This window comes from Lysinibacillus sp. NPDC092081, from assembly GCF_044755845.1.
Lineage (GTDB): Bacteria > Bacillota > Bacilli > Bacillales_A > Planococcaceae > Lysinibacillus.
This window is the reverse complement of the sequence record NZ_JBIVRU010000004.1, coordinates 57,672-115,342: the sequence shown is the minus strand read 5'-3', so window position 1 is coordinate 115,342 and position 57,671 is coordinate 57,672. Positions and strand designations below refer to the sequence as shown.

At 36.8% G+C, this 57,671-nt stretch carries 49 protein-coding genes, 3 pseudogenes and 2 riboswitches (2 of these 54 cut by a window edge); of the genes and pseudogenes, 19 read left to right on the top strand and 33 right to left on the bottom strand.

Annotation, left to right across the window (positions count from 1 at the left end):
- The 4 genes and pseudogenes from allD to ACIQLB_RS09530 form a co-directional block, all read right to left on the bottom strand.
- Positions 1-1,030: the 5' portion of an ureidoglycolate dehydrogenase gene (gene allD, locus ACIQLB_RS09545; RefSeq protein ID WP_400724309.1), read on the bottom strand. Its footprint begins 20 nt before the window's first position; only the first 1,030 of its 1,050 coding nucleotides appear in the window; it begins with the start codon at positions 1,028-1,030; its stop codon lies beyond the left edge, outside the window.
- A 132-nt stretch (positions 1,031-1,162) separates the two neighbouring features.
- Positions 1,163-1,966 carry a (S)-ureidoglycine aminohydrolase gene (gene allE / locus ACIQLB_RS09540; protein ID WP_197140910.1) on the bottom strand — a complete coding sequence of 268 codons (804 nt, stop codon included), beginning with the start codon at positions 1,964-1,966 and terminating at the stop codon, positions 1,163-1,165.
- Positions 1,967-1,993: 27 nt separating this feature from the next.
- On the bottom strand, positions 1,994-3,223 hold the full coding sequence (gene allC / locus ACIQLB_RS09535; RefSeq protein WP_400724305.1) for an allantoate deiminase: 1,230 nt from the start codon (positions 3,221-3,223) through the stop codon (positions 1,994-1,996).
- Positions 3,224-3,522: 299 nt separating this feature from the next.
- Positions 3,523-5,145: pseudogene (locus ACIQLB_RS09530) on the bottom strand (lactate permease LctP family transporter).
- A 309-nt stretch (positions 5,146-5,454) separates the two neighbouring features.
- On the opposite strand from ACIQLB_RS09530, the gene ACIQLB_RS09525 reads away from it, so the two are divergent.
- Positions 5,455-7,068, top strand: a complete 1,614-nt coding sequence (locus ACIQLB_RS09525) for a PucR family transcriptional regulator (protein WP_400724303.1) — start codon at positions 5,455-5,457, stop codon at positions 7,066-7,068.
- 329 nt (positions 7,069-7,397) lie between these two features.
- On the opposite strand, the gene ACIQLB_RS09520 is transcribed toward ACIQLB_RS09525, so the two are convergent.
- From ACIQLB_RS09520 to ACIQLB_RS09490, 7 genes are all read right to left on the bottom strand, one after another.
- Positions 7,398-8,288: an alpha/beta fold hydrolase gene (locus ACIQLB_RS09520; protein ID WP_400724682.1), complete on the bottom strand. Its 891-nt coding sequence runs from the start codon at positions 8,286-8,288 to the stop codon at positions 7,398-7,400.
- A gap of 18 nt (positions 8,289-8,306) precedes the next feature.
- A complete protein-coding gene (locus ACIQLB_RS09515) occupies positions 8,307-8,462 on the bottom strand; it encodes a hypothetical protein (RefSeq protein WP_400724300.1) in 156 nt (51 codons plus the stop codon).
- A 455-nt stretch (positions 8,463-8,917) separates the two neighbouring features.
- Positions 8,918-10,126, bottom strand: coding sequence for an MFS transporter (locus tag ACIQLB_RS09510; protein ID WP_400724297.1), 1,209 nt, complete (start codon positions 10,124-10,126; stop codon positions 8,918-8,920).
- Positions 10,127-10,582: 456 nt separating this feature from the next.
- Positions 10,583-11,836: an MFS transporter gene (locus tag ACIQLB_RS09505; RefSeq protein WP_400724294.1), complete on the bottom strand. Its 1,254-nt coding sequence runs from the start codon at positions 11,834-11,836 to the stop codon at positions 10,583-10,585.
- Between the two features lie 448 nt (positions 11,837-12,284).
- Positions 12,285-12,659 (bottom strand): cupin domain-containing protein, encoded by a 375-nt coding sequence (locus tag ACIQLB_RS09500; RefSeq protein WP_387082784.1) that lies wholly within the window; start codon positions 12,657-12,659, stop codon positions 12,285-12,287.
- A gap of 108 nt (positions 12,660-12,767) precedes the next feature.
- Positions 12,768-13,727, bottom strand: a complete 960-nt coding sequence (locus ACIQLB_RS09495) for a 2-hydroxyacid dehydrogenase (RefSeq protein ID WP_400724290.1) — start codon at positions 13,725-13,727, stop codon at positions 12,768-12,770.
- A gap of 1,523 nt (positions 13,728-15,250) precedes the next feature.
- The gene (locus tag ACIQLB_RS09490; protein WP_400724287.1) at positions 15,251-15,838 is read right to left on the bottom strand and encodes an SCO family protein; all 588 of its coding nucleotides are present in this window, start codon (positions 15,836-15,838) and stop codon (positions 15,251-15,253) included.
- Positions 15,839-16,421: 583 nt separating this feature from the next.
- On the opposite strand from ACIQLB_RS09490, the gene ACIQLB_RS09485 reads away from it, so the two are divergent.
- The 5 genes from ACIQLB_RS09485 (at position 16,422) to ACIQLB_RS09465 (ending at position 20,970) form a co-directional block, all read left to right on the top strand.
- The gene (locus ACIQLB_RS09485) at positions 16,422-16,757 is read left to right on the top strand and encodes a DUF485 domain-containing protein (RefSeq protein WP_400724284.1); all 336 of its coding nucleotides are present in this window, start codon (positions 16,422-16,424) and stop codon (positions 16,755-16,757) included.
- The gene (locus ACIQLB_RS09480; protein WP_400724281.1) at positions 16,758-18,311 is read left to right on the top strand and encodes a solute symporter family protein; all 1,554 of its coding nucleotides are present in this window, start codon (positions 16,758-16,760) and stop codon (positions 18,309-18,311) included. It abuts the gene before it with no gap.
- Between the two features lie 485 nt (positions 18,312-18,796).
- Positions 18,797-19,135, top strand: coding sequence for a DUF485 domain-containing protein (locus ACIQLB_RS09475; protein WP_400724278.1), 339 nt, complete (start codon positions 18,797-18,799; stop codon positions 19,133-19,135).
- 8 nt (positions 19,136-19,143) lie between these two features.
- Positions 19,144-20,688, top strand: a complete 1,545-nt coding sequence (locus ACIQLB_RS09470; protein ID WP_400724679.1) for a solute symporter family protein — start codon at positions 19,144-19,146, stop codon at positions 20,686-20,688.
- Positions 20,689-20,787: 99 nt separating this feature from the next.
- On the top strand, positions 20,788-20,970 hold the full coding sequence (locus tag ACIQLB_RS09465) for a hypothetical protein (protein WP_400724275.1): 183 nt from the start codon (positions 20,788-20,790) through the stop codon (positions 20,968-20,970).
- Here the strand turns inward: ACIQLB_RS09465 and ACIQLB_RS09460 are convergent.
- The 7 genes from ACIQLB_RS09460 to ACIQLB_RS09430 all read right to left on the bottom strand — a co-directional run bounded on the left by ACIQLB_RS09460 (position 20,967) and on the right by ACIQLB_RS09430 (position 25,882).
- The gene (locus tag ACIQLB_RS09460) at positions 20,967-21,389 is read right to left on the bottom strand and encodes a DUF5360 family protein (RefSeq protein ID WP_400724273.1); all 423 of its coding nucleotides are present in this window, start codon (positions 21,387-21,389) and stop codon (positions 20,967-20,969) included. The genes ACIQLB_RS09465 and ACIQLB_RS09460 overlap by 4 nt on opposite strands.
- A gap of 13 nt (positions 21,390-21,402) precedes the next feature.
- A complete protein-coding gene (locus tag ACIQLB_RS09455) occupies positions 21,403-21,978 on the bottom strand; it encodes a TetR/AcrR family transcriptional regulator (protein ID WP_400724270.1) in 576 nt (191 codons plus the stop codon).
- Positions 21,979-22,358: 380 nt separating this feature from the next.
- Positions 22,359-23,108, bottom strand: coding sequence for a TatD family hydrolase (locus ACIQLB_RS09450; protein WP_400724267.1), 750 nt, complete (start codon positions 23,106-23,108; stop codon positions 22,359-22,361).
- Positions 23,098-23,847: an ABC transporter ATP-binding protein gene (locus tag ACIQLB_RS09445; protein WP_400724264.1), complete on the bottom strand. Its 750-nt coding sequence runs from the start codon at positions 23,845-23,847 to the stop codon at positions 23,098-23,100. The genes ACIQLB_RS09450 and ACIQLB_RS09445 overlap by 11 nt, the downstream gene beginning before the upstream one ends.
- Positions 23,825-24,595: an ABC transporter permease gene (locus tag ACIQLB_RS09440; protein ID WP_400724676.1), complete on the bottom strand. Its 771-nt coding sequence runs from the start codon at positions 24,593-24,595 to the stop codon at positions 23,825-23,827. The genes ACIQLB_RS09445 and ACIQLB_RS09440 overlap by 23 nt, the downstream gene beginning before the upstream one ends.
- Complete coding sequence (locus ACIQLB_RS09435; protein ID WP_400724261.1) at positions 24,595-24,885, bottom strand: thiamine-binding protein; 291 nt, start codon at positions 24,883-24,885, stop codon at positions 24,595-24,597. Before ACIQLB_RS09435 ends, ACIQLB_RS09440 begins: the two co-directional genes overlap by 1 nt.
- Before the next feature lies 1 nt (position 24,886).
- Positions 24,887-25,882, bottom strand: a complete 996-nt coding sequence (locus tag ACIQLB_RS09430) for an ABC transporter substrate-binding protein (RefSeq protein ID WP_400724259.1) — start codon at positions 25,880-25,882, stop codon at positions 24,887-24,889.
- Between the two features lie 174 nt (positions 25,883-26,056).
- A riboswitch (TPP riboswitch) is annotated at positions 26,057-26,167 on the bottom strand.
- 274 nt (positions 26,168-26,441) lie between these two features.
- Between ACIQLB_RS09430 and ACIQLB_RS09425 the strand changes: the two genes are divergently transcribed.
- Both ACIQLB_RS09425 and ACIQLB_RS09420 read left to right on the top strand, forming a co-directional pair.
- Positions 26,442-27,050, top strand: a complete 609-nt coding sequence (locus tag ACIQLB_RS09425; protein WP_400724256.1) for a TetR/AcrR family transcriptional regulator — start codon at positions 26,442-26,444, stop codon at positions 27,048-27,050.
- A 232-nt stretch (positions 27,051-27,282) separates the two neighbouring features.
- Positions 27,283-28,569 carry an MFS transporter gene (locus ACIQLB_RS09420; protein WP_400724253.1) on the top strand — a complete coding sequence of 429 codons (1,287 nt, stop codon included), beginning with the start codon at positions 27,283-27,285 and terminating at the stop codon, positions 28,567-28,569.
- Positions 28,570-28,823: 254 nt separating this feature from the next.
- Here the strand turns inward: ACIQLB_RS09420 and parC are convergent, their stop codons facing one another.
- Both parC and parE read right to left on the bottom strand, forming a co-directional pair.
- Complete coding sequence (gene parC / locus ACIQLB_RS09415) at positions 28,824-31,256, bottom strand: DNA topoisomerase IV subunit A (protein WP_400724250.1); 2,433 nt, start codon at positions 31,254-31,256, stop codon at positions 28,824-28,826.
- On the bottom strand, positions 31,253-33,229 hold the full coding sequence (gene parE, locus ACIQLB_RS09410; RefSeq protein WP_400724248.1) for a DNA topoisomerase IV subunit B: 1,977 nt from the start codon (positions 33,227-33,229) through the stop codon (positions 31,253-31,255). The genes parC and parE overlap by 4 nt, the downstream gene beginning before the upstream one ends.
- A 684-nt stretch (positions 33,230-33,913) precedes the next feature.
- Between parE and plsY the strand changes: the two genes are divergently transcribed.
- The 8 genes and pseudogenes from plsY (at position 33,914) to ACIQLB_RS09370 (ending at position 41,747) form a co-directional block, all read left to right on the top strand.
- On the top strand, positions 33,914-34,516 hold the full coding sequence (gene plsY, locus ACIQLB_RS09405) for a glycerol-3-phosphate 1-O-acyltransferase PlsY (RefSeq protein WP_400724245.1): 603 nt from the start codon (positions 33,914-33,916) through the stop codon (positions 34,514-34,516).
- An 18-nt stretch (positions 34,517-34,534) separates the two neighbouring features.
- Positions 34,535-34,825, top strand: coding sequence for a HesB/YadR/YfhF family protein (locus ACIQLB_RS09400; protein WP_400724242.1), 291 nt, complete (start codon positions 34,535-34,537; stop codon positions 34,823-34,825).
- A 305-nt stretch (positions 34,826-35,130) separates the two neighbouring features.
- Positions 35,131-36,678, top strand: a complete 1,548-nt coding sequence (locus ACIQLB_RS09395) for a spore germination protein (RefSeq protein ID WP_400724239.1) — start codon at positions 35,131-35,133, stop codon at positions 36,676-36,678.
- 14 nt (positions 36,679-36,692) lie between these two features.
- The gene (locus ACIQLB_RS09390) at positions 36,693-37,892 is read left to right on the top strand and encodes a Ger(x)C family spore germination protein (protein WP_400724236.1); all 1,200 of its coding nucleotides are present in this window, start codon (positions 36,693-36,695) and stop codon (positions 37,890-37,892) included.
- Between the two features lie 9 nt (positions 37,893-37,901).
- Complete coding sequence (locus ACIQLB_RS09385) at positions 37,902-38,129, top strand: hypothetical protein (protein ID WP_400724673.1); 228 nt, start codon at positions 37,902-37,904, stop codon at positions 38,127-38,129.
- A 38-nt stretch (positions 38,130-38,167) separates the two neighbouring features.
- Positions 38,168-39,934 carry an endospore germination permease gene (locus tag ACIQLB_RS09380; protein WP_400724233.1) on the top strand — a complete coding sequence of 589 codons (1,767 nt, stop codon included), beginning with the start codon at positions 38,168-38,170 and terminating at the stop codon, positions 39,932-39,934.
- Positions 39,935-39,969: 35 nt separating this feature from the next.
- Positions 39,970-40,092, top strand: a pseudogene (locus ACIQLB_RS09375) (spore germination protein); the annotation flags it as partial.
- A 194-nt stretch (positions 40,093-40,286) separates the two neighbouring features.
- Complete coding sequence (locus tag ACIQLB_RS09370; RefSeq protein ID WP_400724230.1) at positions 40,287-41,747, top strand: endospore germination permease; 1,461 nt, start codon at positions 40,287-40,289, stop codon at positions 41,745-41,747.
- A 62-nt stretch (positions 41,748-41,809) separates the two neighbouring features.
- Here ACIQLB_RS09370 and metA read toward each other — a convergent pair whose 3' ends face one another.
- A complete protein-coding gene (gene metA / locus ACIQLB_RS09365; RefSeq protein WP_400724228.1) occupies positions 41,810-42,745 on the bottom strand; it encodes a homoserine O-acetyltransferase MetA in 936 nt (311 codons plus the stop codon).
- Positions 42,746-42,903: 158 nt separating this feature from the next.
- A riboswitch (SAM riboswitch) is annotated at positions 42,904-43,014 on the bottom strand.
- Between the two features lie 194 nt (positions 43,015-43,208).
- Between metA and ACIQLB_RS09360 the strand changes: the two genes are divergently transcribed.
- Positions 43,209-43,580: a nucleotide excision repair endonuclease gene (locus ACIQLB_RS09360; RefSeq protein ID WP_053485542.1), complete on the top strand. Its 372-nt coding sequence runs from the start codon at positions 43,209-43,211 to the stop codon at positions 43,578-43,580.
- Positions 43,581-43,660: 80 nt separating this feature from the next.
- Here the strand turns inward: ACIQLB_RS09360 and ACIQLB_RS09355 are convergent, their stop codons facing one another.
- Entirely contained in the window at positions 43,661-44,443 is a 783-nt protein-coding gene (locus tag ACIQLB_RS09355; RefSeq protein WP_400724224.1) for a TrmB family transcriptional regulator, read from the bottom strand.
- A 124-nt stretch (positions 44,444-44,567) separates the two neighbouring features.
- Between ACIQLB_RS09355 and ACIQLB_RS09350 the strand changes: the two genes are divergently transcribed.
- Positions 44,568-45,341, top strand: a complete 774-nt coding sequence (locus ACIQLB_RS09350; RefSeq protein WP_400724221.1) for a TSUP family transporter — start codon at positions 44,568-44,570, stop codon at positions 45,339-45,341.
- 272 nt (positions 45,342-45,613) lie between these two features.
- Here ACIQLB_RS09350 and panF read toward each other — a convergent pair whose 3' ends face one another.
- From panF to ACIQLB_RS09330, 4 genes are all read right to left on the bottom strand, one after another.
- Positions 45,614-47,059, bottom strand: a complete 1,446-nt coding sequence (panF, locus tag ACIQLB_RS09345; RefSeq protein ID WP_400724219.1) for a sodium/pantothenate symporter — start codon at positions 47,057-47,059, stop codon at positions 45,614-45,616.
- Positions 47,059-47,322 (bottom strand): YhdT family protein, encoded by a 264-nt coding sequence (locus ACIQLB_RS09340; RefSeq protein WP_400724216.1) that lies wholly within the window; start codon positions 47,320-47,322, stop codon positions 47,059-47,061. Before ACIQLB_RS09340 ends, panF begins: the two co-directional genes overlap by 1 nt.
- A 575-nt stretch (positions 47,323-47,897) precedes the next feature.
- Positions 47,898-48,131 carry a hypothetical protein gene (locus ACIQLB_RS09335; protein ID WP_400724213.1) on the bottom strand — a complete coding sequence of 78 codons (234 nt, stop codon included), beginning with the start codon at positions 48,129-48,131 and terminating at the stop codon, positions 47,898-47,900.
- Between the two features lie 431 nt (positions 48,132-48,562).
- The gene (locus ACIQLB_RS09330; protein WP_400724210.1) at positions 48,563-50,257 is read right to left on the bottom strand and encodes a methyl-accepting chemotaxis protein; all 1,695 of its coding nucleotides are present in this window, start codon (positions 50,255-50,257) and stop codon (positions 48,563-48,565) included.
- A 202-nt stretch (positions 50,258-50,459) separates the two neighbouring features.
- Between ACIQLB_RS09330 and ACIQLB_RS09325 the strand changes: the two are divergent.
- Positions 50,460-50,918: pseudogene (locus ACIQLB_RS09325) on the top strand (DEAD/DEAH box helicase family protein); the annotation flags it as partial.
- Positions 50,919-51,241: 323 nt separating this feature from the next.
- Here ACIQLB_RS09325 and ACIQLB_RS09320 read toward each other — a convergent pair.
- The 7 genes in view from ACIQLB_RS09320 to ACIQLB_RS09290 are tightly spaced (at most 16 nt apart) and all read right to left on the bottom strand, a layout consistent with a single transcriptional unit that may run on beyond the window.
- On the bottom strand, positions 51,242-52,708 hold the full coding sequence (locus ACIQLB_RS09320) for a class I adenylate-forming enzyme family protein (RefSeq protein WP_400724207.1): 1,467 nt from the start codon (positions 52,706-52,708) through the stop codon (positions 51,242-51,244).
- 16 nt (positions 52,709-52,724) lie between these two features.
- Positions 52,725-53,456: a 3-oxoacyl-ACP reductase FabG gene (gene fabG / locus ACIQLB_RS09315; protein WP_400724204.1), complete on the bottom strand. Its 732-nt coding sequence runs from the start codon at positions 53,454-53,456 to the stop codon at positions 52,725-52,727.
- The gene (gene phaZ, locus ACIQLB_RS09310) at positions 53,440-54,351 is read right to left on the bottom strand and encodes an intracellular short-chain-length polyhydroxyalkanoate depolymerase (protein ID WP_400724201.1); all 912 of its coding nucleotides are present in this window, start codon (positions 54,349-54,351) and stop codon (positions 53,440-53,442) included. The genes fabG and phaZ overlap by 17 nt, the downstream gene beginning before the upstream one ends.
- Before the next feature lie 12 nt (positions 54,352-54,363).
- The gene (locus ACIQLB_RS09305; protein WP_400724198.1) at positions 54,364-55,368 is read right to left on the bottom strand and encodes a 3-oxoacyl-ACP synthase; all 1,005 of its coding nucleotides are present in this window, start codon (positions 55,366-55,368) and stop codon (positions 54,364-54,366) included.
- The gene (locus ACIQLB_RS09300; RefSeq protein WP_400724670.1) at positions 55,365-56,378 is read right to left on the bottom strand and encodes a branched-chain amino acid ABC transporter permease; all 1,014 of its coding nucleotides are present in this window, start codon (positions 56,376-56,378) and stop codon (positions 55,365-55,367) included. Before ACIQLB_RS09300 ends, ACIQLB_RS09305 begins: the two co-directional genes overlap by 4 nt.
- Positions 56,379-56,380: 2 nt before the next feature.
- A complete protein-coding gene (locus ACIQLB_RS09295) occupies positions 56,381-57,253 on the bottom strand; it encodes a branched-chain amino acid ABC transporter permease (protein WP_400724195.1) in 873 nt (290 codons plus the stop codon).
- Between the two features lie 15 nt (positions 57,254-57,268).
- Positions 57,269-57,671 carry the 3' portion of an ABC transporter ATP-binding protein gene (locus tag ACIQLB_RS09290; RefSeq protein ID WP_400724192.1) on the bottom strand. 305 nt of this gene lie beyond the right edge of the window, so only the last 403 of its 708 coding nucleotides appear in the window; its start codon lies off the right edge, out of view; it ends in the stop codon at positions 57,269-57,271.

Genomic DNA, 57,671 nt, shown 5'->3' with positions numbered 1-57,671 from the left:
TTCCGTGATAACGATCGAAATGAACATCGTCTGACACAAGGTAGTTGTAAATGTCGTCTACGATTTCAATACCTTCCTTATCATATTCCTTACTTCTTAATATACCGCGTTCACCTGGATAATAAATTTCTCCATAGCCATCTGCCGCTGGCTGTGTTTTTAATTCATTGAGCATTGTTGTAATTTGTAGTTTGAAAGCATCTAAATCTGTGAAATAGGCAGGGTTAATCACGATATGAATTTGACCTAAATCGCGTCCTTTAGTTAAGTCTTGATACATAGAAGACACATGTATTCCATGTGGGACTCCTAGAAGACTACCTGATAAAATATCTACCATCATCATCAAGCCATATCCTTTTGGGCCTGCAATTGGCAGGAGTGCATGAACATCTCTTGCATTCGTTGTTGGCGCACCGGTCGCATCAACAGCCCATGTATCTGGAATCGATGCATTTTTACTTCTTGCATCTAAGATTTTGCCCCATGCTTGGACAGTTGTCGCCATATCAAATGTAATGATACGGTCATCAGCAGACGGTGCACTATATGCAATTGGGTTTGTCCCAAAATAAGGTTCAGTTCCGCCAAACGGCACGACCATTGGATCTGATTGACACATACTTAGAGCAACCATATCTTGTTCTGCTGCCATTTCAACAAAGTAACCTAAAGCACCACTATGTGAGATATTTTTCATACCAACAACGGCAACACCTGATTTTTTAGCCATTTCAATCGCTTTTTCCATCGCTTGCTTTGCTATTTGGTGACCTGGACCATTATCCCCATTAAAGACCGCAGATGCTGGTCCTGTTTGTTCAAATGTATAGTTTGGATTGGTTGTAATACCGCCTTTTGCAATTCGTTCAGAATAGTATTCAACACGTACAGCACCATGTGAGTGAATGCCTCTATGATCGGCGTATGTTAATACATCTGCAACATCATGTGCCGCTCCTTCATTTAATCCCGCTTTCATAAACTTCTGTTTCATTAAATTAAATAGTTCTTCTTTAGATACACGCATCTTATTTACTCCTCATATAATTAATATTTGTGTCAGATTCTAAATAAACTAGAATTTTATTTTTGAAATTCTTTTGTAACTAAGATGCCTAATTTATCTTTGGATAACTATCGGAGATAATATACTCACTTTTTATAAATCAATATCTCTGTTTGCATCTTTAGAATAAATGTATGAGAATGGTTCATCTAAACCAATTGCATAGGTTGCTTGCGGTACATAAGCGCCCATAAAGATATAGTCACCTTTATCAACTGGCATCCATTCGTTGTCTAAGTTATACATGCCTCGCCCACTTAAAACATAAGCGCCGTGTTCTTGAACGTGTGTCTCAATGTAACCATGTGAAGCACCTGGTTTGAATGAAAGAATATGAATGTTCATGTCATATCCAATTTCTTTTGGTAATAAGTCTTGAATTAATACTTCTTTCATACCTTCATATGCCTCTTGTTCGATGTCGTTCACATTACCTGTAACGACTTCTGGTGTATACCCTTTAAGAGGTTGTCCTTTAAGTGGTTGATAACGTTTTTTGTATAAGAATAAGCGGCTATCTTCACCGTTATTATTATTTTCAAAAGTTAACTGTAAGTGTGGGGGCACATATAAATACCCACCTTCTGTTAATTCGTATCTTTTACCATCTGCAAAAGCATTGATTTTGCCATAAACAACATATACAAAAGATTGAATACCATCACCAGCGAAACCAGTTTTGTTTCCACCTTGGTTTTTTACTGTTACTAAGTAATCTACAAATCTTGCACCTAAACGCGGGGATCCTAAGATTGTTACGTCACAATCTTTAAAGCCAGGTACAACATTATTAACTAGGCCGTCTGGTGTGATTACCGCGTAATTGTCTTTTTTAATGACAGATCGTGTTTCTAATAAACCTTCTCTGTATCCTTGAACTTGATTTAAGTAACCCATAATTATCTGGCTCCTTTTTCATTATTTTTATTCTTTGTATGCTAGTTCATAAAGTACATCGCTTAATACTTCAATACCTTTAACAAGATCTTCTATCTTCGTCTCTTCACTAATGTTGTGACTAATTCCATCAATAGAAGGTACAAACAACATCGCCGTTGGAACATATTGAGCAAAGATTTGTGAGTCATGTCCTGCACCAGATGGCATCACTTTATATTGATTCCCTACATTGTTCTTTGCTGCTTGTTCAATGATTTGAACGATTTCTTTGTCCATCAATGTTGGTGCCTCATCCATCCATAAATTAATGTCGTAAGTCATGCTATTTGCTTCAGCGACTAATTTAATTTTGTCTTCGATTTCTGCTGCAAAATCATTTAATAGTTGCTGATCAATATGACGACAATCTATTGAGAACGTAATTTCACCAGGAACTACATTTACTGTGTTTGGTACAAGTGTGACATGACCGAACGTTAACACAAGTGGTTCCCCAATTTCTCTAGCACGTTTTGTTAAGTCCGAGACAATTTCACTATAGGCAACAACTGTATCACGGCGTAATGACATTGGCGTAGTGCCAGCGTGGTTTGCTTCACCTTTTAAGTTGATCGTGAAGCGTTTTTGACCAACGATGCCATTAACAACACCGATTGTTTTGTTTTCTGTCTCTAACACTTTACCTTGTTCAATATGAATTTCAACAAATGCTTTAATGTCATTTCGAACGTCAGTCGTTTTTCGATAATCAAAGCCTGATTTACGCATCGCGTCTTCGAACTTAATGCCCTCAGCATCTGCAATTGTGTCAACATCCGATTTTTTAGCTAAGTTAAAGAAGTTTTTGCTACCCCAGAATGTGTAAGGGAATCGACTACCTTCTTCTTCTGCAAGCGATAATACTTCTAATGAGCGTAGTGGTTGGCCATGTTTAGCTTTTAAATATTTCACAGCCACCAGTGCAGCTAAGATACCGAATTGTCCATCTAGATGACCACCTTCAACTACTGTGTCGATATGTGATCCTGTTAAAATGGTTTCTTCCGGATATTTACTGCCAACAAGACGCCCAGTTAAGTTACCTATATCGTCGAAACTTGCTTCTAAGCCTTCTTCTTTAAATGTTGCTTCCAGCTCACGAACGGCTTCATTCCATTCTTGAGAATATAATAGGCGTGTAATCCCACCTTGTTCTAAACCACCAAAACTTGTGAATTTCTTATCTAAAGATTGAAAAGTTGATTGAATATCCATTACTCTTTCACTCCTTCCTTCAAGTACACTTTTATTATAGGCCCATACTCACAACCATTCATTGACACAATGAACAATAATGGATGGTCTTTTTATGCACTTTAGACAAATAATTTTTGATAAGGAGCAAGTAGCTCGGAGTAAATAAGAACGCTGTTAGCTATTGATTATGGAAAGGGTTTAAGAAGGCGTGTGAGTGGAGTAAATAATCAATTTTATCCTTACTAAAAACAAAAACCACATAGTAAATCTATGTGAAAACTTAGATTTACTATGTGGTATAGTCCTTATTAAAATGATTAGAGGATAAAAGATAGCCCGAGTGTCATGATACATATAAGTAGGAGCAAGCCTAAGCTATATCGTATTGTATATTGAAAGATTTTTGACTCATTCCCGGTTTGATTAACGGCGGCGGCTGCAATCGCGATAGATTGTGGTGAAATCAATTTTGCTACGCTTCCCCCAGCAGTGTTAGCTGCTATTAGCAATGATGGTGAGATGCCGATCTGCGTCCCGGTAACAACCTGTAAGCTACCGAATAGTGCGTTATTATTTACAACCGATCCCGTTAGAAAGACACCAATCCATCCTAATATTGGACTAACAAATGGGAAGAATTCACCCGTTTTGGCAAGTGCAAGTCCTAGAGAAGTGCTAAGCCCAGAGAAGTCAGAAAGATTTGCAAAAGCCATTACAAGTACGATTGTAAAAATCGGTAACCATAGTTCTTTAATCGTGTCACCTAGCAAATGAACTGTTTGTTTGATGTTTAACGCAGGAAACAGGACACTCGTTTAAATGATAGCCAAGAAAATCGCCGTTCCCGTTGCCGAAACAAAGTTAATATTTAAGATAGCTGGTATAGAGTTGGCTTCTGTTACGATTGGTGGTATACGCATGATTTGATCGTGTAATCCAGGAATTTTCAATGCGACAGTCGTAAAATCAAGTGCACCACCATCTACAAATAATTGTTTAAATGCAGGCAAGCTCCAAACGGCTATGACTCCCGTAAGTATATAAAACGGTGACCATGCTACCAAGATTTCTTTCATAGAATAGCTTTTTAATGTCCCTGTTAGTTCTACCCCAGGTTCATGGTAAATCGTTTTCGGTTGCCATTTCCTTAAGAATAAGGCTAAAACCACCATACTAATTAAAGAAGGAATAATATTCGCAAGCTCTGGCCCGATCGTAGTAATCGTAAGTAAATGAAGCCCTGAATAGACACTACTGACGATCAAAATGGCTGGGAATATCTCTTTTATTCCTTTGATACCATCTAAAATAAAGATGAGGAGAAAAGGAACGAGAAATGAAATCAAAGGTAAAAGATAGCCTGTCATTCTTGACAGTTCTAACGTTACCATCCCACCTACTTCAGCACCAGTAATGACTGGAATTCCAACTGTACCAAATGCGCCTGTAGAGGCATTGGCGATTAGGCAAAGTCCAGCAGCTTTAATAGGATTAAAACCAAGCGTCACAAGCAAGGCTGCACATATAGCGATTGGAACACCTAATCCTGCCGCTCCTTCCAAGAAAGCATTAAAGCAAAAACCAATCAGCAATAATTGAAGTCGTTGATCCTCGGTGATATTCGCTATACTACCACGTACGATCTCAAACTTTCCGGTTTGCACAGAAATTTTGTACAACCAAACAGCCATAATGACGATATAACCAATAGGCCACAACGCTTTACCTGTACCGAAAATAATTGCTCCAAATGCTTTAGTTATCGGCATATCGAAGACTCCGACTGTAATGATAATGGTAACGCCTAAAGTTAATGCTGCTGCATAAATCCCTTTTAATTTAAAGATTGTTAAACAAAGTAGAAATAGGAGTATAGGAAGAAAGGCTATGATGCCACTCACTATTTCGTTTCCAAGTGGATTGTATTGTTGATCCCACATCGTTGTCACTTCTTTCTAACGTAGTTATTTCTACCATGGTTTAGTTGAGCAAAGGTGAATTTCTTTGTTCAAGCTACTTTAGCATGTTTTCCTTGTAGTAACCTGCTTTTCAAAAAATAAAGAATCACGTAGAATATTCTGACCTTGTTCAAGCATATTATTCTCCATTACTATTTTGAAATAAAGGATTATACGTATAATAACCTTCAAAAATAGTATACAATCAGAGTGATAGGTTATCGTTGTAACATCTTACATATTTAATTCATATTTTGGCTTTTTCTAACAAATATAAAGGAGATGATTCTTATGACAACATTAAAAGAAATCATGTCTGTCCAACAATTTTCTGATTTAACATTGTTAAATGATGAGGGCGATTTAGAAAGAGAAGTAGAAATGGTCGATATTACGGAAACGCCTGATATTAAAAATTTCACAGCACCCCACTCATTTATTGTCACTACAGGTATGTGTTATCAACATGACCAATCCGGATTAAAGGATCTCATTCGAGAATTAAATGATATACCAGTTGCAGGCATAGGCGTTAAATTATCGCGCTTTTTAGAAAAAATTGATGATGAAGTAATAGCATATGCAAACGAGTTAAAATTCCCCATTATCAGAATCCCTGATAGTTGGAATCTTGGATCCATTACGCATCATATATCATCCTATATTTTGGATGAAGAAACTGAAAAGTTATACTTTGCATTAGATATCCAACAAGAATTAAATACAATGCTTATGAGAGGTTTGAGCTTGGAAATGATGATTGAACGTATGAGCAGACTCCTTAGAGTCCCTGTGATGCTCTTAAATCCTTTTCATCAAATTAAATCGATGAGCCATCACTTCCAAGAACACTCAGAGCAAATTCCGAAAAATCTTAGTTACTTCAAAAGATGTGTGAATTCCAAGCAAATTTCACCTAATAATAAAGCATCTTTCCAAGAAGAACATATTATATTTGAAGTTCCAGCATTTAAATATTTTCCGTATTATTTGATGGTTTCAAATGTCAATACGCTCACTTATCCATTTAGTTTGCTTGCTATAGAACAAGCCGTAAATACACTCAGTCTCGCCATTTATAAAAATAGTAAAATCAAAGAAGCGGAACAACAAGATGTAAACCGATTTTTCGAAACATTGATGTCTGAACATCCTGATAATCTTATTTCTGTCAAACAGCACCCTGAGTTTTTAAAAAAGCATCTTATTCAACCGTCCAATTTCTATCAAGTGATCGTTTGTGCGATTGATCAAGAAAGGGATGTGGAAAATAATATTTATTTGAATGAGCGCTATCAAATGACTTTTGAATGGCTAACACATAAGCTGACTGACATTGATCCTTCTATCAGTGTTTATAGGTCTCCAGGTAATCATCGGTTTACGATACTATTACAAACTAAACATCAATATTATTTAGATTACTGCAAATATATCCAAAAAGAGTATCAAAAACTTTTTAATAGCACACTGTCATTCGGTATTGGTAATGAAGTCACTGAATTCTCACAGTTACCACTCTCTTATTTCGAAGCGAATGAAGCTTTTGATCATACGTCTGAAAGTGGTAAAGTTGAATTTATAGAACTCTATAAATCTAAAAGTGTAGAAGAATTATTACAACTCATTCCAGCCAATAAATTAAAACCGTTTATCACGTATACACTAGGATCATTAGCCTATCCGAAAACGACGAAGGAAAAAGAACTAAAGCATACATTGAAAATCTATTTGGCGAATCATTGTGATCTGACAAAGACTTCTGAAGATATATTTATTCATCGGAATACGGTAAAATATCGTATTAAAAAATGTGAAGAGATTTTAGGTCAGTCTATCGAATCGCCTGATATTTCATTGGATCTACGATTAGCATTATTTGCATCAGAGAAAGTAAATTTTTAAACTAAAAAAAACCCACTAAAAAGCTGTTATGAATGCTTTTTAGTGGGATTCTTTTTGCCTATTTTACCGGTACACTTGCTTTCCCATCTTAATTATGAGCATGCAAATGTAGTAGCTCCTACTCTATTGAATCCACATCTACGCTTAAATGGATTCTCTGTTAGGAGCCCCGTAATTAATGAAATGAAGCTGCTTTAACAGCCCTTCAAAGAGCATCGCCGCTTCCACCCAGATCGTATGAATCAAGGGTGCAAATTGATTAGCCCTGAGCCTACTCAGCCCATCGGACACCGTAGGATTCCGGCTGGTTGCCACTCAGTAGGCGTGTGTCAATCGCGACGGGCCGTACGCTCTATGCCATCAGCGATTACTTTGTACAGTTGGTGTGGCAGGTCGTGACCCATACCGTCAACCATCATTAGCTCGGCGCCCGGGATGGCAGAAGCAGTGTCCTCGCCACATGCCTGGACGAACAGAGGATCCTCCACCCCATGAATGACAAGTACTGGTACTTTTATGGTTGCCAGCCGCGGACGACGGTCACCGGAGACAGCCATAGCAGCAATTTGTCGTCCGACACTGCCTGGATCATAGGCTCGTTGGGCTTCCTCCAGAATGAGCGCCCGATAAGCATCCTCTTCAAACGGATAGCCGGTGCCGGCGATGCGTTTGGCAAAAGATAGACTGTGCGCCAAAAATCCTGCTTCATCCTCAAATGGGTTCGGCGCCGGTTTAGTCATCATCGCCATGACATCTGGAGAAGTTTGCGGAAGGGCTGGATTACCGGAACTGGACATAATGGATGTGAGCGATAATACCCGTTCAGGGTACTCACTAGCTGCAATCTGGGCGATCATTCCGCCCATAGACCTACCAACGAAATGTGCCTGGTCAATTGACAGGGCGTCAAGTAGTCCGATAGCGTCGTTGGACATGTCATCGAGAGTGTAAGGGATGTCCAGTTGCTGGCCCGACATGAGAGCAGTGGCTAGTGCGTAAAAATCCAACGTCGGATAATGGCTAAAGTGCGTTGAGCAACCTACGTCGCGATTGTCAAAGCGGATTACGCGAAAGCCCCGCGCCGCTAATATCCGACAAAACGAATCCGTCCATCGAATCATCTGGGTTCCCAGCCCGGCGATTAGAATAATAGCCTCGTCATTTTCGTTACCGAAACTGTCATAGGCCAAATCGACGTCATTAACTTTTAGGATTTTCATAATCATGATCTCCTCCTTTTATTTTGATATCGTAAGTTCTGTCATAGGCATAAGGCGTGAATCTTCAATCGCTGCAGTCTGATGACCGATACCTGCCATGTAATCCTGATGACTAAAATAACAAGAAACAACTACGCGCCGCTCTGGCGAATAATCATCATGACAAGATTCCATCTATCGTCTTCGGGTCCAATAAGATACTCACCAACATTGCCAAGAAACATCACTTCACCTCGGCATTCACGCCAGAAATGGAAGGTGTGCTCAATATAACAGTTGAAAGCTTCAGCACCATTAGTTGGGACCTCCGGCGTTAGCTCAGAATGGGCTGTGTAATCGGATCCTGTCATAACTGTCATTATAAGCGGATAGTATCCATTTCAAAACTACCAATCTATAACAAACATTATATTATTATGTTTGCTAATAATCAAACGTTTTTAATTTACGTTTATTTTTAATCTAAATCCCAACCAGCCTCAAACATATTTTACAAGTAGGGGTGAACAGTTTAGGTGACGGGATCAATGTCCCATGCCCCCGTACGTTCTCCCTTGGCTACTGATAGATTAAATCTAAATAAAAAAAGTCCAACCAGAAAATTCTGGTTGAACTATATAATACGAATTTTATTGTTCCATAATATTTCGAACAAACAATTGCTTATTTTTATGAGCAATTGTACTTACTATCGCAAGCAATAGCCCCGAAATAACGAATACAATTCTAACCCCTAACAAATCTGCTAATACTCCCATAACAAGAGAACCAACGCCAAAAATCCCAGTTCCGATAGCACCTAATGAAGTATAAACAGTTGACAACTGTTCTTTTGTCACACTAGTTTGTATAACTGTTTGTTGAGGAATGGTTTTAATTTGTCCAAAAAGCCCTACACAAAATGATAAAAGTAAGGAAATCATTGGAATGCTGTTGATGCTAAATAATATTGTGAATAAGAAACTTGCGAATGAACCGACAAAAATAAAGGTTCCTATTTTCTTTTCAACAAAAGACGAAAATTTAATACAATAAGCACTTCCTAAAATCAGACCTAAAAAGTTAGCTCCATTGATAAATCCCCACCATTTTTCATCAACGTTCAATGCATCATTGACAAACACATATAAAATAGCAGCTATCCAAACCGTTGCTGCAATTGTTTCCAAAAATTCTATCCAAGCAATCTTTTTTAATACTGGCGTGTTAGATAAGGTTTTCCAACCCTCTTTAATCTTTTCTAGTTTCCCTTTTAACTCGGTTGTTTCATGGTTTACACTTTCTAAAAGGCAAAGTATTATGCTTGCAATTACAAATAAACATCCAACTAACCAAATAAGTTGTTGAGAACTCATAATAATTAGCAATGAACTTCCTACGAACCACATACCTGCTTGTATGACCTGCGTAACAGTTTCTGAAATGCCATTAGCTTGAATTAGATGTTCAGGTTTAACATAGTATGGAGTCAATGTCTGTCTTATTGGATTTGCACATCCGTCAAAAAAAGCAATCAATCCTATTATTAAAAAGATAATATAATAATTAGCTGCTGTTAAACCAATTAACATTAACCCTAGAATAAAGAGTAAAATCGTCTTTACAATTTGTGACCCCGCAAGTAACCATTTAAGATTTAATTTCTCAACCAAAAGAGGTGTCAGCAGACTAGATATAAACATGGAAGAAGCAATCGTAAATGGTACAAACGATGAAGCAGTTGCAGAACCTGTTAACAAAAAAATTGTACTTATAACACTGACTATATATAATACATCGCCTATATTAGCGAGTGACTGACCCAATAGTAATAAAGAAAAATTTCTATTCAATTTCATTATATATCCCCCGATATTTCATTCGAATTTTGGCTTAATGGGGGAATATCAGATTGGACTATTCATGAAAAATTTGTCTCCTATCGTATATCGGACAAATCTGGGGGATATAGATTTATCACAAGTTTTGTATCATCCATAAATATTTATTTGAATTATAGCATTTTTTTCAAAATATTACACTTCCATTGTAATTATTATCCATATATTATTTCCCTTACGATTCTATTATTTTCATTCAGTTTCTTCTGAAAATATGTGACGAGGATTTGTTCCTTGTTACTACTGCCTAATTCAGTTGTTATATCGATCTCGGATTGCATGGGATTATATAATTCATGTTATATATAAATCTAGAGCATTAGATTCTTCATGTGTAAGACCTCGCTGCCTTTAGATACAAAACTACCTATCAGCGGGAGATGTATTAAACCTCCACTGATAGGTAGCTTTACTTTATTCATTCGTTAGGGGATTGATTGTTTTCTTCTCTTTTACCATCACGGCAAGGAAGAATAAAATCGCTGCTGCTGCAAGAAGTATTGCTGCAATATAGAATGCTAATACTTTCGAACCAGTGATATCACCAATATAACCTGTAAGAGTTGGCGCAATAACTGATGAAGTCATTCCAAAGAAGTTAAAGATACCTAGTGCTTTGGCCATGCTGTTGGAAGGTACTGAATCCGTTACATATGTGATTAAAACTGGATCAATGGCAAGTTTACCTAATAAACCGTATAAAACTAATGCTGCATAAAGGACAGAAGGGTTAGGTGCAAATACGGTTAAACTAATTGTTACGGCTGCACCAATTAACAAGAAGATAATTAATTTCTGACGCATATGTGCATTTTTATCAATATACTTAGAAAATATCAATGCACCAGGTACTGCTGTGACTGCAACTAAAGCAGCTACATATCCTACTGAACCTTGTTCGAATCCTTTTTCTGCGACAAGGAATGATGGTAACCATGTTACAATCATGTAATAACCATAACATGTTGCAAAATAGACGAAATAAATAACTAATTTTTTTAGCGAGAATAATTCTACGCCTTGAGATACTGTGGCTTGTGTTGTTTCCTTATCTTCAGATGTTTCATTTGTAGCTGTTCTTTTGTCTTGTTTAACAAATAACGCAAACACAAATGTTACTGCTACTATTAAGACTGCTATAATATAAAGCATGTAATTCCATTGGATTTCAAGGCCACCTACTAATACAGATGAGCCTACTAGACCAATAACCATCCCTAATGCCGAACCACTGTTGATGATCGCATTAGAAAAGCTTTTCTTATCTTTTGGCATATATTTAGCTGATAAAGAGAAAGCCGCACCATAGTATGAGCCAGTCGAAAGACCTGCCATTAAGGCGCCTACATAAACTTGATTGATTGTAGTGCTTGATCCAATGACGAATGCTGCTAATGCAAAAATGATAAACGCAGGGATTAATACTCGTTTTTGTCCAAATTTATCAACAAGTATTCCTGATGGAATTTGCATACCAGTATAGGCAAAGAAATAAATAGAAGCAATAAGTCCTACTTGAGTATCGCTAATATTACCAAGCGATTCTTGAATTTGTGGATATATTGGTGTAAGTATTGTACGATAAATCCAAATAGCTACCCAACCTAAACACAATGCAAAAATGATTTTTTTGTAATAATTCGGGTCATGTTTAACTGTTTGTTCCATGGTTGACACTCCCATTTTTTTGTATTTACTTATGTTGTTACTTATGTTATTACTAACTTGATTGTAGGTTACGAGCAACTAAATGACATTGTTCACTTTGAACAAAAATAAAAATAACTTTGCACATTTTAGACAAAAGGGAATTTTTAAAATAGTTACACTTTCGTCCAAACGTACGAATCCTCTTTATTTTACTGCTGAACTTCGAGGGACTGTCTATAAAGACTAATAAAAAAACGGAATGATGAATTTTTTTATTTCCTCAATCCGCTTCCCTAGTAAATTTTGTTGGACAAATAATAAAAAGGCTGCCAAACAATCAGATGTAAATCTGACTTTTTGGACAGCCTCATTGTAAGATCCACTTATTCCCGTGAAATCGTGTTAACCTCTCTTTTTTACGATGAAAACTAGTTAATCAACAGACGCGATCGTTAATTCTATACTATTAATGCGGAATAAAACCAATTGGTGTTGGACCCGCAATTCCTAACATTACAAAATCTTTATCAGAAGTATTAGTCATACCGTGCTTTTCACCCGGACGCGCAACAACAACATCACCGGCTTTAATTTGGACCATTTCACCACATTCTGGATAAAAATCTGCTGTTCCTTCAATAACAATCCAAATATCATCCGCTTGCTTGTGCGAGTGAATAGGCAAATTTTGTCCTGGCCGCATACACCAAACAGCTCCTACAGTATTAGGTGTTTCATAGAAAATATGTTTTGTCGCTTCTTCTTCTCTAAACTCTTGAATATCTGGCCAATGGAAAATACGGTTTTTCAAATCATTTCTTGCTATTTTTTTTAAAGGCATTGTATTTTCTCCTTGTTTCAAATTTCAAACTTCACCATACTCAAATGATTTAGCGTGGATTAGACAACGAATAAAAACTTCTCGGATTTGCTAGAAAATAGCAAAGAATTATCTTTTAATAATATTTTGAGGTTTACCTTCTAAAAATGCCATCGTGTTATCGAATGCAATTCTAGCTCGCAATTCCATAGCTTCATCAGTAAGGAACCCTACGTGTGGTGTTAAAATTACATTTTTGGCGTGTAATAGTTTATAGTCTTCAGGAATAGGCGGTTCCATATCAAATACGTCGATACCCGCTCCTACAATTCGCCCTTCATTTAATGCGTCCGCCAATGCATCATTATCAACAATCGGTCCTCGCGCGCAGTTGATTAAAATAGCTGATTCTTTCATTAATTCTAATTTTTCTTTCGAGATTAATCCCTTTGTACTTGGTAGTAAAGGTATATGTAATGACACAATATCAGATTGTGTTAATACCTCATCTAATTCCATATACTTGATTCCTAAAGCTTCAGCTTCTGGATTTCTTCGGGATTGGTCTGCAGCCACTATTTTTGCGCCGAATGCTTTGAACAAATGAGCAGTCATCATACCAATTTTACCTGTACCAATCAAACCAACTGTTTTACCTTTAATTTCACTACCTTGGAATGCTCCTGGGAAATTAGCTCCACGAATTTCTTTATCACCCTGAGTGATATGGCGATACACATCTAATACTAAACCAATTGTTAATTCCGCAACTGCTTGATTTGCATAGCCAGCTGCATTACATATCATAATATCTTGGTTTTTAGCTTGAGCGATCCCTACATGATCAACACCTGTAAAGGCAACATTAATTAATTGTAACTTGTTATTTTGATCAATGACTTCTGTAGGATAAGGATTATTAGCAATCATTATCACATCTGCACCTTCACTACGTCTTGCTAATTCTGCACTATGCGTTGTTTTCTCGTTATAATAAACAAATTCATGACCGGCCTGTTTGATTGGCTCCGCTAATTTATCAATGATCGAATCTGAAACATTTAATGGTTCTAATAATTTGACTAACATTTCAATCAATTCCTTCCTATTATTTTCTAATACGTCTGTTGATTAACTAGTTCCCATAGGTTTATAGAAGAAAGATTCACATTTCTTCAAAACTGTTGTTTCACGGCAAAAGGCGGATAAAATTCCAGTTTTTTTATTTTGTACACATTGCACAAAAAATCAAGATTTTTCATTTTCAGTCACTTCCTTTTTTTTATTTTGTAATGCTAGTTGCTTAATTTAATTGTAGGATAGGTGCAATTAAATTACATTGTTCACTTTAAACAAAAAATGAAACGACATTACATGTTTTTGACAAAAGCAAATACGTATATTGACGATCAAATTATGCTTGATCCATCATATGAGTCCTTTCTCTTTCCTCTCTCTATGCGGTATTTGTGTGTCTTTAAAAACTCCCATGTATAGTAAGATAGAGTTCATACAATAAAAAAATCCGTCTACCTCGAAGGTAAACGGACCGTTATAGCTAGTTTAATTGAAAAGTTTATCGTAAAATTGTCTATTTTAAATCCCTCTTTCACAACTCTGCTCTGAATCAACCATTTATAGTTGCTTTCTAAAACAAGCTCCTTATTTTCCAGGATTAAACCCTTTCATCATCAGACTTAATCTCTTCAAAGAGAACAAAATAGGTGAAGGGAAAAAAAGACAGAATAAATAAGTAGCTTTCTATAGATTGCTTTATAAACATATCAAGAATCCCAAAGATTAATAGTACAACACCGAAAAACAGATATGATTTCTTATGTAAACTCCATTTCATCATCAAATCCCCCCTCAAAAACATCTTCAATTTTAATATGAAAGCGCTAGTGGTGAAGATAGAACATATTTTACTTTTTCAATAGAAATAATTGTTTGTCGAGATACCTTTAATGATACGAGAAGACAAGGCCGAAAGCAAAAAAAGAAAGAACGTTTGAGTGAGTTTCCTCATTCATTCGTTCTTTCTTTTCATCACCGAAAACATGCTGTACAGGTTTCAGATCCTTTACTTTGTACAATTATTGAATAAATTTAGGATCTAATATACCTAAGCCGCCGCCTTCCATTTCAAACTTCACTTTTGAAACACCATCTAAATAATATATAAGCCGATAGAATAAAATTTATACATGTTTGGTAAAAAATACATTCAATAAAAAAAGCTGTATTTTAGAATTTCCATATAGTCGGATATGCTTCCGTATTTATTTGTTTTAACAGTAGTTTACATAATAAAATTATTAACAAATTAAGATTGAAATGATGAGTTACGAAGATGTTGGAGGCTTAGTATAGTTTTTTAGTTGTGATTACAATATGTTCCTTTGTATTTTGAGTCTTTAGCTATATTTGTACCAGCTAAATAATTTCGTTGAATTCTTTTATTGTACATAGACATACAAAAAGACACTTCAGCAAATTAGTAATATGCTTATGGTGTCCTTTGACTATATTATGTAAATTAGCAATGAAATCCATCATTCATCCATAAAAAAATAACTCAGAAGTCATTCCAACCTCTGAGTTATTTTTTATTATTTAGTTAACGCCTTTATATCTGCCACAATTGTCTCAACTGGTACATTCGTTGTACCGTCATAATCCTTCACAACAATACCATCAGCATTAACTAAGTAATACCTTCCCATATGTACAACTTGGTCAGAATTTGGATCATTCCTTACTACTGAATTAAACGATTTCATTGCAAATTGTTCAATATACTTTTGATCATAACCAGTTAATAGCTGCCATTTGCTTGCATCGGGCACAGAATACGTTTTTAAATAATTCGTGAAAACTTCCGGCTTATCCACTTCAGGATCAACACTAAATGCTACAATTTGATAGTCCTCCACGCCTTTATCCTGAAGTGCCTTTTGCACCTCTGTCATGTTATACGTCATTGGCGGACAAATGGAATTACAATTAGTAAAGACGAACATCGCTAACCATGGCTTGCCTTTAAAGTCTTTAAGGCTAACCTGTTCATTTTTTTGATTTGTAACCGAAAAATCTTGTATTTCTATGTTCATCTCTGGTTCAAATTCATAACTTCCGCAAGCAGTAAGTATACTACTTAATGTTAGTATCAAAACGAGCATGACACTGTTTTTTTTCATTTGCTCACTCCCCTTCAATTTACCATCGTTGTTTATTGTATAAATTATAGTTACTTAATACAAGATATGAGCTTATCCTTTCATTTTTTTATGTCAATTCAATGTGACTTGTACAATTTTGGTATATTAATACCCTGTATGTTCCAGACAATTCACACTTTTTTAAAAATTTCTCAAAGCTGTTTTTTACTATTTTGGTTATTTCCCAAGACATCATTTATTTGTTATATAACAAAGTTTTTTTACCTTTCTGGCTCTCCATCATATGATGACCCAATAATAAATTCCGCAAAATTCTCTTTCATGTTCGAATTTTCTTCTACAGTCAATATTATTATCAAGAAAACTATTTAAGGAATATTATTCTAATAGATAGCCTATTCTCTTTCATACGGATTATTTCTGTTAAATCCTTAATATTTCTATGTTATTTCCACAATCTGAAAGTGATTAAAAATTATAAAAAATCAAAATTTAGTATTGCATTATAAGATTTCTCCCCATAAAATAAGTGAATATAACGACGAAAGAAAAAGAAATATGTCGTTTAAAACAGAAATATAACACTTTAGGGGGAATAATAATGGCAAACATTTCTGGGGACAAAAACACAGCTTCAATTGATTATAATGCAATTGAAGCTATGGAATCGTTCAATAAGTTCGTGAAAAAGAAAAATACCTTCCTTTTCTCGATTACAGCAATTTTTTTAACACTTTATATTTTGTTACCAATCCTTGCTTTCCAACCTGTACTACAACAAAAATTATTCGGAAATATTACGGGTGTTTGGGTTTATTCAGCTGGATTATTCATTATGACAATTGTTCTTTGTACAGTATATGTGAAAAAAGCTGCTTCATTCGATAAAGCTGCGGCAGCAGTACTAGCTGAATATCAGGCGAAAGGTGGAAATTAAATGAACTTAGTATCCGTTGGTTTCTTTTTAGCAATCGTTAGTTTAACACTTGTAGTAACATATATCGCGGCGAAACGTACGTCTTCTGCAGCTGATTTCTATACAGCTGGCGGTGGTCTTAAAGGTTGGCAAAATGGCTTTGCAATCGCTGGTGACTATTTATCTGCAGCCGCATTTCTCGGAGTGTCTGGTGCAATTGCGTTAACTGGTTTTGATGGATTCTTCTTCTCTGTCGGCTATGTAGTAGCTAACTTAGTTCTTCTTTATGTAATTGCGGAGCCTATGCGTAATTTGGGTCGTTATACGTTAGCAGATATGCTTACAGCCCGTTTCAATGAAAAACGTATTCGCGGGGTTGCTGCGTCAGGCACAATTATCATCGTAATCCTTTATATGATTGCACAATTAGTAGGTGCAGGTGCCCTTATTAAACTATTATTTGGTATTGAGTATTGGATTGCGGTTTTAATCGTAGGTGTAATGATGACTACTTATGTATTATTCGGTGGAATGACAGCTACTTCTTGGGTGCAAATTATTAAAGCTAGCCTTCTTTTGTTCGGGACAGGCGTATTAGCTACATTAGTATTAATGAAATTCGATTTCTCTCTTATGAAAATGTTTGATACGATCGCCACGGATCATGGTGAAAAATTCCTTGTACCAGGGATGAAATATACAAGTTCTATTGATTCGGTTTCGATGATGATGGCCCTTGTTTTAGGTACATCTGGATTACCGCATATTTTAATGCGCTTCTTCACTGTTAAAGATGCCAAAACTGCTCGTTCTTCTATTTCATGGACAACTTGGATTACAGCTATTTTCTTCTCATTAACTATTTTCTTAGGCTTTGGTGCATTAAATTTTGTAGGTATCGATAAAATTCTTGCTGAAAGTAAAGCTGGTAACACGGCAGCCCCACTTCTTGCTAATTATTTGGGCGGTGATGTCTTAATGGCATTTATCGGTGCAGTAGCATTCGCAACCATTTTAGCGGTTGTTTCGGGCTTAGTTTTAACAGGAGCTTCTGCCATTTCCCATGATATTTATGGTGAAATTATTAAAGGTGGTAAATTAACAGAAAAGCAACAAGTAGTAGCAGCTCGTACTGGCTCGATTTCTATTGCCATTGTATCCATTATCCTTGCATTATTTGCGCAAAACTTGAATGTATCGTTCTTAGTATCCTTCGCATTTTGTATCGGTGCTTCAGCAAACTTACCAGTTATTCTTTACACAATTTACTGGAAGAAATTCAATTCAACAGGTGCTATAACAGCGATGGTAACTGGGTTAGTATCATGTTTAGTTTTAGGTGCCATGGGGCCAAATGTATGGAGTCCTGTTGAAGGTGCGGCAATATTTGTTGGTAATCCTATCGTACCGTTAGCAGTTCCAGCGATCATTACGATTCCACTTGGCTTTATCGCAGGTTATTTAGGCACTGTTCTATCTTCTAATAAAGTACCACAGGAAGAAGCAGATCGCATTTATAAGGAAATTCGCGTAAAAGCAAACACAGGTGTTTCTGTTTCTGATATTTCACATTAATTCATCGGTTCAAAAATCCAAATTATTGAAAAAGAATCTATCAATCTTACTATTCACATTAATAAAAATCAAAAAAACTCGATTTTCTATCGAGTTTTTTTGATTTTTATTATAGAAAATTTACCAATTTACTTATTGAACAATATTATTCCCTAAAAAAAAATACAATTTTCACTGAGTAAATAGTGAATATTTTTTATAAAAAATACAATAATTTTTTCAAATTCTAACCTTGTTTTTCGCTCGGAAATCTAGAATTGACCTAGCTCTGATTATTTATCTGAATTTTCTAAAACCCTTTAAATTCTAGGCTTTGTCTTGTATATTCTCTTTCAAGACTATTTTTCCGAAAATTATTTTTTCATAATTTTTCTGAAATGTATTGCAATTTTGTGAACTGTCTCATAAAATGAAGATGTGAATTCACTAAACTAGCAAAATTAAGTCTTTAAGCAGTAAAAATAAACACAAAATGGGGAATGTTAATGGGGAACAATCAAGCAAACAAGGGCGTCGTGATTGACTATGATGCAATTGCAAATCAAGAATCATTTAAAACACTTGTGCGAAGAAAGAATTCATTTCTTTGGTCGATGACTGCGATCTTTTTAGCAGCTTACATGTTGCTACCAATTCTTACTTCGTTCACGAAAATACTACACCAAAAGGCAATTGGGGAAATTACTTGGGTGTGGGTATATGCAGCAGGGCTATTCATCATGACTTGGAGCTTTTGTCACTTATATGTAGCAAAAGCGAATAGATTTGATAAAGAGGCTAAAGCGATTATCGCAGAATACGAGAACGGAGGTGGCCACCGATGAGTAACGGGATGAGTTTTACAGCCATATTCTTCTTCGTAGCTATTGTTGGTTTAACATTAGTTATTACATGGTGGGCATCTAAACGAACTTCTTCTGCAAGTGATTTCTATACTGCAGGCGGTGGGCTAACAGGCTGGCAAAATGGACTAGCCATCGCTGGTGACTACTTATCAGCAGCATCTTTCTTAGGGATCGCCGGAGCAGTTGCATTATTTGGATTTGATGGATTCTTCTTCTCTATCGGATATTTAGTAGCTTACTTAGTGGTTTTATACATCGTTGCTGAGCCATTACGTAATCTTGGTAAATTTACATTAGCTGATATGATCACAGCACGTTTTGATAGCTCTAAAGTTCGTGGTACAGCAGCTTTAAGCACTATTACAATTGTCTTATTCTACATGATTGCACAACTAGTTGGTGCAGGAGCACTTATTCAATTACTTTTAGGAATCGACTATTGGGTTGCCGTTTTAATCGTAGGTTTTATGATGACGACTTACGTACTATTCGGTGGTATGACTGCAACATCTTGGGTACAAATCATTAAAGCTTGTCTTTTAATGTTAGGTACAGTTATTATTTCATTCCTAGTATTAAAAGAGTTTGGCTTTAGTATTGCAACGATGTTCAAAGAAATGGAAACTGCAACTGATAGCGGTGCAGCATATTTGAACCCAGGTCTTAAATATCAAAATGGTGTTGATACGATTTCAATGTTAATCGCTTTAGTATTAGGTACAGCTGGTCTTCCACATATCCTAATGCGCTTCTTCACAGTAAAAGATGCGAAAACTGCTCGTTCCTCAGTTATTTGGGCTACTTGGATTGTAGGTATTTTCTACATTCTTACAATCTTCTTAGGATTCGGTGCAGCTAAATTCGTTGGTAAAGAAGATATTATTGCTGCAAACGCTGCTGGTAACATGGCTGCTCCACTTCTTGCGGAAGCACTTGGTGGGGACATCCTATTCTCATTCGTATGTGCAGTAGCTTTCGCAACAATCTTAGCGGTAGTAGCTGGTCTTGTGCTTTCTGGCGCATCTGCCCTATCACATGATATTTACGGTCAAATCATTAAAAAGGGTAAAGTTACAGAGAAAGAGCAAGTATTTGCAGCTCGTATCGGTTCCATCACAATCGCTATTATTTCAATCCTTTTAGCACTTGGTGCTCAAACTTTAAACGTAGCGTTCTTAGTATCACTTGCATTCTGTATTGCAGGTTCAGCTAACTTACCTGTAATCATTTATACAATCTACTGGAAACGCTTTAATACAGCTGGTGCTATTACAGCAATGTTGACAGGTTTAATCTCTGCTTTAATTCTTGTTGCAGTTTCACCAAACCTTTGGAATCCAGTTGAAGGAAAAGCAATTTTCGTTGGGGATCCGTTAATTACGTTAACGAACCCAGCAATAATTTCTGTACCACTTGGCTTCCTTGGAGGTTTCATTGGAACATTACTTTCTAAAGAAACAGATGCTAAGAAATATCGTGAAGTGGATGTTAAAGCTAACACAGGTATTTCTGTACAGGACGTATCTCACTAATAATTGGACAACCGCCTCGTAAGTTCATACTTACGAGGTTTTACTTTTTCTTCCGTATTCGGTACTGTATTTACAAATGACTATTGGGGGTAAGATAACTTGACACAATCAAAAGCAAAAAAGAAGCGCATGCATGTAAAGCGCACTAAAGGGAAGGATGTTGAAAAAAATCGTCAATCCTCCCCTTTCAGTACACATGAACGTCTAACGAAAACTAAAAAAGAGAGCATTGAACAAAATTTTACAAAACATAGAAAACACAACCACATTGAAGATGATTAGTGGTTGTGTTTTGCTTGTAATGGGATATCTTGATGTTTAAATGTAATAAGCTTTGGAATAAAGTACAATGGATAAAGTAAAAGAAAGAGATTAGGTATCCACCACATAAGATCAAAATCAAGTTTTATTGTCCAAAAAGCAATCGCCTGTAATCCTGAGCAAGATGTTAGTGTCAAAGATAATAAGGCAAATGCTCTCCACTTTTCATTTTTCACTTTAAAAAGGTAGAGACTTATAAAACCAGTAACTGAAATTAAAATATCTAGCGGGAAAAACGACCAATTCCATATAACTAATAATTCATTTTGATAATCCTGATATAAATACTCTTCTGGAATCAAATGAAAAAAAGTGACAAGCCAATAGAATATAAAAAAGAAATCTGTCACTAAAAATAGTATTCTTAAAGCTTTACTCATTTACAGCCCCCATTCAGTTTTCTTCATTAACGTCACCTTTAAGAATTCCAAGCATAAGAATGTCCACCATCTCCTGCATTGTATCCTGAAGTGAAATCATATTTCTGCTTTTCGATGCAAGTTCCATCAATCGATAAAGCCCTCCAATATAGACTTCTATAAATATTTCTTTATTAATGGGACGTATTTTATTTGCGGCAATCCCTTCATCTAGTAACAAAAAGATGCCTGTCCATTGTTCATGAATAAATTGATCAAGCGTTTCCCATTGCTTTGGGTAATATCGTTGAAGCTCCTCTAAATATTGGAGCTGAGCAAATTTAAAATCAGCTGGAATGAGTACAAGACATTTCTGTAGTTTTTCTAAAAGATTTAAAGTTGAATCATGGAGTATTTCCTTCTCTTTTATCTTCATTGCATCAATTGCTAGATCAATCATTTCATTTAATAGTTCTTCCTTTGAGGGATAATATCCATACAATGTTTTAGTACTCATACCAAGCTGTTTTGCTAGCTCCCCCATCGTAAATCGGAAGCCTTTTCGCTCAGCTTCACTTATAGATACCTTTAAAATTCGATCTTTCAACATTTTCACCTACTTATAGGAAAATTAAAAAATGTTTTCGTTTTCCGTGTTTTCCATTTAATAATAGTACCTAATGAAAATAATGTCAATTTAGGTATTCCCAAGCGGAAGAACCTAAGAACACCTTCATAACAAAAAATTTGAATTAAGCTATCCCCACAGTACATGCGGTTGGTAGTCTTATCACTCTTCTTTTTAGATTTTGTCCTGCGTTAATATCTCTATCATGATTTGTGCCATAGGACGGGAAATCCCATTCACGAACGTTTTAGTGATTCTGATATTTTTATCAGCGATGTTCGAGGTTTTACCAACGTTCAACTCTTTTATCGGAAATTGAAAAAAAACACAACCGCTCTTTAAAAGAACAGCTGTGTTATTTGTTATAAATGATAAAATATTGTCGTATTTCTTGTGATGATGCGCGCCGCTTCCTGTGTTGTAAGCCCCTTTATCGAAGCGATAACCTCCATGGAATGGTCCATCATCCAAGGAGATGTGCGATTATTGTCAAAAGGACCTTCAAACGGCCATGGTCCATCTGTTTCTACCATCAGCAGCTCGATTGGATATTTTTTGATCAGCTGTTGAATCTCAGCCTCATACGTACAATCAGGCGTGACAGAAATGAAATACCCATTATGAATCATCCGTTCAATCACTTCCGCATCACCCTTAAACCAATGAAAATGCGCTTTCGTTACATGATGTCTTTCTAGCAAATCACAAACAATAGCTGCATCCTCATAAACCGCATGTAACACAATCGGTTTATTTAATTCCTTTGCCAATACTATAAACCGTTCTAACAATGCCACATACGGACGATCATCAATCGCCTTCTCCTGTCTCAAATAATAAGGCAACCCTACCTCGCCAATCGCTACCATTTCATGAGCGTGTTGGCGTATCCAATCGAATATAGCGTCTTCCTCCTCTTTACTAGGCAAAGTTTGTTCAGGATGAAAACCAAACGCAGCCTTTACCTTTGCATAGGTTTTCGACAGTTTCAACGTCTTCTCACACGATGGAAGATTCATGCTCACTGCAATTACATGTTCAGCTTCCTCTAACAAAGTTGGTATATCGTTTTCCTTATACTGATCTAAATGAATATGTGCATCAATCAACATTCGCCTCATCCTTTTCTTCTTTTAAATACGTGAATAGTTGTTGCTTCAATGCTGTAAATGTAGCGGAATGGCGAATTTCTTCTTGTCGGGGCCTTCCAAAAGGTACGATAATTTCTTTTTTAATCGTTGCAGGCCGTTTCGTCAGTACGATGATACGATCAGCTAAAAAGAGAGCCTCCTCGATACTATGTGTAACGAACAGTATAGATTTTCGATCTCTTTCCCATATCGATAAAAGCCACGCCTGCATTTCAAGCCTTGTAAACTCATCAAGTGCTGAAAACGGCTCATCTAAGCATAAAATGGGCTTATTGCTGACAATTGCGCGAATAAACGATACACGCTGTTGCATACCACCCGACAGCTCGTTTGGATACGCATTTTCAAACGCCGCGAGCCCCACTTTGTCTAACCATTCCTTGGCCACGTTCATATTTGGTTTCCCATGAAGCTCCTCGACCATTGTGACGTTTTCTACTATCGTACGCCATGGTAATAAGCATGGCTGCTGAGGCATATAGCCAATTGTTCCTCTTGTTTGTTGGATATCTGTACCGTTTAATAAAATAGCACCCTTATCAATTGATGAAACACCGCCAATTAATTGAAAGAGTGTACTTTTCCCACTGCCTGACGGACCGATAATCGCCACAAATTCCCCGTCCTTCACCTCAAAAGATAAATTACGGATCACTGGAAGGGCATCAAAGGATTTATCAATGTTTTGAATGCTTAGCATGCTGTCCTCTCCCCTTCACAACAAGTTTTTCTACTAATCGAATCGCACTAAATAATAGTAAACTTAAAAAAATAATGGCAAAAATCGCTACAAACACTCGATCCGTCCGAAATGAAGACTGTGCCAATGTCATATAGACCCCAATCCCCTTTTTCGCACCTAGCCATTCCGCAATGACAGCCCCCATAACGCTATAGGTTGCTGCAATCTTAATGCCTGAAAAAATTGCCGGGTACGCATAGGGCCATTCAAGCTTCCAAAAGGTTTGTGCTTTCGTTGCCCCAACCATCTCAAAATAATGCTTCAGCTCAGGTGAGGTTTGACGGAAGCCATCCATTGCCGAAACAACGATGGGGAAAAAGCACACAAGACAAATAATAATGAGCTTTGGCATTAAGCCAAAGCCAAACCAAATGATTAATAGCGGCGCTAGGACGAGCACAGGGACGTTCTGCGACATGATGAGAATAGGATAAAATAGTTCCCGTACAAACGTAAAACGATGTAATAGCACAGCAACCGTTAGCCCACACAATATCCCGATGGCTAGACCGAGAAGTGCTAATTGAACAGTAGCTAAAGCATGTGGCACAAACGTCTCATACGATAGAAAGCCTTCTTTCAAAATGGCACTTGGAGTAGGCAATAGCCAATGTGGCACGTCTGCAAAACGGACAATTAGTTCCCATATGAATAAGAGGAAGGCGATAAAAATTATCGTCCTTCCTTGTTTGAAAGCCTGCCTCATCACTGGTATTTCTCCGTTAACGTATCCATTGTAATACCGGATGGCTGATATAAAATTTTCACTTGCGTGATGACATTGATGACGCCAAGCTCAATCATCTTATCATTCATTTTTTCAAGGATTTGTAGTAAAGTCGATAGCTCACCCTCCATTGTCGTTTCTAATGGATGAACTTCATATTTCACCCCTGATGCGTCGATAACCGCAATCGCTGCATCTACAAAGGGGATCACATCTTCATAAGTTTTAGTTTTCGGGATAATTTGTACACTTATTAATGAGTTTGCCATATTACTTTGTCTCCTTTTTCGGTAAAAAGTCGTTTGTAAAAGCTTGTTTCGCACTAAATTCGCCTTCTAAAACTTTGTTGTCGACCATCCATTTCGCGTAGTTTTCCCAGACAGCTAGCTTTTGCTCGCCCCATTGTGCTGCGTCGTCTTGATACTTATCTGCTAGCCATTCCTGACTTTTATGCACAAGGTTCTTATCTAAATCAGGTACCGCTTCTAGTAAAATATCAGCTGCTTCATTAGGGTGATTTATCGCATATTCATAGCCCTTTGCTGCAGCAGCGACAAATGCTTTTACCGTCTCAGGATCATCCTTCATCATTTTTTCATTTGTAGCAAGTACAGGTGTGTAATAATCTAACTGCTCGCTATAATCTGTTAAATAAAGCATGTTCAGCTTTTCGCCACGAAGTTCCGCTTCAATACCTGTCCATGCATAATAAATCCATGCAAAATCAATATCTTTTTTCATCATTGTGAAGAAGTCTAAATCGCCTGCATTGACGATATCTAACTTATTAATATCCGCATTTTTTGTTTGCATAAGTGATTGTAATACAGCCTTTTCAAGTGGTGCACCCCAACCACCGTATGTTTTACCTTCAAAATCCTTTGGTGACGTAATGCCTTTTGATGCAATAGATGCAAAGCCAGAAGTATTATGTTGAATAATCGCTGCAATCGATACTAAAGGTACATCCTGTACACGTGCCTGTGTAATTCCTTCCTGATAGCTTACGCCAAACTGAGCCTTGCCAGACGCCACAAGCTGATCTGCACCCGCTTCACCAGGTAATAAAATATCAACATCTAAACCCTGTTCCTTAAAGTAGCCAAGTTTTTTCGCTACATATAAGCCTGTATGATTTGTGTTCGGTGTCCAGTCGAGAACGACCGATACTTTTGTTAATCCCTTAGCATCCTTTTTATCCTCTTTTTCGCTACAGCCCGCTAATGTTAAAAGCGCAGCCAACAGGATCAATAACCATTTTTTCATGCTGAATCCTCCAAGTAAGTAGTGTGAAAGTGTTCATGATTGAATGTGTTTACCAAAAGATAGCGTATTCACGGTTTGTTTACACCAAAGTCTGTGCATGCGATAAAAGTATGAAAACATAAAAAACGCCTAGGATTCCTCCCAGACGTTTTGCAATCAATATCAAAAATTTTTTATTTTTGAATAGATGTTCCCTACGCTGGTACGAGCCAAATCAGGTTCAAAGGGTCAGCGTCTATCGGACTCAATCTCAGCTGGCAACTACCAGCCCCCCTACATTCTTTCCATATGAACTTTTCGTGATTATTATACCCATATCTATCCGGAAATGACAAGGGTCTGTTTATCGATAGCGCTGAATTATTATTTAACAGCCTCATTTGTAAAAAGTCCCTTCAAGAAAGGAAGCTAAAATTCACCACTGTAACTGGGGCCACATGCTTTTAAAGTAATTTATAACTAAAAATACAAAAAATTCTTTCATTATATTGACAATGGAAACAAATTACAATAAAATTTGATTGATTAATCAATCATTTATTATGAAAGGAATATCAAAATGAATTCGATACTTACTAACGATGAAAAAAAGAAAAGAAAAAGATCTACCATTCTAAACGCCGCAATTAAATTATATAGTGAGAATGGTTTTGCAGAGACCAAAGTGGCCGACATAGCAAAGGAAGCAGGAGTTAGTTTTGGCACCGTATTTACGTATTTTAATTCAAAAGAAGAGCTTTATGAATCGGCAATATTGGAGCCCTTGGAGGAAATCAAACCATATTTTACTGAAATAGAAGAACATTTTAAAGGTGAGCCTCTTGAAGTAATTAAGGAAATGATAGATTGTCATGTGCAACTTTTTGCCAAGAGAAGTGAATTCCTACGTCTAATCCAGCAGGTTCTTGCAAGACCTGAACGATTTCCAAAGCTTTATAAAGAACTTGATGATTTTGTAAAATTATTTAAAGTATGTATTTATCCAGTTATTGAAGCAGGGCAAAGGCTCGGTTACTTTTATGAAGAATCACCTACATTAATTGCTGAGTCATACTTATCCATCTTGAACGGAATGCGTTTAACGTTTATTGATGAATATACAAACTTGATTTGGAAGGATATTACGAAACAAGCTCTAAGATTATTTGGACCTATTTCTAATTTATAAACCTTCTCCATCCTTCACCCGTATCCTATTAAATTAGGAAACTCAAATAACAGAGCGGAATCTATAGACAATATTTTGTTCCACATGAAAAATAGTTTGGATGATTTTCTTTTTGACTCCACTAGCTATGCAGGCCTCAAACAGGAAAACTTAAAAGAGTCAATGAGACCACCACTTCCTTTAGGAATTCTTTTGGAAAAAGCTATTACTTAAAGTACGAGGAGTGATTTATATGAAAATGAAAGATATCCATCCTAACATCAAACTTCGCCTAGCCATGCAATTTCTAGGCAGCCTTATTTCCATGGCTGTTATACCTTTTCTGGCAATCTATTTTACTCAGAAAATCGGAGCTACTAAAACGGGTATAATTCTTATACTAATTGTGATTAGTGGGGTCATTGGAGGATTTATCGGAGGGCATATTTCAGATAAAATAGGGCGAAAAAAAATAATGATTTATGCTGAACTTGGACTATTGTTTTCGTATCTGTTTATAGCACTTTGTAATTCACCCTGGTTTAACCTTCCTTATATTTCTGCAGCATTCTTCATCATCAATATGTTTTGTGGAGGAATGTTTCAGCCAGCCGCACAAGCTATGATTATTGATGTTACTAATTCCGAATCGAGAAAGCTCGTATTTACAATTAGCTACTGGTTGGGGAATTTATCAACTGCAATTGGAGGAATCATTGGCGCATTTCTTTTTAAAAACTACTTATTTGAGCTATTTATTGGGATTTCACTAATCTCTTTGTTATCTGTATTCATGACCTTATTCTTCATCACAGAAACCTATTTACCAGAACCTTCACCTAAGACTTCTACTCATAAGAAAAAATTTTCACCAGTAGAGATGTTTCAAACCTATTCAACCGTTTTAAAAGATAAGCTGTTTATGTTTTATATTTTAGGAGCAATCTTGATTTTTACCTTAGAACAGTCTTTATCCAACTATATTGGGATTCGTCTTGAAAAAGATATACCCCAGCAGTCGGCTTCATTATTTGGAATAGATTTCATCGTAGACGGTACAAAAATGCTTGGTTTTCTCCGAACAGAGAATACTATTCTCGTAGTTCTCTTATCAAGTGTTGTATTATTCTTATTTAAAAAATGCAGTGAGCGGTGGACTCTAGTTACAGGAATGTTGATTTTTTCTATATGTTTTAGTGTTTTTGCTTATTCAAATAGCGTATTGTTTCTTTTTATTGCCATGTTTATTGGAACAATTGGTGAGCTGATGTTTGTTCCTATTAAGCAGGCAATGATAGGAGAACTTGCCCCATCTAACGCTCGTAGCACCTATATGGCTTTTAATAGCTTGACTACCTACGGAGCAATGATTGTATCTTCGTTATTGATCATCATTGGAGAGTGGATTCGACCCGTATATATGAGCGGATTACTCCTTATTCTAGGATTAACTGGTACATTTTTATACTACATCTTAACAAAAACGTTATACGCTAAAGTTAGTGAAAGGACTGAAGGAAAAGTACCTGTTTCATATTAAAGAATTGTTTTGCACTTATGAAAGAAAACAAAAGAATCTAACTAGAAAACGATTTTATTGTTATTTTTTAAGTTCGGTAAAACATTTTTTAATAAAAATGAAACCCCTCCCATAAATGTTCGAAGTTTTAATAATAAATAACTTTATTGCATTCATCCCTTCTTTAGATTGTATAGGTTAGTCAAAGCACAAAGCCCATTCGTTTCAATTAACTCAAAAAAGCCCAGCTCTCAAAGGAGCATGGGCTAGTAATGTTATTTCTCTTCTTTTTTGGCCGTTAATACATGTGAAATGGCACCGTCTGTAGCAATATCTACTTTAAAGGAACCGTTTGAATGGCGATCTGCTCGAGTTAATGCTTGTACATCAATAATCTCTTGTACGCCTTTTTCTGTTTCGATGATCAGCTGTTCGTTATTAGTAGCCTTGACTACAGCCACGATACGATGTGGGTTCGCTTTTAATTCTGTTAACACTTTTAAACCGCGTTTCGCACGACTAGTCATTTCTACCTCGGCTACATTCATTTTCTTCACAGCACCACGCTGCGTCACAATCACAACATATGCCGTGTCATTTGGCGGTAAAACATTAACGCCGACTAAGGCTTCTCCCTCTTTCAGCGTAATCCCTTTAACACCGCCTGTCTTTACACCTGTTACCGGTAATTCCTCCATTGGGAAACGAATAGCATAAGCCGTATCTGTCGTTAACATTAGTTCTGCCTCGTCCGTCACGATATCTACAAAAATCATTTCATCGCCTGACTTGACATTCATCGTTTTGATTGGCTTCGAATAGCGTGTAACGGCATAATCTGCTAAAAGTGAGCGTTTAATTTGTCCATCTTTCGTAGCCGTTAAAATATACGTATTGGCCTGTTCGAATGTTTCAAAACCGTATACAGCAATAATAGATTCATCTTCTCCGGTTGGCACAATACTTGAAATATGCTGACCAAGATCCTTCCAACGAATGTCAGGTAGTTCATGAACGGGCTGATAAATATAATTGCCTCGATTTGTGAACAGTAATAGATGATGCTGCGTATTTAAGTTTGCTTCATATACCAAATAATCAGAATCCTTCATCGCAAAATCCTGACCATTCGAAGCTGCATGTGAACGTGTAGATGTACGCTTAATATAGCCATCTTTTGTGACAGTCACTACGACCTCTTCACTTGGGACAAGGACATCTAACGTAATTTTGATTTCTTCAATTTCTTGTTCGATTTTTGAACGACGTGGCTCTGAAAAGCGCTTTTTAATGTCAAGTAGTTCCTGTTTAATAACACGTACAAGTTTTGCTTCACTATTAAGAATACCTTCAAGCTTGGCGATAAGTTTATTTAATTCATCTTGTTCATTGCGAAGCTCTGTGATATCTGTATTTGTTAAACGGTATAATTGTAAGCTAACGATTGCCTCTGATTGCACTTCTGTAAAGTCAAACTTCACTTGTAAATTCGTTTTCGCATCTCGTTTATCATTAGAAGAACGAATCGTTGCAATGACTTCATCTAAAATGGACAGCGCCTTGATCAAGCCTTCAACAATATGCGAACGATCTTTAGCCTTTTGCAAATCATAAATGGAGCGGTTCGTCACGACTTCCTTTTGATGGGCAATATAAGCATCCAGTAACAATGGCAATGTCATCATTGTTGGACGACGATTATGGATCGCAATCATATTAAAATTATAAGCTACTTGTAAATCAGTTGTTTTGAACAAATAATTTAAAATTCCTTTTCCAGGAACGTCTTTTTTCAGTTCAATGACAACACGTAGGCCTGTACGATCCGATTCATCACGAATTTCCGCAATTCCTTCAAGTCGTTTATCCACACGTTGCTCATCAATTTTCTTCACAAGATTTGCTTTATTGACATCATACGGTAATTCCGTAATAACGATTTGCTCTTTGCCACCTTTAATTGGCTCAACGACTGCTTGAGCACGCACAATGATTTTACCGCGTCCTGTTTCGTACGCCTTTTTAATGCCATCGACACCTTGAATAATACCACCTGTTGGGAAATCTGGCCCTTTAATAACGGTCATTAATTCATCAACAGTTGATTTCGGGTTGTCTAAGCGCATAAGAACCCCGTCTAGCACCTCATCAAGTGCATGAGGTGGGATGTCTGTCGCATAGCCGGCCGAAATACCCGTTGAGCCATTGACTAATAAATTCGGGAAACGAGCTGGTAAAACAGTTGGCTCCATATCCTGATCATCAAAGTTTGGTACAAATTCAACGGTTTTCTTGCCAATATCGCGTAGCATCTCCGCTGCAATAGCAGAAAGTCTTGCCTCTGTATAACGCATCGCTGCCGGTGGGTCACCATCAACAGAACCGTTATTCCCATGCATTTCAATGAGCATATGACGTGCTTTCCAATCCTGACTCATACGCACCATTGCTTCATATACCGAGCTATCACCGTGTGGGTGATAATTACCTATAACATTACCGACAGTTTTTGCTGATTTACGGAATGGTTTATCGTTCGTATTGCCCTCTGTAAACATCGCATATAAAATACGTCGTTGCACAGGCTTAAGACCGTCACGTGCATCAGGCAACGCGCGGTCTTGAATAATATATTTACTATAGCGACCAAAGCGGTCACCCATTACTTCTTCTAAAGGTAAATCTTGAAACTTTTCCGTACTACTCATGCTTGGTCCTCCTCTTGTTGGATGAATTCATTTTCTAAAATATTTGAATCATCCTCCATGCCGAAGTCTACATTAGCTTCGATCCATTTACGGCGTGGCTCTACCTTATCGCCCATTAATGTTGTCACACGTCTTTCAGCACGTGCACCATCCTCAATCGTTACACGAATTAATGTACGCGTTTCAGGGTTCATTGTCGTATCCCACAGCTGGTCGGCATTCATCTCACCAAGACCTTTATAGCGTTGTAATATGTAACCCTTGCCAACTTTTTTAATGGCCATTTGTAAATCATTTTCGGTCCAAGCATATTCAATCACTTCTTTTTTACCAGTGCCCCTTGATACTTTATAAAGTGGTGGTAATGCGATAAATACCTTTCCAGCTTCAATTAATGGTCGCATATAGCGATAGAAGAACGTTAATAGCAGCACTTGAATATGCGCTCCGTCAGTATCAGCATCGGTCATAATAACGACTTTGTCATACGATGAATCCTCGACAGAGAAATCTGTTCCGACGCCAGCACCAATGGCATGGATAATCGTTGAAATTTCCTCGTTTTTCATAATATCCTGAAGCTTTGCTTTTTCCGTATTTATGACTTTACCACGCAATGGTAAAATCGCTTGGAACGTACGATCTCGTCCTTGTTTTGCAGAGCCTCCTGCAGAGTCACCTTCGACTAAATACAGCTCGTTTTTCGCCGCATTTCGAGATTGTGCAGGTGTTAATTTCCCAGAAAGAATCGTACTGCCTTTTTTGCTCTTCTTGCCGTTTCGTGCATCTTCACGTGCCTTACGAGCCGCTTCACGTACTTGTTGCGCACGAATAGCTTTACGCACAAGAGATGCAGACAATTCAGCGTTTTCTTCAAGCACATATAAAATTTGCTCCGAGACTACACTATCCACTGCCGAGCGTGCCTCACTCGTCCCGAGTTTACCCTTCGTTTGACCCTCGAATTGTAGTAAATGCTCTGGTATACGAACAGAAACAATCGCCGCTAAGCCCTCTCGAATGTCTGTCCCTTCGAGATTTTTATCTTTATCTTTTAACAGACCAATTTTTCGTGCATATTCATTGAACACACGTGTTAACGCTGCCTTGGCACCAGTTTCATGTGTCCCACCATCTCGTGTACGTACATTGTTAACAAATGAAAGGATTGTTTCTGAGTAGCCATCGTTGTATTGGAAGGCGAATTCTACTTCAATTTCGTCTTGAATTCCTTCTACATACTTAACGGGATGAAGTACATCTTTCTCCTCATTCAAATACGCAACGAAAGCTTCAATGCCGTTCTCATAAAAGAAAACATCACCTTTGCCTTCCTCGCGTTCATCGATTAACTCAATTTTTAAGCCTTTTAATAAAAATGCTGACTCACGTAAACGTTCTGCAAGCGTATCATAATTGTATTTTGTTACAGAGAAAATCGTGTCATCAGGTAGAAAATGAACAAGCGTTCCTGTCTGTTTTGTTTGCCCGATTTCTTCCAATGTCGTCACGGGTTTGCCACCATTTTCAAAACGTTGACGATACTTTTTACCGTCGCGGTGAATCGTTACTTCTAAAAAAGTAGATAAAGCATTAACAACAGAAGAACCTACACCGTGTAAGCCACCGCTTGTTTTATAGCCGCCCTGTCCGAATTTACCACCAGCATGTAAAACCGTAAAGATAATCTCGGGAGTCGGTTTCCCCATTTTATGCATACCTGTTGGCATTCCACGGCCGAAGTCTCGAACGCTGATACTTTGATCTTTATGAATCTTGACAATGATATGAGAACCAAAGCCAGCCAGTGCTTCATCCACCGCATTATCTACGATTTCATATACAAGGTGATGAAGTCCACGGCCATCTGTAGAACCGATATACATGCCGGGTCGTTTTCGTACCGCTTCTAATCCTTCTAATACTTGAATGGCGTCATCATTATAGACGCTTGGTGACTGTTTATTCGCCAAAAAAATTCCCCTCCAAAAAACAAACGCATGTTCTATTTATGTTCTCTTACTAATAATAATAGCATTTCCTAACAATATCTAGTGGCAGGCCCAATAAATTTTTAAAATTTCCTCACAGCTTCATCGTTTTGATCTATTTTACTGGAAGAAAAGTTTGCAATAGTTGCTTAAATATGTATTAAGAACTCTTCTATTCCCTTGACGCAGAGCAGTAAACTTTAGTTGCATACATAAAACAACAAATGACTAACTTCTGGTCATCTCCTTTTCAAAACGATACCAATCGCTGAAGGCTTTGAACTTTCATCCAAAAGCATTTGAATATTCTCTGAAAAATATACAGGTACAGTAATAAATGGGTTTCTTCTGTCTAAAGAAGATTCATACTAGCTTACTCTAGAAATTAAAGATAGACTTCTATTCTACCAAAGGAATGGGTGATTGACAAAATTGCCATTCTACCTATATTTTTAGAAAGGGCTTTCTTGCTGACTCCATGAATCATGTCAAAAAGCCTAACATACAATCAAATACATATAAAATTCCTTGAAAAATAGTTATCTTTTGTAATGAATTCAAGATTCACTTAGAAATATCCTTCATGACATTGTAGATTGTAGAGAAAAAGTGTAGAATATTTGTTACATATTATTAGTACCAAGTGATAATGAAAGGAGTCCAACTATGCTAAATGGACTTATTATTTTATGTGCTTATCTAATCGGCTCGATACCTTCTGGATTATGGATAGGCAAAATTTTTTATAAAACGGATATTCGTCAACACGGAAGTGGTAATTTAGGTGCAACCAATACATTTCGTATTTTAGGAAAAAAAGCTGGAATAGTCGTAACGATTATGGATGTCTTAAAAGGTACAGCAGCCGTATTACTCGTAGCTCTTCCTATATTCTCTGAGGTCTCTATCCACTCGCTAATACTTGGACTAGTAGCCGTTATTGGTCATATGTTCCCGATCTTTGCAGGTTTCCGTGGAGGAAAAGCGGTGGCAACATCAGCAGGCGTTCTCTTAGGATATTCATGGCCTCTATTTGTCTTACTATTTATCGCTTTTATTGTAACATTAAAATTAACGAAGATTGTAAGTTTAACTTCCATGATTGCCGCTTTAGTAGCACTTCTTTATTCAATCGTTTATTATTTTGTTACAGGTGATTTTGCGTTAGGAATCTTAGTAGCATGTTTATTTACCTTTATCATTTATCGTCACCGCGCAAATATTGCCCGCATTAAAAATGGTACCGAGCCAAAGGTGAAATGGCTGTAACGGAAAGAGGAGATTCAAATGAATATCGTACTAACAGATGAAGCCCAACAATGGTTTAAACAAGAGATGGAAGTAGAATCCGGAGATACTATTCGTTTTTATGCTAGATATGGTGGTTCCAATCCTTTTCACGAAGGCTTTTCTATTGGTATGACACGTGAAGAACCAATCAACATTGGTGTAAAGACAGTTATTGACGATGTTACCTACTATATTGATGAAAAAGATTTATGGTTTTTCAATGATCACAGTTTATATGTAGATGTGGATGCTACAATTGACGAATTAAAATATGAGTATAGAAAATAAAGCAGTGTTTCCTTTCGTTTATACGAAGGGAACACTGCTTTTTTCTTGTTAAGGAAATTATAGATATTTTGTCTGTGGTTAACCTAGATCATAGTCGTCTAGGCTAAAGTGCTACATCCTCGAGGTCGCTTCGATCCCTTGGGCAAAAGTGGTGGAGCGTTTACTTTTTCTTCGGGCTCTCCAGCTTATCGGATGTAAACGAGCGCTTTAACGCATTTATTCTTTGAATTCAATTCCAACCTTGGTTTATCTTCTCTCAAAGTTGTACATTCTATATTTATGTAAAAACTTGAGGAGGAACGAACATGTCCATTTCTAAAATTACTGATACCTCCCAAAACAATGACCAACTATATAGTTCGCTTTCTCAAAATTTGAAGATGATTAAAAACGCACTCGGGAATAGTGATGACCTTGTCATACGAGAAATTACCGTTGGAAAAGCTGAACAATTTACGTTAGCGATCATCTACGTAGATGGCTTATCCGATATATTAAGCATTTCTAATGCTGTAATTGATAAACTAATGCTTGATATAGAAAATAATCAAGATACAGAAATAGAAAAGATTATTCGCTATTTAAGAGATTCTTGTTTAACAGTCGGCGATGTTAATGATATTTTCCATTTTTCAGCACTTTATACTTCGATTTTGAATGGTGATACGGTCATCTTATTAGATGAGTCTTCAACTGGTATCGTAACAAGTACAAAAGGCCCGAAAGATAGAGCCGTTATGGAGCCATCAACAGAGTCGGTCATTAGAGGTCCAAGGGAATCCTTTACGGAAACATTACGTACGAACACTGCTCTGGTCCGTCGAAAAATAAAAAGTCCGAATCTCTGGATCAAGTCCCGTATTATCGGTGAAGTAACAAAAACAGATGTTGCTGTTATGTATTTAAATGGCATTGCGAATGACAAAATAGTAGCAGAGGTTCTTGCCAGATTAGATCGTATTAATATTGATGGTATTTTGGAAGGCGGCTACATTGAAGATTTTATTCAAGATTCTAAAGCCACCATATTCCCTACAGTTTATAATTCTGAACGACCTGATGTTATTGCTGGTGAAATATTAGACGGAAAAATTGCAATTCTAGTGGACGGTTCACCGTTTGTCCTAATTGTACCAGCTCTATTTACAGCCTTTTTACAATCTGCTGAAGATTATTATCAGCATTGGATGATTAGTTCTCTTGTACGTTTATTGAGGTTTTTCGGTATTAGTCTAGCTTTGGTGGCACCATCGCTTTATGTAGCTATCACCACCTTCCATCAAGAAATGCTACCAACTCCTATGCTAATAAGTGTTGCATCTCAACGAGAAGGAGTCCCCTTCCCTGCCATAGTCGAGGCACTCATTATGGAGGTTGCATTCGAGGTGTTAAGAGAAGCAGGTCTTCGAATGCCAAGAACCATTGGACCAGCCGTATCCATTGTTGGAACATTAGTAATCGGTCAAGCTGCCGTAGAGGCTGGAATTGTATCAGCCGTAATGGTTATTATTGTGGCATTAACAGCCATTTGTAGCTTCCTGTTCCCTGCTTACGGCTTATCTAATACAGTTCGTGCTCTTCGTTTCCCATTAATGATTTTAGCTTCAATACTTGGATTGTTTGGTTTAATGTTTGGCCTTATGATTATCGTCCTACACTTATGCAGTATACGAACGTTCGGTGTTCCATATTTAAGTCCATTCGGCCCATTAATTCTAAAAGATCAAAAAGACGCACTAGTGTTGTTCCCTCGTAGAGCTTTATTGACCCGACCACGCTTAATTAGTCAAAAAAATACTGTCAGGGGTCATAAATATTTTAATACGAAAAAAAGGAATCAATCGGATGTGTAAACGAGGAATGAACGATGTCAAAATTTAAGGCAATATGTTTACTAATGATTCTTACGTTGCTTTTAAGTGGTTGCTGGAGTAAGCGTGAGCTCAATGAATTAGCAATTGTCGCAGCATTAGGTATAGATAAAGCTGATAATGAATTTAAAATAACTGTTCAAGTTGTGGTTCCTGGTGAAATTTCTTCAAAACAGCCTTCTTCAGGGCGATCACCCGTTATTACCTATCATTCAACAGGTGCGACGGTCTTTGAGGCCATTAGAAAAATGACAACAGAAACAGCTAGAAAACTTTATTTTTCTCATCTTCAAATAGTTGTGCTTGGCGACGAATTGGCAAAAGAAGGAATTAACGAAACGTTAGATTTGATTTCAAGAGATCATGAATTCAGAAATGATTTCGAAGTCATCGTTGCCCATGACGCGACTGCCGATGAAGTGTTAAATGTATTAACACCTATCGAAAAAGTACCAGCTAATAAATTACTAAATTCTCTTAAAACGTCGGAGAAAACGTGGGGTACAACCGAATCCATTAAAATTGATGAATTAATCAATACTTTAAATAATAAAACAACAAGCGTAGTCATTTCTGCCATTGAAATACAAGGGAATAAAAATGTTGGCATGGAACAAACGAATGTTAATAAATCGAAACCTCCTGTGCTATTGAAGTATACGGGCTTAGCAGTTTTTAAAAAAGGTAAACTCATTGGTCTTTTAACGGAAGATGAGAGTAGAAGCCTAAGTTTTTTAAGGGACAAAATACAAAGTACAATTGAAATCATTGCTTGCCCTAAGGGAGATACGTTAGCAACAGAGATTACGCACTCAAAGACGAAAATAAAAGGTAAATTTGAAAATGGAGCTCCCAAAATCGATGTTCTTATAGATGTTGACCAAAATGTTGGAGAAGTTCTATGTAAAATAGACCTTACGAAAGAAAAATCGATTCACTTCATAAATAAAAAAACAGAAGAACTTATTAAAAAACGAATTGAAGAAACAATCCGTTCAGTTCAGCAAAATTACAGGGTCGATATTTTTGGTTTTGGTGAAGAACTTCATCGTACAAATCCTAAAGAGTGGAAAAAAATTAAAAAAGACTGGCTAACGATATTTCAAGAGCTACCAGTGAAAGTTGAAGTACATGTCAACACACAAGGAGTAGGAACGATGGAAAACTCATTAGTGAGTAAGTCGAAGGGAGAATAAGCCTTGATTATGACGATATTCATACTAATAATTTCTGCTGTTATTGCCTTTGTCTTCATTCCAAAATTAAAAAAAAATAAAGAAACGAAAACGATTGTTATTTTTTCGATTTTTTTATTAATCGGTGCTGCATTAAATATTGGGGTCTCATTAAATATCAAAATTCCAAGCCCACTTGATTTGATTACCTTTATTTTTTCACCTATTAAAGATTTAATCGTCTCCCTGACAAAATAATAAGGAACTTTATGTTAAGAGAAAGGGGTAGTGTTCATATGGAAAAAGAAATAATTAGTTCAAGACAATTTATGATCATTACCCTTCTCTTTTCAATTGGGACAGCCATTTTAATTCTCCCTGCTAGTGTAACAATCGAAGCAAAGCAAGATGCATGGATTGCAGCGATCATTGGTGTCGTTATAAGTTTACCCGTAATAAAGCTTTTCGTTGCTTTCGGAAATAGAACACCTACCCTTACATTTGTAGAGGCTAATGAAAAGATACTAGGTCGCTTTTTCGGAAAATTTACTTCGATTGGCTTTATTCTTATAGCCCTTCTTTCTGCAGGTGAATTATTATATTTCATTGGAATTTTCATGAAAACGGAAATTATGCCAGAAACACCTACGATGGCCTTTGCATTTCTGTTCAGTATTATCATTATGTATGCTGCATTTCTCGGAATTGAAGTTTTTGCTCGTTCTGCAGAAATACTATTTCCTATATTTATTTTAATTTTTATTTTCTTTGTAGTTTGTATTTCACCATCCATCAAGATTGAAAATTTACAGCCAATAATGGAAACGCCCAAAAAATCAATATTCTTTAGTATGATTCTATTTATAAGTCTTTTTTCATTCCCACTTGCTATGTTATTAACGATATTCCCTTCCGCAGTTAACGTCCAAAAATCTGCACAAAAAGGTTTTTACATTGGCTCAATTATTGGGGGGATTGTCTTAGTTACTATCATTACGCTGTCTATCCTTGTCCTAGGTCCGGCAAATACAGCATCTAGGACATTTCCAAGCTATTCATTAGCTCAAAGAATTTCAATCGGGAATTTTTTGCAGCGTATTGAAGTTATTATGGCAGCCATGTGGATTATATCAATTTATATTAGAACTTTTATGTACTTTTACGCTGCGGTCATCGGCATCGCACAAATATGTAAAATTAACAATCATCGACCGCTCATTTTTCCACTCGGAATGATAATCCTTGGACTTTCACAAATTGTTCATCCTAATATCATTCATTCAGATATTTACAATAGAGAAATATGGCCTATATTTTCCTTCGTTTTCATGATTTTTTTACCACTAGTTTTATTAATTGTCGCGAAGATTCGCAAAATTAACGGTAATCAAGGAAATAATACAAAAAGTAATTGTAGTACACAGAATGAAAGTGGTAGTAATAACGGTAATTCTATTCAAGGTGCAGGTAGCAATAACAACGTTAATTCTTCACAGAGTAATAGTAGTAGCAATAGCGGTAATGCTACAAAAGGTGAAAGTAATAGTAATAACGGTAATTCTATTCAAAGTAATAGTACCAGCACTGGCAGTAATACTTTACAAAATGAAAGTAATAGTAATAACGATAATTTTACTCAAAGTAATTGTAGCAGCACTGGCGGTAATACTACACAAAACGAAAGTAATTGTAATAACGATAATTCTACTCAAAATGATAGTAGTAGCAATAACGTTAATTCTACTCAAAGTGATAGTAGCAGTAATAACGTTAATTCTACTCAAAATGATAGTAGTAGCAATAACGTTAATTCTACTCAAAGTGATAGTAGCAGTAATAACGTTAATTCTACTCAAAGTGATAGTAGTAGCAATAACGTTAATTCTACTCAAAGTGATAGTAGCAGTAATAACGTTAATTCTACTCAAAGTGATAGTAGTAGCAATAGTGAAAATCCTTCACCGAGTAAAAGTGATAACGCTTCAAGCAATACTACACAGAATGATAGCGATACCGGCAATACTCCAAACGGTGATAAAAATAAAGATTCTCCAGAAAGTTAAACAGCATAGTGAACTCCTATGCTGATAAGTGTTGATCTCAACGAGAAGAAGTCCCCTTCCCTGCCATAGTCGAGGCACTCATCATGGAGATATCCTTTGAGGTGTTAATAGAAGCAGGTCTTCGAATGCCAAGAACCATTGGACCAACCGTATCCATCAAACGAAAACGATTTTTATTTTTTTAATTTTTTTATTGATCGGCGCTGCATTAAATATGAGGGTCTTATTAAGGGTCAAAATTCCAAGCCCACTAGACTTGCTTACTTTTATTTTTTCACCAATTAAAGATTTCATTGTCTCCCTGACAAAATAATAAGGAACTTTATGTAAAGAGAAAAGGGGTAGCGTTCATATGGAAAAAGAAATAATTAGTTCAAGACAATTTATGATCATTACCCTTCTCTCTTCAATCGGGACTGCTATTTTAATTAGCCCTGCTAGTGTAACAAGTGAAACAAAACAAGATGCCTGGATTGCAGCGATCATTAGTGTCGTTTTAAGTTTACTCTTAATAAAGCTTTTCGTTACTGTAGGAAAACGGACACCTACCCTTACATTTGTAGAGGCTAATGAAAAGATATTAGGTCGCTTTTTCGGAAAAATAACTTCGATTGGCTTTATTATTCTATCCTTTCTTTCTGCCGGTGAATTATTATATTTCATTGGCATTTTCATGAAAACATCAGTTATGCCTGAAACACCTACGATGGCCTTTGCTTTTCTGTTCAGTATTATCATTATTTATGCAGCATTTCTAGGAATTGAAGTTTTTGCCCGTTCTGCAGAAATACTATTCCCAATGTTTATTATAATTTTTATTTTTTTTGTAGTTTGTATTTCACCATCCGTCCATATGGAAAATCTACAGCCAATAATGGAAGCACCAGCAAAATCATTATTCTTTAGTATTATTCGATTAATGGGTATTTTTTCATTCCCACTTGTCATATTATTAATGATTTTTCCTTCTACTGTTAACGTCCATGAATCAGCACAAAAAGGTTTTTACATTGGCACAATTCTTGGAGGGATTGTCTTAATTGCTATCATCACACTGGCTATCCTTGTCTTAGGTCCGGCAAATACTGCTTCTAGGACATTTCCTAGCTATTCATTAGCCCAAAGAATTTCAATCGGGAATTTTTTGCAGCGTATTGAAGTTATTATGGCAGCCATGTGGATAATATCAATTTATATTAAAACTTTTATGTTTTTTTACGCTGGGGTCATCGGCATCGCACAAATATGTAAAATTAACAATCATCGACCGCTCATTTTTCCATTCGGAATGATTATCCTTGGACTTTCACAAATTGTTCATCCAAATATCATACATTCAGATATTTACAATAAAGAAACCTGGCCTATTTTTTCCTTTATTTTCGCAATCTTATTACCATTAGTTTTACTACTTGTCGCGAAAATTCGCAAAATTAACGGTAATCCAGGAAATAATACTTGTAGTACACAGAATGAAAGCGGTAGTAATAACGGAAATGCCACACAAGGTGCAGGTAGCAATAATAACGATAATTCTACTCAAAATGCAAGTAGCAACAATGCCGGGAATTCTACTCAAAATGAAAGTAATAGAAATAACGATAATTCTACTCAAACTGACAGTAGCAGCAATACCGGAAATACTTCTCAAAATGCAAGTAGCGACAATACCGGAAATACTTCTCAAAATGCAAGTACTAGTAATTACGATAATTCTACTCAAATTGATAGTAGCAGCAATACTACACAAAATGATAGCGATACCGGCAATACTCCAAACAGTGATAAAAATAAAAATTCATCAGAAAATTAACAGCATAAATGCGAAAAAAAATGATGACCCTGTAATATCAAGGTCATCATTTTTATTTGATATTAAATATGATATTCAATTTCATCAACGAAATCCCACTCGTATGGTGTTTCTTGGTATACATAGTAGTTCAACCAATTCGAGAATAATAAATGTGTATGGGCACGCCACGAATTAATCGGTTCATTTGCTGGATTATCATGTGGAAAGTAATTCACAGGTACATCAATATCTAATCCTTTCGCAACATCACGACTATATTCATCAGCTAACGTTGTCGCATCATATTCCAGATGGCCAGTAATCATAATGTTTTTATTATCCTTAGATTGCACGATGAAAACACCAGCATCTTCTGAATAAGATAGTAATCGTAAATCAGGATGATTGAGTACTTCATCAATTGATACAGATGTATAACGTGAATGTGGTGCCGTAAATGAATCACTAAAGCCACGTACTAAATCCACTGTTAAATCCGTAATGACATGAGAATATACACCTGAGCATTTAGCGGGAAGCTCAATTTTACCGATACCGTAATGATGGTATAACGCTGCCTGTGCACCCCAACATATATGTAAAACCGATGTTACGTTTGTTTTGGACCAATCCATGATTTCTGAAATTTCCTGCCAGTAGTTCACGTCTTCAAATGCCATTTTTTCTACTGGGGCACCCGTAATAATCATGCCATCATAGCGGCGATGACGAATTTGATTGAAGGTCGTGTAAAATAACTGTAAATGTGATTTACTGACATTTTTCGATTCATGCGTAGCTGTATTTAAAAATGTAATATTCACTTGTAACGGTGTATTACCTAATAAACGTAGTAATTGTAGCTCTGTTTTTTCTTTTTCCGGCATTAAATTAAAAATTAATATATTTAACGGACGGATTTGTTGGGTTTTTGCTCTATCCTCTTCCATTACGAAGATTTTTTCCTCACGTAAATGTTCTCCAGCTGGTAAGTTTTTCGGAATATTAATTGGCATCTTGCATTCCCCTCTCTTTAATTTCTCTCTGTTAAAATCATTTAGTGCTTTAGTATCAATGCACGGGCCCTGCGCAAAGTTGATTATGTCAAACGATGAAATTAAAAAATCCCCCTCATTCCATTTGAGATAGAATGAGAAGGATTTTTCCACGTTCACTCTTATCTCTCAAAGGACAAATCCTTTGCTGGAATTAGCACCTTTCTAACTTTTGTTAGAGGTTGCTGAAGCGTCATCGGGCCAAATCCCTCAACTTCTCATGATAAGATTATTTAATTAAAAAGAATTGTAACATGAACAATTAAGAATATCAATAATACATAGAATATTTTGTTATCAATCATGCATGTCATTATGTAATTTGTTAAACACTAATTCTGAAGCGAACTATGTTTATTCTATGGTAAACATGCTGTAATTATGTTAACATATACCTTTAGTAACAGAGAGGAACGTGAATAGTTTGATTAAAATTGAATTTCCAAAACCAGATTTAGTAATTCGCCAACGCGAACAAGATTTAAAGCCAGGTGATGTACCAATCACACCGTACCATGGTTTTATTGATTTCCATAAAATCACACGTGAAAACGGTGGTATTTTCTTATTCTACAATGAAGAAAACGAACTATTATTTGTCGGTAAAGCACGTAAAATTCGTCAACGTATTAAAAAGCATTTCGAGGACAATGTGTCACCAATGAAAAATCATCGTGATGAAATTTTCAAAATTGAAGTGTATGAAGTGGAAGATCCAATGGAACGTGAAATTTACGAAACGTACGCGATCAATTCATTCCGCGCTAAATACAATGTTGATAAAGTATTTTATTAATATAAAAATTACTGTTTAACAAAAAATAAGAATCTGCTCGCCTTCTGTAATGATGGCTTGCAGATTCTTTTTCAATACTTTCATTCTAAGAAAAAGGCTTTTCGTTCTTTAGTAATCCATTCCCCAAGCTCCTTATCATCGCGCTTTAATAGTCGATTGACAAGCACGTCATGCCATATATAATCTTCTAATAAATAGATATGAACAGGATCATTTGTAATAAAAGCCATTTCCTGATTTGACGGTGAGTGACCATAAATCATCTCCTGACCATCTATAGACAGAATAAACCAATGTGGCGTGGAAACTCTCCTCGTATATTGTGTAATACGATGTTGGTCAATGGATGCAATATTTTCATCCACATACAAGGTAATGCCATGAACCGGAATATGCTGAGAGACCACATGTATATCTTCTCGCAATTCTTCATACATATCTTCCCACATCGATAATAGTACTTTTTTCTCCGCTTTTTTTAATAATGACTGACAATAATTGACGATTGCTTCTTTTCCTTTTAGCGTGACAACCTTATGCTCCGCTTCCTGCTCTTTTATCTCTAATTTTTCTAATTGATCACTAATCGACGTGAAATTCGATTGCCAGCGTTGCTGAATTTGTTGTAAAAACACAGCAACAGGAATGGAAGAGTAAGTCGTTTGATCGACAGTTTCCTCTTTTAGTACTAATCCTTTTTCAACGAGTACATCAAGTATGTCATATATTCTTGCACGTGGGATACCGGAATTTTTACTTACTTGATAGGCACTAACATGACTATTTTGTACGAGTGCAGTATAGGCCTTTGCTTCATATTCTGTGAATCCCAGTTCTTTTAATTGGGTGATTAATTCAACCATTCGATCCCTCCATTTCCTTTATTATAATTTAAAGCTATGAAGATAAGCCAACGAAAAAATAGTCTTTACAGCTAAGTTAATTTTAGTTACTATTTCAGTAGTAACTAAATAAAGAGGTGCAAACATGCTATTTGAAGTAGATTTAAATGTTGTCATATTATTAATTTCTTTTGGTTTTTTAGCCGCCTTTGTGGATGCAGTCGTTGGAGGTGGTGGCTTAATTGCATTACCTGCCCTTATGTTTGCTGGTTTAAATCCAGCTGCAGCGGTTGCGACCAATAAACTTGCTGGTACCATGGGTTCTCTGACATCTACCATTTCTTTTTATCATTCCGGTCAGCTAGAAATTCGTTCGGTTATCAAATACTTTCCTTTAGCCTTTGTGGGGTCACTTTTTGGAGCTTGGACTGTGCATTTAATCAATCCTGAATTACTAAAACCACTTATGCTCATAATGCTTGCTGCTGTTGCAGTCTATACAATCTTTAAAAAAGACTGGGGTTCAGTAGCTGCGGTCAAAAATTTAAAGTTTACTCATTTAGTGTTATTCATGCTGTTATTATTTAGCATTGGTTTTTATGATGGATTTCTTGGTCCAGGAACTGGCTCATTTTTAATTTTTAGCTTTTTATTAGTCGGCTTCGATTTTTTAAAGGCAGCAGGAAATGCCAAATTTTTAAACTTAGCAAGTAATTTTGCTGGTCTTTTAATGTTCGCCTTCTTAGGTCAGATTCATTATATTTATGGATTACTGATGGGTGTAGCTCAAATTGCCGGCGCAATGGTAGGCTCGCGTGTTGCGATTAAAAAAGGTAGCGGCTTTGTTCGCGTATTGTTTATTATCGTAACGATTACTTTGTTAACTAAAAATGCGTATGATTACATAGTTCTTCATTAAAAAAACGCCGTAGATACTTTATCTCTACGGCGTTTTCGCTTGTTTATAAACGTTGGTTGCTCAATCCTTTAATTCGGAGAGGCTATCCGGCATGGGTTCTTTCCTTCACTTCGGAGGGTCTTTCCTTCACTTTGAACGTTCTATCCATCATTTCAGAGATTCTATCTATCCACGACTTTGGACGTTCTATCCATCATTTCGAAAGTTCTATCCATCTCTTATCTTCTACAATATAAAACGCCGTAGATATTCACTCTACGGCGTTTTATAAGTTAGATAAATAATTTTTCTTCTTTAAATTTATGGCTCGTTAATAAGCTGACAATAACAAATATCAATAATGAAGCGGCAATCGGAATTGTCACAGTATGCATACCAAAGACAGAAGGATAAAAACGATCAATGATAATATATAACGACATACCCGAAATCATTGACGCAATTGCACCATATTTATTGGCCTTTTTCCAATATAGTCCTAATACGACGGTCCAAATAAAGACTGCCTCAAGTCCGCCAAAAGCAAATAAATTAAGCCATACTAATAAGTCTGGTGGATTTAGTGCAAATACGATAACAACTAAACCGATCACGGCTGTAACAATAAAGCTTGCACGTTTAATTTCCGTATCATTAGCTGTTGGTTTTATATAATTTAAGTAAATATCTTTCACTACTGTAGAGCTTACAAGCATAAGTAGCGCGTTGACTGTAGACATCGTTGCTGCCATGGGTGCTGCTAAAACAATGCCAGCTAAAAATGGCGGCAAAACCTTTAACGTCAGCAGCGGCATAACTTTATCACCAATCTCAATACCTGGTATCACTGGACGAGCTAAAACACCTATTAGATGCATCCCAAACATAATTGTCCCAATGGCAATAGTGCCAATGATAATGGCTAAATGCATACTTCTTGAATCTTTATAGCTCATAGCACGAACTGCGATTTGTGGAAGCCCCACAACTCCAACACCTATCAAAATCCAAAATGTAGAAACATATAATGGCGTTAATTCTCCTTCTGCTCCAAATGGAGACACAAGATTCGGATTCTCAGCGACAAGTGAGGTCATAATATTATCGATTCCTCCACCAGCGATGATTGTCCCAATTAATAAAATAATTGTTCCAATGACCATAATCGAGCCTTGCACCGTATCCGTCAATGCAACAGCACGGAATCCCCCAATAATAACATAAGCTAGTACAGAAATCGCAAAAATAAAGAGTGCAGTTGTGTAGTTTAAGCCAGTTAATGATTCAATTAATCGAGCACCACCTACCCATTGTGCCATCATTGCAGAAAATAAAAAGATAATGATGCTAATGGCTGATAGGATAACAATGGCATGACTCTTATAGCGTTCTCGTAAAAAGTCTATTAACGTGATGGCTTGATAACGTCTTGCGATAATAGCAAATTTCTTCCCTAATATCATTAAAACAAAATAACCAGCAGGAAGCTGAGCCATCGCCAGTAATACCCAACCAAGCCCTTTCGTGTAAGCAACGCCTGGACCACCAATAAAGCTACTTGCACTACCGTAAGTAGCAATCATTGTCATTGCAAGGATGAAGCCGCCCATTTCACGACCACCAAGGAAGTATTCCTGTAAAAATGAATTGGAAGATCGTACATGCTTATTTGACCAGATCCCAATACCAAAGATGATGACTAAAAATAATAGCAGAGGAACAATAACTTGCCAATGCATTATTGATCCACCTCCTCATCGTCAAATGGTACCTCTTTGAAAAAGAGTTTCATGACGACCCAGATTAACATAATCATAAAGCCTGTCCCTGCAATACAGCTATAGAAAAACCATGCCGGGAAACCGAATACATACTTGTAGCTTGTTGGATCACCAGAGCCTAGTCCATAGGCAAAGCCAAACCAAATCGCAAAGTTAACGATAACAAGCCCGATACCGATAAGCGCCTCTCGATGCGCAATTTTAAAGCGTTGATCTTTCAAAATACAGTCCCCCTAACCTACTCTATTTTACTGATATGTTCGTATTATGGGAACCTTTGTGAAAAAATAAATATCAACTAGCGCAACTATTTTTTAAAAATAACGATAAACAGTGATTTTCCCTTTATATCGTGTCTTTACTCAATGGTATCTAATAGCTCTACATCTAAATTTTCGCTATCTTCCTAGCTATGAAATATTTCTAAATGCCATTTATTTTTAAGTCTTTGATATTTATTCGCTTCAGTACACATAAGTAGATTCTTATAGGCATCCATTATTTTAAAATTGGCCCCCTTTATGTCTTAAAACCGCATATTTTTGCGGAGGGGTTGTTAGAGTTACCATATCATGTGGAATATTTTCGTACTTTTTCAATTCAACACAAATATATTAACCATCTTCTTCATCAAATTCATGTTCTACACAAAAGCTCCAACTTACTGTAAAGAATTTTATACATGTTTGAGTTCGCTAATGCACTAAAGCTCCTGTTAGTTCAATAACTGCAATCTTATACCATCTTGTTTATCTTTGAATTTTATTTTGATTTTAATTCTGCTCCGTTTGTTTATTTACGCCTTTTTGCGAGTTAAAGGTTTTTCTGGTCGGTTAGGGCAATATTTGCAATTAGGGTCACTACATTTTGATTCAGTCCAACTATTACATTTAGGGCAAAAATAAGCATCGAAATTATCGTAATATACTAAATTAAACTTGCATTTAGAACAATATTTATCTTGTTCAATTTGACCATAAAATTCAAAGTTGTCTATTATTACTTTTCCATACTTTTCTACTATTTTCATAAATATACCCCTTTAAATTATTCAATCCATATTTATGTATCAAATAACTATATTAACATATATTTCCCAATTATTTGTTTTAAATATTTACAATTTCTTTATTGAGCTATCCTGTATCGTTAGTTGAAATAGCAACAATCTTTTAGAAAACAGCCTATATCTTTTATTACTTAGAGGCTAAGAAATAGGCTTTAATGTACTTTGATATAAACTTCTTTTTGAATTACCGTAACATTAGAATGATAACGAACAATTAGTTGTTGAAGTAAATAGGATCATTTGTGGTAAAAAAAGGATAGATAGAGCGAATTTATCTACGCTCTTCTATCCTTTTAATCAAATTTTATTGGCGTGTTCGTTAGAAAAAACTGTTCCCTTTTTGTACTTGTTTGTCCTTCAAATCTTTAGGATATCACCGTTTTTCAACATCACTAATATTGGAATTTCTTTAATAAGCTTTGAAGCTCGTCTGCCTGTTGTGCCATCTCTTGGGCTGAAGAAGCCATATTGTCTATGAAAGCTAATTGTTCCTTCGCTGTTAACGTAACGTGCTCCGTACTTTCAGTTGCCTTGTTTGCGATGCGTGCCATTGCTTCCGTGGACGCAGTCACTTCTTCAACACTTGCAGACATTTGCTCTGTCACAGCAGAGATATCATGCAACTGTGTACTAACCCCTTTAATCGACTGCATGATCTTATGGAAAGCCAGTTTTGTATCATCTACAACATCCATACCTGCTGCAGCTTCTTTCGAGTTACTAGAAATAGCCGTAATAACATTGGCCGTATCATTTTGAATAGAATGAATTAGTGATGCTATTTGATCAGCAGATTCCTTTGATTGTTCTGCTAATTTACGAACCTCATCCGCAACGACCGCAAAGCCTTTTCCTTGTTCTCCAGCACGAGCCGCTTCAATGGCTGCATTTAAGGCAAGTAAATTCGTTTGATCAGCGATGCTTGTAATTACATCAACGATATTGCCAATTTGCTGTGACTGATCTCCTAATATACGGACCTGCGCCTCTACATTGTCAGATGATTCATTAATAATTGTCATTTGATTCAATACACGATTCAAAGAGTCATTTCCTTGTGCAGCCTCATCACTCATTAAATCAGCAGCATCTGAAACCGTAGAAGCGGTTTCAGCTACTTGTTGGATACCAATCGCCATTTCCTGCATGGCAGTTAAGCTATCACTTGTGCTATGTAATGTAGTTTTTGAACCATCAGCTAAATCTTCTAATGTTGATGTTAGCTGTCTCGTCATATCCGCCGTTTGCTGTGATTTAGTTGTTAAACCATCAGAGGATACATCAACCTGTTTAGAGGATTGTGCTATTTGTTGCATTAATACTTGTAAGCTTGTCAGCATTTTATTAAAGGATTGCGCAAGCTCACCTGCCTCATCTTTGGAGTTAATTTGTAGCTGTTTTGTTAAATCTCCTTCTCCATCCGCAATGTCATGTAGTTGATTATTTATTTCACGGAGCGGCTTCACAAATGCTCTTGTGAAAAGGAAGCTTCCTAATACAGCAATGACAGCTCCGATGAACAATACAATGAGAAGCTTACCGATAAATGCAAAAATAATAGCATTAACCCCATCTATCGTTTCACCGACAAACCACATTCCAATAATGTCTCCATTTGCATCTTTAATGGGTGAATAGAGTGTTAAATATTTCGTTCCTACTACATCTGCTTCACCTATGAAGGTTTCCCCTTTATTCATTACACTTTCAACGACTATTGGATCAGCATCTTTGCCAACTAAACGTTCTCCATTTAGCTTTAGATTGGTGATAAGTCCTTTTGTGCCTTGGAAAATAGTTACACCACCATCGATACTTTCTCCTACCTCATCTACAAAGGCTTCCTGATTAACGATTTTTGTATCCCCTTTATAAAGATCCCCATCTTTTATAGCCCAGTCTCCCTTAAATCGTTCTTCTAGCAGCTTATAACCTACCTTTGAAATGTTGGTTACGCTCTGCTCAAAATTGTTACGCATAATTTGTTTTATTTGTATATGGGATACAAATCCAATCATAACGCTTAAAAATATGATGACTCCCACTAAAAGCAAATTAAATTTTGTACTTATTTTAAAAGTGCGCAATAATTTGTCTCTCCTTTCTCATATTTATTAGGAATATTATGTATAAAATATAAGCCAAGTTTATTAAACATTATTCTACAAATAGTTTCAATACCTTATCAAATTAACATTTTTAATATATATTAGATGTTAGTGTAGTGGTTAAGGGCAATTTACTAATTCACAACGTGGGTTGATTTCCATTCCGACTTGACGCTTTCCAATGTTTGGTCCTCAAGCAGTGGAGAAAATGACTGTTGGACAGGAATTAGCTAAAATAACAGATTTGAAACTTTTTCATAACCATATGACGATCGATTTAGTTGGTCATTTTTTTGGTTATGGTACGACTGAAGGAAAAAGATTAGTGAATTTGTTTCGTCAGGAAATATTTGAAGAAGTATCGAAAAGTAATTTGTATGGTTTAATTTTTACTTATGTCTGGGCTTTTGATATGCAGGAGGATTGGGACTATGTGGACGATCTCGCTCAGCTTTTTGAATCTAGAGGAGGTACTGTCTACTTTGTAGAGCTTGAAGCTGATGTAGTAGAAAGACTGGAACGAAATAAAAGTGGTAATCGACTTGAGCATAAACCTTCAAAAAGAAATATTGAATGGTCAAAACAAGACTTGAAAAGCTCGATGGAAAAATACAGATTAAATTCATTAGAGAGCGAAATCAATTATGCCTTGGCATAATTGTTCCGGAATCGGCTTTGTGCTTGCACAAAGAACTCCCTTGCCGATTCCGTGACATCCGCCGGAGGCTTTAACTTCTTTCAGCGGATGGTTAAACATCCGCTGAAAGAAGTTAAAATATGCAAACTATCTCAAGATCAACAACACAAACTTGAGTGTAGAAGAAGTTGCTTTGAGCATTAAGGAAGCATTTCATTTATAAAACTGAAAAACGCCTGGATATCCAAGCGTTTTTCATCAGCATTCAATAAAAAACTTTTAGCGAAAGCGAAGCGGTAACTACCATTACTCCAAAGCGAAATGGCTTAATTCGCGGCCTTCACATGCATTTGTAATGCTTTTTTATCAATTTTCCCGACACTTGTTTTTGGTAATTCATCGATAAAAATGATCTTTTTTGGAATTTTGTAGCGGCCTAGATGCTTGCTACAGATTTCTTTGATTTCTTCTAATAAAGTATCTTCCTTATCCTGACAAACGATAAAGGCCGTCACAATTTCTCCCCAATAGTCATCAGCCACTCCAATCACTGCAACCTCTTGCACTAGCTGATGGCGTAAAATACATTGCTCTACTTCCTGCGGATAAACATTTTCTCCACCAGAAATAATCATCTCTTTACTGCGACCGACAATATAAAAGTCCCCATCCTCATCCATCAGTGCTAAATCGCCGGTTTTTAACCACCCATCTTGAATGATTTTTTCAGTCTCCTGTTGATTATTCCAGTAAAATCGAAACATATGCTTTCCTCTAACCAATAGCTCTCCCACTTCGTTTGGTGGACAGCTTTCTCCTGCACTATTGATAATTTTAGCTTCATTGAATTGCATACTCTTCCCCACGGCACCTTTTTTCAAATAGGCTGCTTCTCGAGAAATATAAAAATTATTTGGCCCCGCTTCTGTTAAACCATAGCCCTCTTTAAAAAATAGCCCCTTCATAAAAAATGCGTCATATATAGGATACGGGCATGGTGCTCCCCCTGATAAAAATACTTTCACTGAAGGGAAGCTACTCTTTTGAAAGTAATCCGTCGCAATCATCGCTTGGTACATTGTTGGCACAAAAAGCGAAATCGTTGTCTTGTACTGATTAATCGCCTTAAGAGCGTTTTCTGCCTCAAACTTATCCCCTATAACAACTGTACCGCCAGCCATTAGCAGCGGTATACATAGTGCATTTAAACCTCCTGTATGAAACAACGGCATATAATTTAACGTACAATCACTATCACTCAAGCCCCAGCTAATAATAGTATTGATAGCATTCCAATTCACAGAATTAAAGGATAGTACAACACCCTTTGCCTTGCCAGTTGTGCCCCCTGTATAAATCATTAGCCAAGGATCATTCATGTCAACTTCTCGAATGTTGAGAACAGCTTCTTCACTAGCTAAACGAAGAGAATGCATGTTTTCGAAAGATACAGGACAATTCATTTCTTCATCGTAAAGCAGTAAAGAAGGCGCAGCATCTATCAAAATATCATTTAATTCCTTCGTACTCATACGCCAATTCAATGGCACGTAGATAAGTCCTCGTAATCCACAGGCAAATAAGACAGCAAAAAGCTGGATGTGATTTTTCGCAAATACGGCTACACGACTCCCCGCCTGTAAATTCCGGCGCTCAAAAAAATGACTCCATTTTGTAATTTCCTCTGTTAATTGCTGATAAGTCCACTGCTCCTTTGTTTCTAGGTTCACCAATGCTAGACGTTTAGGTGTTAGCGATGCACGTTTTAATATCCAGGATTGCTCTACAAACATCTCGAAAGCCTCCTTATCACATCATAATTGCTCCATCCACATGAAGCGTGTGACCGTGGACATAGGAAGCCTCATCAGATGCTAAAAATAAATAGGCATTGGCAATATCTCTAGGTGTCCCTAATCTTTGCAATGGCACGATGGAGCGCATTTGTGCCAGCACATTCTCTGGCATTTTTTTCACCATGTCTGTTTCTGTAAAGCCAGGGGCCACCGCATTCACGTTGATCCCCTTGCGCCCCAATTCCTTCGCCCAAGTTTTTGTCATGCCGACAATAGCGGCTTTTGTGGCAGCGTAATTCGTTTGGCCGACATTGCCATAGATACCGCTAACAGAAGATGTATTTATAATTTTGCCACCACCGGCAGCAATCATATGTGGAATGACCTCTTGCGTACAATTGAAAACGCCAGTCAAATTCACATCAAGCACTTGGTGAAACTGCTCTTCCGTCATTTTTGTTAACATTGCATCACGTGTAATACCTGCATTGTTCACTAAAATATCAACTCGGCCCATTTGCTCTATGGCTGTTGCCACTAAGTTCTGAACGCTCTCTCTATCTGCAACGTCTACTTGCACAAATAATGCTTGATTCCCTAAATGTTGGGCGGCTGAAACACCAGCATCCTCATTAAAATCTGCAATGACAACGAATGCACCTTCTTCAATAAATCGTTCAGCAGCAGCATAGCCAATCCCGTTCGCAGCCCCTGTAATAATGGCAACTTTATTGTTTAAACGCATATTTTTTTCCCCCAATTTCTAAAAAAGCTTCAATTTCAGAAGTAAGCTGTGGTAAGTCATCTATTAACGGAGAGTGACCACAGTCTTTTAAGCTGACAAATTGCGCATTTGCACCTAAATCGAGCATTGTTTCGTCATTCATTCCTTCTGTTATGACGTAATCACGATCCCCTCTTAACACTAAAACTGGAATAGTGATCTGTTGTACCTCATGAGTACCTTTTGTGACCTCATGATCAACAGCACTTATATTGAAGACATTTAATGCATGATAAACTTCAGCTAAATTTCGTTGCGTCAGCATATCCTCTACATATGTCTGATAGTGTTCTGGGCTAGGCTGTTTATGGGTGTAAATAAGTGCGTTCCAGACCGACTGTAAGCCTTGAACATTTTGCGAATCATAGAAGCCTTGTACTAATTTTGTTTTAGATGTATCGACGAGTACTTCTTCATAGGTAACAGCCCTTTTTAATGCTGCTTGATTGCCAGTACCTAAATCCGTGTAAAATGGATAGCCCCTCGTAGATGCCGAGGCTAGTAATATAAGTTGCTGACAATAGCCTGGATATTGAGCGACAAACTGCATACATACAGCTCCGCCCGTTGACCAGCCAATCATGTCAAACTGCTTCAATTGAATGGCATCTACAAAAAGTTTCACATCCTCGCTAAAATCCTCAATCGAGGAAATTGGTTTATGATAAGATGAACCACCAAAGCCCCGTAAATCCATCGCATAAATTGTATATTTTTCATCCAATTCATCGATTAGAACGTCCCAATGTTTAGAGGATGTCATATTGCCATGAATAAGTAATAAAACACGTTCTCCCCCTTGGCGTTTACGATAAGCAATTGTTTCTCCATTTGATAGCTGAACAGTTTTTAACATTGCACTTCCCCCTTATCCCCATCGAATCGTAATAGCTCCCCAGACATAGCCAATACCTGCACTAACAAGTGTGACGATGTCTCCATCGTGGATACGGCCTTCATCTAACGCCAGCTGTAATGATAATATTTGATCAATTTGTCCGATATGACCATACTCTCGTAAGTAGATGGATTGCTCCTGCTGTAAGCCGAGTTCAGATAAAATATAATCATGAGCAGATTTTTTCATATGAAGCATTGCTAAATAGTCAATATCCCCCTCAGCTAACCCACTTTTCGCCAAGGATGTTCGAATAACCTTCAAAAAATTGCTTAAAGATTTTTGCTCTAAGCGCTCCTTCATTCCAATTGGATCGATCACATCAAGCTGATACAAATGATTTTCTAAATCAAAAGGCGTCAAAGGTTTTTTTGTACCACCGACAGGCACGACTACATCCTCTGAGAACGAGCCATCCGTCATAATATCTGCCTCTAATAAATGATTTTTGTCATAGTTTTTTTGTAACAAGATAGCACCACCACCAGCAGCTAAATTGTACATAAAGCGTGTTCGAGGATTGCTGTAATCGATAAAATCAACATTTCGATAGCCACCAGCTAGGAGTATAGTATGAATGGTATCATCCGACGCCATTAAGCTTTTCGCTAGTTTTAGCGCCATTATGGTCGTGCCACATCTTAACTGCACATCGAATGCCCAAGCATTTACGGCCCCTAGCTCCTCCTGCATTTTTATAGAGGCAGTCCACAAGGGATACTCCTTATGCTCCTCTCCCATATAAATCACAACATCAATGTCTTTCGGGTCGATATTTGCCTTGCGTATAGCATCCTGTGCTGCCCATATACCCATTTGAACCGTATGATCGTGCTCACCAGGAATAGGCTTTTCATAGATACCCATTTTTTGTCGAATAATATCCTCTGGAATATTGGAAAGCTCCGCAATTTCTTTAGATGTCATTTTCGTTTGCGGAATATAGATTCCTGTACTTACTATACCAACAGTCATTCAAATCGCTCCTTTTCCTGCGACAGGGCAACCGATGTTTGGTCTTTTTCCTTGTGCTTTAATCGCCATTTCCAAAACATCATGCGCAGCGATCCAATAATCCCTTTTGGGAAAAAGATAACCGCTAAAATATAAAGAATCCCAAAGAAGATAATCCAACGTTCAAATATTGGATAATCACGAGCTAACCCTGAAAGTGCATGCTGTGCATATTCGATAACAGCAGATCCTAGTAATGGTCCAACTAATGTACCAACACCGCCAATAATCGTCATTAATAATGCATCTAACGTAATGTCCATTGTCATCACACTCGTATTGACAAAACGCAGTGAGACAGCATATAAGGACCCTGCTAAGCTTGCAACGGTTCCTGCGACAACGGATGCAATCACTTTATAGTACAAAGTGTTATAGCCTAATGATTTTGTTCGTTGTTCATTTTCCCGAACAGCAATTAAAATTCGACCAGTTGGCGAGTTAACGAAGCGATATAGGACAATAAAAATAACGACTAAGCATGCCAGCACGAAGAAATAAAAGGTCATTCGATCTCTAAATATTTCGGGTGCTCTAAACGTAAAGCCATCATTTCCGTATGTGACAGAACGCCATTTTTCAGCCACTACTAAAAATAGTCCCGAAAAAGATAATGTCAGCATCGCAAAGAAATGACTTTTTAATCGAAGAGTCAGTAATCCTACTAAGAAGCTAATGACCCCTGCTAGCAACATGCCGCTAACGATAGATAATAAAAATGTAGAAAGTGTTGGCTCCATTTGTTTCAACATGACAGCCGTTGTGTAGGCACCTAAACCAAAAAACATCGCATGCCCGAACGACACAATACCTGTATAACCAAGGAGAATGTCATAGCTCATCGCTAAAATACCGAAAATAAAGATTTGCGTTAATAAAATAATGAGCGTCCTTGAATCATTGACGAAAGGGAGAATCACTAGAATAGCTAACATGAGGAAGAAGCATAAATGCTGCAATGAAAACCTCATTTTCATGTTGATCTCTCCTTTCTCATAGCAAATAAACCTTGTGGTCGGAAGATTAAGACAATGGCCATTAAAATCATATTGACCGCGAGTGATAGCACTGGCACATAATAAGCCATAAAGCTACCTGCTAAGCCGACTAATATTGCTGCCAGTAGCGAGCCCGAAAAACTGCCCATTCCTCCGATTACGACAACGATAAAGCCTAAAATCGCATACTCCATACCCATTTCAGCATAGATGACACCTGAATATGGAGCCATTAGCATGCCGCTAAGTGCTGCTAGTGCCGCGCCTACCATAAAAACATATAAAAATACCCGCTTTATATGAATGCCAAGTGCCTGTGCCATTTCTTTATCCTGTACACCCGCCCGAACGATGAGCCCAATTTTCGTTTTCTTTAGCATGTATTGGAAAATACCGAAAATGATAAAACCTACTACAATTATAAATAATCGATATTTTATAATAATAACGTCTCCAATTTCCCAGCTACCTGTTAAGTATCTCGGTGTTTTCACTGCTACACCATTTGGACCAAAAACAACTTTAATCAACTCCTGTAGCACAAGCATCAGCCCTAATGTTATTAAAATTTGCTGAATATGATTGCCATACACAGGTGTTATAATTAATTTTTCAGTAATAAACCCCAATAAAGCCCCTGTTACAATGGCACCTACAATCCCAATTAGAAAGCTCTCAGTGTATATATAAGTAAAGATCCCAGCATAAGCACCCCAAACAAATAAACCACCATGTGCAAAGTTCAAAACATCCATTAGTCCAAAAATTAACGTCAGACCAGCAGCCAGTAAAAAAATTAACATGCCAGTTGCAAGGCCATTAATAACTAAATTGACGAATAGCTCCAATAAAGTACACCACCTTTAACCGATTCCAAGATATTTTCTTTTTAGTTCTTCATGATGGATAAGATCCTGCATGTTGCCCGAATGAACTGTTCTGCCATCATCAATCAATGTATACGTATCGCCAATTCGACTCGCCATCATAAAGTTTTGCTCTACAAGAATGATGGACGTTTGCTTTTTCATTTCAACGATGGCCTCCATCACTTTCTCTATCACTATGGGCGCTAATCCTTTAGAAGGCTCATCAATCAACATTAACTTACTATCATTGATAAATGCCCGTGCCATGGACAGCATTTGCTTTTGACCACCTGAAAGATGCCCGCCAGCCTTCTTCCAAAATTTCTTTAAATCCGGAAACAGCTCCAGCACATAATTTTGTCGTTCTAAAGTAGCTGTATCTTCTTTACGCATGGCC

Bases quoted from the DNA above. Each gene is read 5' to 3' on its own strand.
- allE (WP_197140910.1), bottom strand. From the start codon at position 1,966: ATGGGTTACTTAAATCAAGTTCAAGGATACAGAGAAGGTTTATTAGAA.
- allC (WP_400724305.1), bottom strand. From the start codon at position 3,223: ATGGATATTCAATCAACTTTTCAATCTTTAGATAAGAAATTCACAAGT.
- ACIQLB_RS09525 (WP_400724303.1), top strand. From the start codon at position 5,455: ATGACAACATTAAAAGAAATCATGTCTGTCCAACAATTTTCTGATTTA.
- ACIQLB_RS09520 (WP_400724682.1), bottom strand. From the start codon at position 8,288: ATGAAAATCCTAAAAGTTAATGACGTCGATTTGGCCTATGACAGTTTC.
- ACIQLB_RS09515 (WP_400724300.1), bottom strand. From the start codon at position 8,462: ATGGAATCTTGTCATGATGATTATTCGCCAGAGCGGCGCGTAGTTGTT.
- ACIQLB_RS09510 (WP_400724297.1), bottom strand. From the start codon at position 10,126: ATGAAATTGAATAGAAATTTTTCTTTATTACTATTGGGTCAGTCACTC.
- ACIQLB_RS09505 (WP_400724294.1), bottom strand. From the start codon at position 11,836: ATGGAACAAACAGTTAAACATGACCCGAATTATTACAAAAAAATCATT.
- ACIQLB_RS09500 (WP_387082784.1), bottom strand. From the start codon at position 12,659: ATGCCTTTAAAAAAAATAGCAAGAAATGATTTGAAAAACCGTATTTTC.
- ACIQLB_RS09495 (WP_400724290.1), bottom strand. From the start codon at position 13,727: ATGTTAGTCAAATTATTAGAACCATTAAATGTTTCAGATTCGATCATT.
- ACIQLB_RS09490 (WP_400724287.1), bottom strand. From the start codon at position 15,838: ATGAAAAAAAACAGTGTCATGCTCGTTTTGATACTAACATTAAGTAGT.
- ACIQLB_RS09485 (WP_400724284.1), top strand. From the start codon at position 16,422: ATGGCAAACATTTCTGGGGACAAAAACACAGCTTCAATTGATTATAAT.
- ACIQLB_RS09480 (WP_400724281.1), top strand. From the start codon at position 16,758: ATGAACTTAGTATCCGTTGGTTTCTTTTTAGCAATCGTTAGTTTAACA.
- ACIQLB_RS09475 (WP_400724278.1), top strand. From the start codon at position 18,797: ATGGGGAACAATCAAGCAAACAAGGGCGTCGTGATTGACTATGATGCA.
- ACIQLB_RS09470 (WP_400724679.1), top strand. From the start codon at position 19,144: ATGAGTTTTACAGCCATATTCTTCTTCGTAGCTATTGTTGGTTTAACA.
- ACIQLB_RS09460 (WP_400724273.1), bottom strand. From the start codon at position 21,389: ATGAGTAAAGCTTTAAGAATACTATTTTTAGTGACAGATTTCTTTTTT.
- ACIQLB_RS09455 (WP_400724270.1), bottom strand. From the start codon at position 21,978: ATGTTGAAAGATCGAATTTTAAAGGTATCTATAAGTGAAGCTGAGCGA.
- ACIQLB_RS09450 (WP_400724267.1), bottom strand. From the start codon at position 23,108: ATGTTGATTGATGCACATATTCATTTAGATCAGTATAAGGAAAACGAT.
- ACIQLB_RS09445 (WP_400724264.1), bottom strand. From the start codon at position 23,847: ATGCTAAGCATTCAAAACATTGATAAATCCTTTGATGCCCTTCCAGTG.
- ACIQLB_RS09440 (WP_400724676.1), bottom strand. From the start codon at position 24,595: ATGAGGCAGGCTTTCAAACAAGGAAGGACGATAATTTTTATCGCCTTC.
- ACIQLB_RS09435 (WP_400724261.1), bottom strand. From the start codon at position 24,885: ATGGCAAACTCATTAATAAGTGTACAAATTATCCCGAAAACTAAAACT.
- ACIQLB_RS09430 (WP_400724259.1), bottom strand. From the start codon at position 25,882: ATGAAAAAATGGTTATTGATCCTGTTGGCTGCGCTTTTAACATTAGCG.
- ACIQLB_RS09425 (WP_400724256.1), top strand. From the start codon at position 26,442: ATGAATTCGATACTTACTAACGATGAAAAAAAGAAAAGAAAAAGATCT.
- ACIQLB_RS09420 (WP_400724253.1), top strand. From the start codon at position 27,283: ATGAAAATGAAAGATATCCATCCTAACATCAAACTTCGCCTAGCCATG.
- parC (WP_400724250.1), bottom strand. From the start codon at position 31,256: ATGAGTAGTACGGAAAAGTTTCAAGATTTACCTTTAGAAGAAGTAATG.
- plsY (WP_400724245.1), top strand. From the start codon at position 33,914: ATGCTAAATGGACTTATTATTTTATGTGCTTATCTAATCGGCTCGATA.
- ACIQLB_RS09400 (WP_400724242.1), top strand. From the start codon at position 34,535: ATGAATATCGTACTAACAGATGAAGCCCAACAATGGTTTAAACAAGAG.
- ACIQLB_RS09395 (WP_400724239.1), top strand. From the start codon at position 35,131: ATGTCCATTTCTAAAATTACTGATACCTCCCAAAACAATGACCAACTA.
- ACIQLB_RS09390 (WP_400724236.1), top strand. From the start codon at position 36,693: ATGTCAAAATTTAAGGCAATATGTTTACTAATGATTCTTACGTTGCTT.
- ACIQLB_RS09385 (WP_400724673.1), top strand. From the start codon at position 37,902: ATGACGATATTCATACTAATAATTTCTGCTGTTATTGCCTTTGTCTTC.
- ACIQLB_RS09380 (WP_400724233.1), top strand. From the start codon at position 38,168: ATGGAAAAAGAAATAATTAGTTCAAGACAATTTATGATCATTACCCTT.
- ACIQLB_RS09370 (WP_400724230.1), top strand. From the start codon at position 40,287: ATGGAAAAAGAAATAATTAGTTCAAGACAATTTATGATCATTACCCTT.
- metA (WP_400724228.1), bottom strand. From the start codon at position 42,745: ATGCCAATTAATATTCCGAAAAACTTACCAGCTGGAGAACATTTACGT.
- ACIQLB_RS09355 (WP_400724224.1), bottom strand. From the start codon at position 44,443: ATGGTTGAATTAATCACCCAATTAAAAGAACTGGGATTCACAGAATAT.
- ACIQLB_RS09350 (WP_400724221.1), top strand. From the start codon at position 44,568: ATGCTATTTGAAGTAGATTTAAATGTTGTCATATTATTAATTTCTTTT.
- panF (WP_400724219.1), bottom strand. From the start codon at position 47,059: ATGCATTGGCAAGTTATTGTTCCTCTGCTATTATTTTTAGTCATCATC.
- ACIQLB_RS09335 (WP_400724213.1), bottom strand. From the start codon at position 48,131: ATGAAAATAGTAGAAAAGTATGGAAAAGTAATAATAGACAACTTTGAA.
- ACIQLB_RS09320 (WP_400724207.1), bottom strand. From the start codon at position 52,708: ATGTTTGTAGAGCAATCCTGGATATTAAAACGTGCATCGCTAACACCT.
- fabG (WP_400724204.1), bottom strand. From the start codon at position 53,456: ATGCGTTTAAACAATAAAGTTGCCATTATTACAGGGGCTGCGAACGGG.
- phaZ (WP_400724201.1), bottom strand. From the start codon at position 54,351: ATGTTAAAAACTGTTCAGCTATCAAATGGAGAAACAATTGCTTATCGT.
- ACIQLB_RS09305 (WP_400724198.1), bottom strand. From the start codon at position 55,368: ATGACTGTTGGTATAGTAAGTACAGGAATCTATATTCCGCAAACGAAA.
- ACIQLB_RS09300 (WP_400724670.1), bottom strand. From the start codon at position 56,378: ATGAGGTTTTCATTGCAGCATTTATGCTTCTTCCTCATGTTAGCTATT.